Genomic DNA, 54,595 nt, shown 5'->3' with positions numbered 1-54,595 from the left:
ACGCTGACCTATCACATGTCGCGCACGCTCGGCCGCACGATGCAGCCCGGCGACGAGATCATCCTCACCCGCATGGATCATGAGGGCAATGTTTCGCCTTGGCTGCAACTTGCCGAGGATCTCGGGCTCGTCGTGCGCTGGCTGCCGTTCGATGAAAAGAGCTGGCAGGTCGAAGAGGCGACGCTGGCTGGTCTGTTTTCGGAGAAGACACGGCTGGTCGCGTTGAACTACGCCAGCAACCTGACCGGCTCGATCAACCGGGTGAAAGCGCTGACCACCATCGCCAGGAATGCCGGCGCCCTTGTCTATGTCGACGCCGTCCAGTTCGCGCCTCACGGTCTGATCGACGTGCAGGAGCTCGGCTGCGATTTCCTGATCTGCTCGGCCTACAAATTCTTCGGTCCGCATATGGGCATATTGTGGGGCCGCCGCGACGTCATCGACGACCTGCAGCCCTACAAATGCCGCTGTTCGTCCAACGGTCTGCCGGAGCGGTTCGAACTCGGCACGCCGCAGATCGAGCTGATGGCCGGCCTCACGGCGGCTGTTGACTACTTCGCCGACCTTGGCGCGGCAACCGGCGATGGCGGTTCAAGAAGGCAGAAGATTGCCAAGGCGTTTGCGGTTTCGATCGCCTATGAAAACCCGCTGGCGCAACAGCTGATCGATGGCCTGTCCGATATCGAGGGCCTGACCATCCAGGGCATTACCGATCCGAAGCGGCTCGGCGAGCGCGTGCCGACGGTTTCCTTCACCGTCGATGGCATCGTGCCCGAAACGATCGTGCGGCAGATGAATGCCGAAAACATCTTCCTGTGGTCCGGCCATAACTACGCCTGGGAGATCGTCCACCAGCTCGGCATTCCAGCCGAGCATGGCGTCGTGCGCATCGGCATCGCCCACTACAACACTGCAGCCGAAATCGACGAGACGCTGGAGAGCGTACACCGTGTGATCGCCATGCTCAGGCAGCAGCGCTCCTGACGCTGGCTTGAGCACTCACCGCATCTTGCCGCCGAAGCCGGTGAGGAACGCGGTGAGATTGTCGCCGAGTTCGTCGCAGAGGTAGCCGCCCTCCTGGACGATGACCGTCGGCAGGCCGAGCTTTGCGATAGCCTCGCCGATGCGCAAGAAACCCGGCGTCGTCACCGAAAGTCCGCCGAACGGATCGCCCTCGAACGCGTCGAGGCCGAGCGCCACGACCAGCGCGTCCGGCGAAAAGGCACGGATGCGCTGGAACGCCACCTCGAGCGCCTCGAGAAACGCCGCGTCGTCGGATTTGCGCGGCAGCGGCAGGTTGAAATTGTAGCCGAGGCCTGGCCCTTCGCCGCGCTCGTCGGCATGGCCCCAGAAGAACGGATAGAAGCGCACGGGATCGGCATGCAGCGAGACGGTCAGCACATCCGGCCGTGCGTAGAAGATGCCTTGCGTGCCGTTGCCGTGATGCAGGTCGACATCGAGGATCGCCACCCGTGCGGACTGCTTACGCAGAACCTGCGCCGCGACGGCCGAGTTGTTGATGAAACAGAAGCCGCTGGCGACATCGGCAAAGGCGTGGTGACCGGGCGGGCGGCATAGCGCGTAGGCGGCCGGTACGCCTGAGATCACCGCCTCGGCCGCATCGACCGCGCTCCAGGCGCTCCACAGCGCGCTTTGCCAAGTCTCGCCCGATATCGGGCAGGCAGTATCGGCCATGTGGTAGCCGGCCTGGCCTACTGCCGAGGCCGGGTAGGAGCCGTTGCGCGCGATCGGATGGATGTTGGGGATCACTTCGGCCGAAGCGCCCTCGATGCGCTGCCAGCGCGCGTAGATATGCTCGAGGAAATCCAGATATTCGGGCGTATGCACCGCCGCGACCGGACCGAGCCCATGATTGCGAGGCCGCTCGATCGTGCAACCCGCAGATAATGCGCCGGCTAACAATCTCTCGACGCGCTCCGGCTGTTCCGGATTGGGCTGCGGCGCACCGCTTGACAGGAAGGCCTTGGGGTCGTGACGCTTTTGTTCCTCGGCATAGAAGGCTTTCATTTGTGATCCCCGTTTTCCGGCGCGTCGGCGAAGGCAAAGAAGGCCTCGCCGATGATTTTTTGGGTCTGCTCATAGCTCGACCAGGCGATGCCCAGCCTTTCGTAGAAAGTCTTGGCGCCTTCATTGTCGGTGTCGACCGACAGCCGGAGATAGACGCCGCCTTCGTTCCGGCACTGCGCCGCAACATGCCGCAACAGCCGCTCGCCGATCTTGCGGCCGCGAAACCGGTCCTCGACATAGAGGTCCTGCACATAGACGCCAGGCCGCCCCATCCAGGTCGAAAAGATCGGGAAATGCAGGCAAAGCCCGGCAAATTCCCCGCCGATTTCGGCGATCAGGGTCGAAAAGGCGGGTTTTTCGCCAAAGCCGTACGTTCTGAGATCGTCCGGCGTCGAGATGATCTCCTCGGGCGCGCCGATATGCGTGCCGAGCTTCAGGATCGCCGCGTGGATGGTTTCGACGTCGTCGATCCGGCCGGGGCGTAAGAGGACGTCATTGGATGTTGGATTGATCACGGTCGTCTCTCAAAACGCCACCCGGTCGCCGCCCTTGAGCGCCAGCATGTCGCGCGCTTCGGTTGGCGTTGCAACCTCCAGAGACAGCCCGTCGAGAATGCCACGGATGCGGCGCACCTGGTCGGCATTGGATTTCGCCAACTGGCGGCCATCATAGAGACTGTCTTCCAGCCCGACCCGGACATTGCCGCCCATCGCCGCGGCGATCGAAATCAGCGGCATCTGCTGGCGGCCGGCGGCCAGCACCGAGAACTGGTAGCTGTCGCCGAACAATTTGTCGGCGATCCGCTTCATATGGACGAGGTTCTCCGGGTCGGCGCCGATGCCACCAAGAATGCCCAGCACGAACTGAATGAACAGCGGCCCCGACACCAGCCCGCGGTCGCGGAAATGCGCCAGCGAATAGAGATGGCCGACATCGTAGCATTCGAATTCGAAGCGCGTGCCGCAGCCCTTGCCCAGCCGCTCCAGCACGCCCTCCATGTCGGCGAAGGTGTTCTTGAAGATGGTGTCGCGCGTCGCTTCGAGCAGCTTGGGTTCCCACTCGTGCTGCCATTCCCTCGGCTTGTCGAGCATCGGGAACAGCGCGAAATTCATCGAACCCATGTTGAGCGAGCACATTTCGGGTTCAGCCCGCAAAGGGGCTGCCAGCCGCTGATCGAGCGTCATCAGCGACGAGCCGCCGGTAGTGATGTTGATCACCGCATCGGTCGCCTGTTTGATGCGCGGCAGGAACTGCATGTAGACGTCCGGATCGGCGGTCGGGCGGCCATCCCTCGGGTCGCGGGCGTGCAGATGCAGGATCGACGCGCCGGCTTCGGCCGCCGCGATCGCCTCCGCCGCGATCTGGTCCGGCGTCACCGGCAGATAGGGCGACATCGACGGCGTGTGCACCGAGCCGGTGACAGCGCAGGTGATGATGACTTTTCGCGAGACCATGCTTTTACCCTTCGACCGGCAGGTCGAGCTCGGAGGCCAGAACCTCCAGCGAGTCGCCGATGATGGAAACGATCTCGCCGACCTGTTCGCTGGTGACGATCATCGGCGGCGCGACCATGAAATTGTCGCCGTCGACGCCACCCTTGACCCTGCGGCCATAGATGATCAGCCCGCGCTCATAGGCGAGGTCGAGCAGCCGTTGCGTGGCTTTCTTGGTCTGGTCGATCGGCCTCAGCGTCTCGGGATCGGCAACCATCTGGGCGCCGGTGAGCAGGCCCTTGCCACGCACGTCGGCGATGAACGGAAACCGCTTCGCCAGCCCCTTCAACCCGTCCATCAGCACGTCGCCCATGGCAGCCGCATTGGCGATCAGGTCGAGCCGGTCCATTTCACCGAGCACGGCAAGCCCGGCGGCGCAGGCCAGCGGATTGCCGGCATAGGTGTGGCCGTGCTGGAAGCCGCCGGAGTCAAGCAGCGGCTGCACCAGCCGCATCGGGGCGGCGAGCGCGCCAAGCGGCGCATAGCCCGAACCCAGCCCCTTCGACAGCGCGACGATGTCGGGCTTGCAGTTCCAATGGTCGCCGCCTAGGAATTTGCCGGTGCGGCCGGCGCCGCTCATCACTTCATCGTGGATGAGCAGGATTCCGTAGCGGTCGCAGATCTCGCGGATGCGCGGATAATAGCTGTCCGGCGCGACCAGTGCCGCGGTCGCCGCACCGCCGATCGGCTCCATGATGAAAGCGACCACGCTGTCTGGACCTTCCGCAAGAATCTTCTCCTCCAGCATGTCGGCATAGCGGATGCCGCGCTGTTCCATCGAGAGATTGTCGCGGTCGCGCCAGGCATTCGGCGCCGGCACGGTCGGCATCGCCCGCATCATCGGCTCGAACGTTTCGGCCAGCGCATCGTCGCCGGTGATCGAGAGCGAACCCAGCGTGCCGCCATGATAGGAGGGGAAGCGGGTGATCACCTTCCAGCGGCTGGCCTGGCCGGTGGCGACGGCCCATTGCCGCGCCAGCTTGATGCAGGATTCGGTCGCTTCCGAGCCGCCCGAGACGAAGAAGATTCGGTCCATGCCTTCCGGCAGCTTGCCTGCCAGTTCGCGTGCCAGCTCCTCCGCCGGCTCGTTCTCGAAATGCAGCCGATAGGCAAAGGTGGCGCGGTCCATCTGCCGCTTCATGGCATCCAGCACATTGCGGTTAGAATGGCCGATATTGGCGACCATCGGGCCGCTCGAGCCGTCGATGAAGCGGCGGCCGTCCTGCGTCCACATATAGATGCCCTCGGCGCGGTCGATCAGCGGCCGGCGCAGGCTGGACAGATAGAACAGATGCGAGTCTCGCCGGGCGTCGGTGGCTTGCGCGGCGGTCTGGAGTTTCGACATGTCAGGACTTTCCGAGATAACGATCGAGGACATTTTTGGTGACGCGTTCGACCATCGGGTCCTGTCTTAGAAGGCCGGCGACCCATTCGCAGCTTCCGGCGTGGAACACCTCGCCCTTGCCGCGCGGGAAATTGACGATCATGCCGTTGCCGCGTTTGACCTTTTCCAGATTGGCGTCGCTCGCCTCGCCGAACAGCGTCTCGGCGGTGAAGCGGCCGTCTTCGTCGGTGAGGAACTGGTCCTCGATCGGGATATCGGCGCTTTCCTCGACCTGGGATGCCATGCCGACCGCGAGAACCTGCAACCCCTCCGTTGCGCCGCTGGTGGCGGTTGGGTAGGGCAGGCCGCCGCGTATCTCGAAGTCGAGCCCGTCGACCTCATAGCCATAGACATGGCTGTCGGCGCCCAGCAGGTCGCCATAGTAGATGCCGGTGCCGGCAAAGGCCCAGTGCTCCGGCCGGTAGACCGGGAAGCCACGCACGCCGCGCGGCGCACAGCCGCCCCAACCGGTATAGACCCCGCGCGTCGCATTGAGCCCGAAGGTCGCCGAACCCGGCCGGCCGATTTCCGGCGCCTCCCAGGAATTGGTGGCGCGGGTGACGTCGCCGCCTGGGAGATAGGCCGGGTCTTCGGCGCGCGAGCGATATTTGTAGCAGACCTGCCGGCGGCCCTCGTCCTCAAGCCGCGTCTGCCACATGAAATTGCCGGCAAAGCGCGCCGCATGGCCGCCGCGCTCGACATAATTGTCGACGGCATCGCGCATCTCCCAGGTCCAGTATTCGTCATGGCCGACGAAGACGGCACAGTCGTAGCCGTCGAGAATTTCCGGCGAAAAATGCAGATCGTGCTGGCTGGCGAGATCGACTTGATAGCCGGCTCGCTCGGCAAAGCGGAAGAAATGGCTGTCATAGCTGGCCCAACCCGACGAGGCGTACTTTTTCGAATGGCCTGTGGCGAGCGCCCATTCCATGTGCGGATAGCGCGGGATCGTCTTGGGCGGGACGGCGACTTCCAGCGGCACGCGCGGCGCATCTTTCGGCAGCACGACGAAGCCACGGCACCAGGGGCGCTGTGTCGACACGATGGGCGAGTATTGGTTGCGGTCCGGCCCGGTGATGCCCTGGTAGTGGTTGGAACCGCCCCAGGTGTTGTAGGCCAGCCAGGTGCCCGTCGCAGCCACCTGCAGCACGCGGCCAGGTTTGCGGCCCGGCTGCGGGCTGACGATGAAAATATGGTGGCATTGGATCGGCTTGCCGTCGCGCCCGTCGGCGGTCAGCGTGACCCGATAGGCGCAGGACGGCCAGTCCGCCCCGACGCGAAATTCGAAGGATGCGTCCCAGCCGCAGCCTTCAGCCGAACACTGGTCGGGTGTGTCCTGCCGGCGTGCCGCGATGCCCGATTTCTCGAACACTTTGGTTTCGCTGCCGCCATCCCGGGTGATTGTCATGCCGAAGTTCGGAGCTGTCGAACTGACATGCAACGCCACCGTTTCGCCGGCGCGATAGGAAAACCGGTCGCTGTAGCACCAGATCTCGCCGCGCTCGCCATCCATCCCCGGCCATTCGTAATAATGGCCACGCACCGCGTGGCGGCGCTGCTCCGGCGTCAGTCCGAAATCGGGGAATTCGGTCGGCAGATGGGTCATGAACACCTGAAAAGGTCGAGGGCCGCCATTTCGGCGATCTGCCGGTCACGCGTCAAATAGAAACGATCGGGCCAGCATTCGCTAGCCGCACCCTTGGCCGCCTCCATCAAACGGACTATCTCAGGGGAGGCGGCGTTTCCGCCACGGGGGTCGGAATGCTCAGAGTGCAAAAGGTCAAGGTCGACGAGATCTACGTGCCGACGGCGCGCAAGAAGACGCTGCATCCCGAGACCGTTCGCCATCTGGCCGAGGACATTTTGGAAAACGGCATGAAGACGCCGATCCAGGTCCGCCATGACGGCAAGCGCCACATCCTCGTCGAAGGCCTGCACCGGCTGGAGGCGGCAAGGTGGCTCGGCGAGACCGAGATCGAGGCTTATCTGGTGCAAGCCAAGCGCCACTGACACGTCCGGTTTCTCGGCGCAGAGGTTTTTATCGCTTCGTCATCCTCGGGTCTGCGCTGCGTCACTGCGCTCCTGCTTCGCCCATTGATGACGAAGGTGAGTGACGCCTCGGCCCATCGAGACGGTGTCGACATTTTCTTTGCGGGCGATGTCGGTTTGCGGTTCATCGGCTCGTCCTTGGGACGGAAGCCAGATCAAACGCAGGACGCCATCATGACCATCAAGCTCGACATCGCCCCCACCAACGACCGTGAACTGGTTCTCGCCCGCATCATCGATGCACCGCGCGAGAACGTCTATCGCTGCTGGACTGACCCGAAACTGATTACGCGCTGGTTCTCGCCAAAGCCGTGGACGACGCCGCGCGCCGAGATGGATGTGCGCACCGGCGGCTCGAGCCTTGTCGTCATGGCTAGCCCGGACGGCAACGAATTCCCCAACCCGGGAGTCTTCCTCGAAGTCGTTCCCGGCAGGAAGATCGTCCTCACCGACGCCTACACAGAGGCTTGGCAGCCTTCGGAAAAGCCGTTCATGACCGTCGCGCTGACCTTCGAGGACGAGGGCAATGGCAAGACCCGCTACATCGCTCGGGTCAGGCACTGGAGCGTCGCCGACCGCGAACAGCATGAGAAGATGGGTTTCCACGAGGGTTGGGGACAGTGCGCCGACCAGCTCGAAGAACTCGCCAAAACGCTTTGATCCGCATGACGCTCTGATACCGGCATGACGAGAGGAGATCGATATGTCCAAAACCCTGTTTTTCGCCATTCTTGCTTCGGTTGCAGCGCTCGTTGGCTGCCCAGGCACCACCAATGCGGAGGAGACAAAACCCGCCATGACGGCTGAGACGAACGCACTGCCGAAGCCGGAAAAGTCCGGCCTGCTGCCGATCAACGGCCTGAATTATTATTATGCCATCTATGGCAAGGGCGAGCCGCTGCTTCTGCTGCATGGCGGTCTCGGCACCACGGATATGTTCGCGCCGATCCTGCCGAAACTTGCCGAAAACCGCACCGTCATCGGCGTCGACCTGCAGGGTCACGGTCGCACCGCGCTGGGCGACCGCCCATTCACCGTGGAGGCGATGGGCGACGACATGGCCGCCATCGTCAAGGCGCTCGGTTACGATCAGGTCGATGTCATGGGCTATTCGCTGGGCGGCGGCGTCGCCTTCCGCATGGCCGTCCAGAATCCCGAAGCGGTGCGCCGCCTCGTCCTGGTATCGACCGGCTACGCCACGGACGGCTTCTATGACGAGATGCGTCCCCAGCAGGCACAGGTGAGCGCGGCCGCGGCTGAGTTCATGAAGGACACGCCGATGTACAAATCCTACGTCGCCGTGGCGCCGCATCCTGAGGAGTTCCCGAAGCTCCTCGATGCGCTGGGCGGCTTCATGCGTCAGAACCGCGATTACTCGGCCGACGTCGCCAAGCTGAAGATGCCGGTCATGCTGGTCTATGGCGACAGCGATATGTACAAGCCCGAACACGAGATCAAGTTCTATCAGATGCTCGGCGGCGGGCTGAAGGATGCCGGCTGGATGCGCGAGAACCTGTCGCAGAACCGCCTGGCGATCCTGCCCAACCGCACCCACTACGACACTTTCTTCGCCCCCGAACTGACGGCCGCCGCGCTGCCGTTCCTCAACGGCCAGACCAAGGTCAAAACCTGGGACGAGGTCGTCGGCGAAACGGAGTGAACGCCAAAGCCGCCGGCTGTTAGCGGGCAGCCGGCTTTCCGGGGCAGCGATGACGGCTTTCGGCGTCATCGCTTCACCCCCACTCGCATGGCTCGACGATCCCACGGTTTTCAAGCCGCGAATGCATATTTTCACGGGCTCGAGGCAGCCCCGGATGGTGCTCGATGACAGCCTGCCGAAATACGAAGGCGCCCCTCCGCCAGGCTAATTTTTCCCTTCTCCCCTTGTTGTGGAAGGAAATGGATCGACGCGCAGCGCCAAGGGCCAGGGGAGAGCGCAAGCATGGCCAAAATTTAATCCAAATCGACACGAGATAGCCGGCAAAGCGTCATTGGCGAGCCATCTTTGTCGTCCTATTTAAGGGTCGCGGGTACGGCATTCGAGGAGACGACGGATGAACGACAGCATCAGCACCCTGGACGAGCTTTTGAGCGATCCGATGGTCCTGCTTGTGATGGAGCGCGATCGTGTGCGCCCCGAACAGGTGCGCATGCTGCTCGAACGGGCTCGCCGGCCTTCGACCGATGAGCCCGAAGTGCCGCCGGCGCATGTGATCGCCAGGACATGCCAGAAACTCTGGCTCTGCCCGTAGTCGCTTTGCGATTTTCGCTGTGTATCTCAAGCCGGCTCCAAGGTGGGCCGGTTTCGAACGGCTTGCACTTCGGCACGCCAGCTTACAAATCCGTAAATTGATTATCCGGCCCATGACGATAAGGCTTGCCCGGGATTGACCGATGGTCGGTCCAGGCAACTCCGATCTCTCATGCACGGAATTCGATTTTGGCCGATATCTGCACACAAGGCCTGGATACGGGCTTCGTCGGCCTGGGGTTCGCCAAGGTGGCGTTCCTCGGCGTGGTGCAAGGCATCACCGAACTGTTGCCGATTTCCTCGACCGCCCATATGCGCATCGTGCCGGCCGTGCTCGGCTGGCAGGATCCTGGCTCCGCCTTCTCCGCCGCCATGCAACTCGCGGCCCTTGCCGCGGTGGTCAGCTATTTCTGGAGTGATGTCAGGAATATCCTGTTTGGTTCTTTCAACGCTCTGGCGCGACGCGATTTCGCCGACCGGCATTTCAAGCTGGCGCTCTGGATCGTGCTGGCGACGATCCCGATCGTCATCGCCGGCGTGGCGCTGGCTGGCGTGCTCAACGCCTGCAATTCGCCGCTACGCAGCCTGACGGTGATCGGCTGGGCCTGCATCGCAATGGCGATCCTGCTGGCGCTGGCCGAGATCTTTGCCCGTCACCGGCGCAGCATGGGCGGTGCGTCGCTGACCGATGCGCTGCTCGTCGGTGTTGCCCAGATCGGCGCGCTTGTTCCCGGCGTGTCGCGCTCGGGCTCGACCCTGACGGCGGCATTGGGGCTCGGCTTCAAGCGGGTCGAGGCGGCGCGCTTCTCATTCCTGCTCGGGCTGCCTGCCATCGCGCTCGCCGGCCTCAAGGAACTCTGGGAACTGCACAAGGTCCATCTCGACGCCCATGGCTGGTCGGTGCTTGCTGTCGGGCTGGTCGTTGCGTCGATCTCCGCCTTCTTCGCCATATGGGGGCTGATGCACGTGCTGGAGCGTTTCTCGGCCTGGCCGTTCGTCATCTATCGCGGCCTGCTCGGCATCGTCTTGTTGTTGAGCGTCGCCATGGGATGGCTTGCCTAAGTCCAGAGCCTTTCACAGTCTCGCTTGAAACAGGTTATATCCGTACCGGACCTCGAACTTCGATTCCGGTAAGCGCATGGATTTCCTGACCCTCCTGCAATCATTGCCGTTGCTGCTGGCATTGGCCAAGGGCGCACTGCCGTCGGTGGCGGCATTTGGCATGGGATTTGGCCAGTGGACCGCTTCACTGCCGCCATGCCGGGACTTCACCTTCGAGGCGACCAGCTATCTCGTTTGCGAGGTCGATCCAAAACGATATCAGCTCGAGCTGTTCTGGAAGGATGCGGCGGGCAAGCCGTTTCAGTCGCTGCACAATCTGCATGCCACGCAACAGGCGGCAGGGCGCACCATGCTGTTCGGCATCAATGCCGGTATGTATCACCCGAACCTCGCGCCGGTCGGCCTCTATGTCGAGCGTGGCCAGGAGATGGCCTCGGTGAAAACGGGATCGGGAAGCGGCAATTTTTCCCTGCAGCCGAACGGCATTTTCTACATGCGCAACGGCAAGGCCGCGGTCCGTGCCACCAGGGATTTCGTGAAAAGGCGCCCGACAGTCGACTATGCGACGCAATCGGGGCCGATGCTGGTGATCGACGGCAAGCTGCATCCAAAATTCCAGGCTGACGGCACTTCACGGAAAACCCGCGACGGTGTCGGGGTGCGAAAGGACGGCGTCGCGGTCTTTGCGATTTCGAATGGCTCGGTGACCTTCCATGCCTTCGCCCGTCTGTTCCGCGATGCGCTCGGCTGCGACAACGCGCTGTTCCTCGACGGCACGATATCAAGCTTGTTTGCGCCTGCCATCGGCCGCAAAGACGACTATTGGAATCTCGGGCCGATGATCGGCGTTTTCAAAAAATCCTAGCCGGTTTCCATCGCGCTTGCCCGCACGCGGTATGGGCGAAAAAAACTTGATTCAAACTTTATTGGTAATTTCTCATTCATAACTGATCTGGTTTGTCCGTCGGCTGTCGTTTTGCCCTCGGTCTGTTGTGTTTTGAGTACAGGTCCAGATGCGGATTCCGGGCGTCGTCAGTTTTTTGATCGCATCGCTATGCCTTGCCGGCTGCTCGTCGACGGCCGGCGTCGACGCGCTGGATTTGCAGAAACCGTCCAACGAGACCACCAGTTCCGTGATCCGGCCGCCGGCACCGATCGCCGCTGCTCCGGCGGCAAGGGGCAACAGAGCGGCAAGGGCCGGATTGGCTCCCATGTCTGACAACGGTCCGGGGGAAAAAACGCGCCCGTTCGGTTTGGCGGAGGAGGAAGAGACAGGGGTGTTTGCCGCACCCGACGTGCCTGATCCCCAAGTGCCTGATGTCGGCGGGCTGCCGGTCGAGCCGGCAGCCTTGGTGTCGCCGCCCAAGCTGTTGACCCGGGCGGCACCGGCCATGCTGGCCGGGCCGCTCACCCGTTACGGATTTCGCGACGCCAAGCCGATCAATTTCGGCAAGGGTTCGCCTCGCCGCCTTGCAGTGCACGGCGTCGACGTCTCGCGTTGGCAAGGCAACGTCAACTGGGACAAATTGCGCGCCCAGGGCGCCAACTTCGCCTACATCAAGGCAACCGACGGTGGCGACCACCTCGATCCGATGTTCATGAAAAACTGGCGCAGCGCCGACGCCGCCGGCTTGAAGCGCGGCGCCTACCATTTCTTCTACTGGTGCCGCACGGCCGGCGAGCAGGCGGACTGGTTCATCCGCAACGTGCCCAGGGTCGAAGGCGCACTGCCGCCGGTGATCGACGTCGAGTGGAATGGCGAGTCCAGCTGCAAGCGGCGGCCGTCGCGCGAAAAGGTGCTGGAAAAGATGCAGGTGTTCATGGACAAGCTGGAGCGGCATTACGGCCAACGTCCCATCATCTACACCGCGCCCGATTTCTACCGCGACAATCTCAGGGGCGAATTCCTCGACTATCCGTTCTGGCTGCGTGCCGTGGCCCAGCATCCGTCAAAAGTCTATCCCGGCCGCAAATGGCTGTTCTGGCAGTATTCCGGCTCCGGCCTGTCGCACGGCGTCACCGGCCGCATAGACCTCAATGTCTTCCATGGCGACGAACGGCAATGGCGCGCCTGGGCCGGCGGCCGGCAGACTGTAGCCGACGCCAACTGAGACAGTCGTCAGTCCCGGCGCGCTCCGCTCTGCCTGATGCCCGCCGTCTGGGCAAGCGCGATATCGGACTGCTCGATGGACACGCTTCCGCCGGCAGCATTGGCTGAGGAAAGTGTCCGGCTCTTTGACCGACATGGACGCATGGGAGGAAAAGATGGGTGTGTCATCGGAGGCTCTGGCACAGAGCCGTCAAACGATCAGCGCTTACGAGGATTATGCGGAACAATATGATGCCATCGTGCGCCATGTTCCCAACGAGAGGGAGCAGGCATCGCTCAAGCGCCTGGTGGCAATCGCCGGTACAGGCGGCCGGATTCTGGAAGTCGGGTCCGGAGCCGGATACGACGCGGATTTTCTGGAGACTTTGGGTGTCAAAGTCCGGCGCACCGACGCGACCAAGCGGTTTCTGGAACTGCAGGCCGCGCGTGGCAAGCATGGCGAGTTGCTCGATCTCATCACCGATGATCTTGGCGGCCCCTACGACGCGGTCCTGGCCCTATGCGTCCTCATCCATGTGCCTCGCGACGAGACCGACCAGGTGCTTGCTAAGATAGCCGGGTCGCTGCGCCCGGGCGGCGCCTTCCTCGTCTCGATGCGCAATGGCGACGGCGAGACATCAGACAAATATCACATGGTCTACTGGCGCAGGGACGACTTCGCGGCCCGTCTCGAAGGCGCCGGGCTCGTCCTCATCAGGGACGATTTCAACGTCGGCCGCGATAGCGAAGAATGGAACACGTTCCTGGCCGTCAAGCCTGCATGACCCGCCGCACGCTGTCGCTGTTGCGCTGCTCAGCCTTTTTCAGATTTCGCGAATAAGCAAGACATTGCCGCCGCCATGCTGTCTATGTGCAGGTTCCTGCACTCCTGGGGGGAGACGAGTTGGAACTCAAGATCATGCTTGTCGGCTTTGCCTGCGTGGTCGCGGGCGCGCTGTCGTTCATCACCTTCATGAAATGGCGAGAGGTGAAGGCACTCAGCCGCTGGCTGCCGACGCCGGGAAAGATCATTTCCTCGCGCGTCGAGGCACGTGAGGTCAGAAACTCGGGCGTTGGTTCGGACAGCACTGACACCACCGAAATGCGCAATTTTCCGGCGATCACTTTCGAATACAAGATCGGCGGCAAGAAATTTCAAAGCTCGCGCTACAGCGTGAAGGAAAATCTGGGGAATTTCGAAGTCACGGAGACCCTTGCCCAGTTTCCCCGCGGCGCGAACGTGACTGTCTTCTACAATCCGGCCGATCCGAGCAAAGCGGTGATCGAGCGCACCCTGCCGGACGGCGCCTTCAAGTTCATGGTCCAACTCTCGGCGGGATTGGCGATCGGCGCGGTTGTGCTGGTGTTTTCCGTCGGCGGTGTTCTGGAGGCGATCGGGCCGCATTTGCCCAAGCCGCAGAATCTCGGTGCCGCGGCGTTGCTGCTTTTTATGGGCTTGTTCATCCTGAGCATGGGTTTCGCCCAGAAAGCGTTGGCCGAGCAGGCGGCAAAATGGCCGATCGTGGTTGGCTGCATCGACACTTCAGGTCTGCAGGCGCTCCGAAACCATTCAGGCTATGGCCGCTGGCGCACCGTCTTCAAATCCCGAATCGTCTACTCCTATGGCGTCGCCGGCCAGCGCTACAGCGCCGATCGTGTGACCTTCGGCGCCACCGTGACCGCCTCGCTGCCGGGCCTCGTCGGCGGCCAGGCACGGCAGTATGTCGAAGGCAGCAAGGTCGACGTGCACTATGACCCCGCCAACCCCGGCTCGGCGGTGCTCGAATGCCGGGTCCGGGGGCTTTGGCTGCTATGGATCTGCTCGGCAGGCTTTCTCGGTGGCGTGGCCTTTCTGCTCGGGCTGGTTTGAGCGTGCCAGCCGACTTCCCCAATGCCAATCCAGACGGCTCCTCATGGATGCCTTTACCTAAACAGGATGCAGCGATGAATAGCGCCATGAGATCGATCATCTGGGCCTGCGCCCTGCTTGCATCCGCGACAATGTCCGCGATGGCAGACGAACCGGCGCCGTCGCGCCCGCCGATCGACAAATGCGTCTGGGAAAGGTTGTCTGACAAAAATATCGGGCTGACCGCCTGGACGCAGCGCTGCGACTTCGGCTTCCGCCGGATCCATTTCGAATTCGCCGGCAATGCACTCGCCGTCAAATACAGTGATGGCGGCGCGGCCGATCCTCTCGTCGAACTGTTCGACATCATATCAGGTGAAACCGCCGAGGCTGCTTTGCGTCGCCTGTTCCTGGAAAAGACCGACAAGGCGGCCAGCGCCCGCTGTGTGCTGACACCTTACACGCAGGGCACGGAGCCTGCCGGCGTCAAACGCTACACATTCAGCCCTGACGCCGCCTATGCGAAAGAGCTGAAAGCACTTGCCGATCCCAACCAGATTCCGGAGCCGCCCTGCGGCGTCTGGGGCGAAATGCCTGACGGCATCCAGTATTTCGAGGTGCCGGCGGGTGAGGGGCACAGGCTTCTGTTTGTGCGCATCGGCCAGGACGAGCCATTGTTTGACGAGCAGACGCTTCGCGTTTTCCGGAGGGGGTGAGACGCGCTTTCTTGCCGACTTAGGCGGATTCGGTCACGGCGCCGATCCGCCGGTAGACGAAGGGTTCTCTCGAAGGAGCTGTGGCAGTGCGCTTGGCTTCGTCGATCAGCATTGCCATGCGAGCATGGACCGGCGATTTCGCGCAAGCCGGGTCCGTTGCAGCGGCATCGCCGGCGATCGCCATCGCCTGGCAGCGGCAGCCGCCCCAGTCGATCTCGCGCCGCTCACAGCCGCGACAGGGTTCCTTCATCCAGTCCGTGCCGCGAAAGGCATTGAACCCCGGTGAATCGGCCCAGATCGAGGACAGCCTGCGTGGTTCGAAACGCTCGAAGCTGAGCGACGGGATCGTCTGTGCGGCATGGCAGGGCAGTACGGTGCCGTCAGGCGTCACCATGAAGGCGTCCCGCGCCCAGCCGCCCATGCACGGCTTGGGATAGATCGCGAAATAGTCCGGCGTCACAAAATCGATGTTGATGATGCCGGCCAACCGCTCCTGTGCCTCCGCGACCATCTCCGCCTGCCTGTCGACCGCTTCCCGCTCGGGCATCAGTTGGTCGCGATTGGTCAACGCCCAGCCGGCATACTGCACATTGGCGATCTCGAGCCTCTCCGCGCCCAGCGAAAGGGCGAGATCGATGAATTCCGGCACTTCCTCGATGTTATGGCGATGGATCGGTGCGTTGATGGTAAGAGGCAGACCGGCAGCGCGTGCGCGGCGTGCCGTTTCCAGCTTCTTTTCGTGAGCGCCCTTGTGGTTGCCGATGCGATCGGTGGTCGCCGGACGCGCGCCCTGAAAGCTCAGTTGCAGATGGTCGAGGCCGGCTTCGGCAAATGCCTCGATACGGCCCTCGACGATGCCAACGCCCGCGGTAATCAGATTGGTGTAGACGCCGCGCCCCGCAAGCCCGGCGATCAATTGCTCGAGGTCGCGGCGCAGTGTCGGCTCGCCACCGGACAGATGCACCTGGAGCACTCCCAGATCGGCGGCCTCCGAGAACAGGGCGAGCCAGGTCTCAGTGTCGAGTTCGCGATTGGCCTTCAGCAGTTCCAGCGGATTGGAGCAATAAGGGCATTGCAGCGGGCAGCGATGCGTCAGTTCCGCCAGCATGCCGATTGGAGGGAGGAGGGGCGTGCTCATAGCCTCACCAGCAGCTTGTCCGACCATTCCTGCAGGAAGGCGATGACGTCGGTCGCCACGGCCTCCTGTTCGGCCTCATAATCCGCGGCAAGGCCGGCAATGATATCGCCGACCGTGGACCGTCCATCGCAGCGGCGCAATATGTCGAGACTGACATCGTTCGGCCAGAATATCTTTTCCGGTGAAAGCACGGCGAATGCCTGCCGCACGGAATCGTATTGTATGCGCACGTGTTTCGGCAGCGAAGGTACCGATCGCAACGACACCACGGCTCTTTCGCGCAGCGCCATCATTGGGCTGCCTCGGGCTGGAAGGCGCCGGGCGGTATGTTTCCCTGCTCGCCATAGGCGTGTTGAAGCGCGTCAAGCATGGCCCAGAGTATATCGCATTTGAACACCAGTGCATCGATTGCCTGCTGCTGGCGCTCCGCCGTATCGGCATGGCTGAGCACGTAGGCGAGGGCGAAGTCGGCGTCACGCGAGGCCTGTTCAGGCCGTTGCCTGAAATAGGCCAGCGTGTCCTCGGTGATGTAGTCGTATTTGGCCAGCATTGCCGGCACCCGCTCGCCGATGATGATTGGCGAGAACATCTCGGTCAGCGAGGACGCGACCGCCTCGAACAACGTCCGGTTTGTGCAAAAGGAAAGGTAAGCGCCCACCGCGAAGCGCGTCGCCGGCAGTGCCAGCCTTTCGCTCTTCACGGCCTCGGCGTCCAGGCCGAGCGAAGTTGCCAGATGCAGCCAGCGCGCGATGCCGCCGCTCCAGCCGTCCTCGCCGTCATGATCCTCGATCCGCTTGCGCCACGCGGCGCGAAACGCTGGATCCTCGGCATGCACGAGTATCATGGCATCCTTGCGCGGGATGACCGCCTGATAGCAATAGCGGTTCAGCGCCCAGGCCTTTATCTCGGCCTTCGACAATGCGCCGCTGGTCATCCTGTGGTGAAAGGGATGGCGATTGTGATAGCGCTCGGCGCCAACCTGCCTCAACACGGCTTCGAGAGCGCTCGTGGAGAGTCCGCCCTTGGCTGCATCGCGGAAGTCGCTCAAAATTCCATCTCCATACCGTCGCTTGCGATTTCCCAGCCGGCCGACTTGACCGCCGCGTGCTCGGCGGAATTCTCGTCAAGGATGGGATTGGTGTTGTTGATGTGGACGAAGACGCGACGGCCGACCCTCACATCGGCCAAGCCTGCGATCGAACCCAATTCTCCCGAGATCGCCAGATGCCCCATCCGCGCGCCGGTTTTCTGACCGACGCCGGCGACGATCATCTCGTCGTCGGTATAGACCGTGCCGTCGAACAGGAGACAGGCGGCATCGGCGAGACGCGCGCGCAAGGCCGCATCGATGCGCGCGCAGCCTGGGATATAGAAGACGGAGCCGCGGCTGCCGATGCCGGCGATTCGGACTCCGATCGTATCACCTGCGTCGGAGCTGAAATTGGCATCCGGATGGTCTCTATCCTCCAGATAGAGTGCTATCTTCCCGGGCACTGGAAAGGGCTCGATCATTACGCCGGTCTCGCGGCCTTCTGCGTCGCAAATGGCGAATTCTTTCGCCGGCGGCAGGATGCGCCGCGGCACAAGCGCTGGATCGAGAACGTTGAAAATCGAATTCGCCTCCAGCGTCGCCAGAACCTGCGCCGTTGCATAGATGGCGAAAGGCTGCCGCTCGCGCAGGCTGAGCAGTCCAGCGATATGATCGACATCGGCATTGGTCAGCACCACCGCGCGAATAGGCGTCGAGCGCAGCGGCGCATCGCCCGCAGGCTGCAGTTCACGTGTTGCAGCGATTTGCTGGCGAATGTCGGGCGAGGCATTGAAAAGAACCCAGCCGAACCCGTCCGCCGAGGCGGCGACACTTGACTGGGTTCGCGAATGCACGCCGGCCATGCCGGTGCGAGCCGCACGACTCAGACGGTAGTTGCAGTTCCATTGCGGAAAGCCGCCGCCCGCCGCCGATCCGATGATCCTCAAATGCATGAAAATGCCCGCGCGCCGGCTTCTCTGACCTGCAGGCAATTTGCAGTCACAAAAAACGCTTCGCGCGCTTTGCGTGCGTCAAAATCTTTCACGAAAATCCCATGGGGCGAGGGGATGCGCGCCCCTGTCGCCAGGGACGCGCACCTCTGCGGCCTACTTCTTGGGAGTAATTTCAGCAGGCAGATACCGTGAAATTTCGAAGCCAGCGGCAACCTGACACATGGTCGGTTTTTTCCAGTTCTTCTTCATGACATTTCTCCTCTTATACCAGCCCGAAGGGACCGATTCTGTCGTTAGCCAACCATTGCAGGGCACCGACGCAATGGCTCGTCCATCAAGTCTCAAAATGGACAAATGAAACAATAGGCTTTGAAAAGTTGAAAACAAACTATCGAGAATAATTGCAGTCCTTACTTCAATTGTTCGTTGTGTAGGGTTTCTTCTCCTCCAGTGGAAGGTTTGCATCTTCCCACCCATCAGCGCCGAGCGGATACCAGATTACCGAACTGTAGCCCCACTCGACGGCCCGTTTCGCCGCATTCCACGACATCCAGCAATTCGTCATGCAGTAGAACAGAATCGCGCGCGACTTGTCCGTCCCGGCCTTGGCCTCGAGGCCTTGGCGAAAATAGCTGGCGGTCTCCTGCGAAATAGCGCCGTATCCCACATTGGCCAGCCATATGCTGCCTGGGATGTCCTTTCTGACCTTGTCCCTCCATATGGTTCCTGCCGGCAAATTGGTCGGTTTGGGCGTGTCCGGCATCACGTCGAAGAAGATCGCCTTTTTCGCCCGCCACAGCGCTTCCGCTTCCACCGTCGTCACCACCCTCGCGCCTTGCAGCGTCCGCGGCACCGGCGCCCGATAGTCGTCCATCCGGAAACCGCTGGGTTCGGCGACATCGCCAGCCCATGTCGGCTCGGTCAGACCCAGAAGGCTCGCGGCGACCAGCAAGAAAATAGTCTCCCTTCCATTCATTGGGTAATCAGGTTGTCGTGTTCGTCGATCAGCGGCACGTTATAGCTCAGCAGGATCCTGGTGATCTCCGCCTGGTTTTCCCTGATCACCCGGTTGAGCGTCCGCTTCCATTCCTGGTCGGACGGACGTACGCCCATGGTAATGCGGTAAGACATGCGCGAGCCGGTTTTTTCCTTCACCAGTGGAACGATCGTCACATCAGCTCCGAGTTCCTTGGCATAGTAACCTGCCATCGGTCCCCACAGCACCGCCGCATCGATCTTGTGTGCCAGCATGTCCTTGATCATGACCTCCCCCATGGATGGGGTGACGCGCGTATCCACCGCAAGCGGATAGATCTTGGCGGTCCGCAGGAGCTTGTTGGCGGCCATGTTGGCGGTTGGCGGCGTGCTTTCAACGACGCCGATTGTCTTGCCCTTGAGTCTGGGATCCTCGATCGTTTCCACGCCTTCCATATCGTGGCTTTTCGGATGCACAAGCACATAGGCGGAGCGATAGTAGGCGTTGGTGTTCTGCACCAGCTCATCGCCCTGGGCATAGCCCATGATGATGTCGCATCGGTTGGCCCCCAACGTATTGCGCACGAAGCCGGTGATCGTGGGAAACCAGGTGTAGGAGACGGACTTGCGCCCGGTTTTCGCGGCAACCAGCTCTGCCAGCTTGTTTTCGAATCCTTCGCCGCTCTTGTCGGTGAAGGGCATATTCGAGGGATCGGCGCAGACGCGCAAGATGTCGGGGTCGACCAGTTCTCCCGCCGCACCAAGGCCGGCGCTTTGCGCATGCGCGTTTGACGGCAGCAAGGCGAGCGTGCCGAGGATCGGCAGAACGACGCGCAGCTTCAATGCATCGCGGCCAATCATGTCATCCACCCATGCAGGATGCTTCGGCATCCTTCGCCGCCTGGGCCTTGTCTTCGTGCTTGGGCGGCCGTCCGCGGGGCGCCGCGCCATCTGCGCGCGCGCGCAGGTAGATGTAGAGGTCGTCCATGTAGCAATAGACATTCTTGTTGTCGCCAAAGGCAGGCATGACGTTTTCCTTGCCGCCGCCGACATTCTTGCGGCCCTCGGCGACGATCGAGAGGAACGTGCCGTAATCCATGTTTTTCAGGCTGTTGACCAAAGCCGGCGCATAGCTCGAACCTGTTGCATCCTGTCCGTGGCAGACATGGCAATCGGAGTGATACCGGCGGTAGCCGCTGAACGTGTACCAATCGACGGTTCCGTTTTCGATCTTGTAGGTCGGATTTCCATCCGCATCCAAATACTTGCCGCCTTCTTCCTTCACCGCCTTGGCTTTTTCCATGCTGTCGTCGGCCTGGGCGACGCCTGAGCTTGCCAGAGGCAGCAGAGCCAGGACCAAAGCCGAAATTACAATGCGAACGGACATTCAAACTTCCTTCATTTGCCAATGGACACGGTTTTGCTGGCGCGACCGGCATTGATCGGTGTTTTGGGTGCGTAACCGAATCGAGAGCCCGGCCATGGCTTCCGGATGATCCGGGCTCTCGTTCTTCAAGCCTTTGGTCTCACAAGACCTGAGGCGTTCTCAAGGTTCCCAGCGCATCAATCCGGGAGACCGAAGACGGTGAGCTGACCGCCCAGCGTCGTGTAGTCGGCAAGTGCCGCGTAGCCACCGACGGCACCAAGACCAGCGGTGCCAACGACGGCGGCCTCATCGCCTTGGGCACGGCCCTGATCGACGGCGCCATGCCAGGCAGCGGCGTTATCAGGCGAAAGCAGGCCGCCTGCCAGGCCAATACCTGCCCAGCCGCCAACACCCGACAGAACGGCGATGTACTGCTTGCCGCCCTGCTCGTAGGTCGTGATGTTGCCGATGATGCCGGACGGGGTCTTGAACTTGTAGAGTTCCTTGCCGTCCTTATCGACCGCCTTGATATAGCCTTCGAGTGTACCGTAGAAGACGACGTCGCCATCCGTGGCCAACGCGCCAGACCACACCGAGAACATCTCGGGCTTCGACCAGACGATCTCACCCTTGGCTGCATCCCAGGCAATGAAGTTGCCCATGCTGCCGTCGCCGCCAGGGGCCGGGTACATCGACACGGTGGCGCCAACATAGGGCTGACCGGCGGTGTAGCTTACCTTGTAAGGCTCATAGTCCATGCAGACATGGTTGGTCGGGACATAGAACAGCCCGGTCTTCGGCGAGTAGGCGGCCGGCTGCTGGTCTTTGGTTCCAAGCGCGGCCGGGCAGATGCCGGTCGAGTTGGTGTCTTCGCCGTTTTGCTGGGTCGAATATTTCGCCACGACCTGCGGGCGGCCATACTGATCGCTCTTTGGGTCCATGTTGACTTCCGTCGCCCAGTTCACCGACGGATCGTATTTTTTGGCGACGAGAAGGTCGCCGCTGGCGCGATCCATGGTGTAGGCAAAGCCGTTGCGGTCGAAATGCACCAGCACATCGTGCTTGGCGCCGTTGACCTCCATGCCGTCGACGAGGATCATCTCATTGACGCCGTCATAGTCCCATTCGTCATGCGGGGTCATCTGGTAGAGCCATTTGGCAACACCGGTGTCCGCATCGCGGGCCATGATCGTCATCGACCAGCGATTGTCGCCGGGGCGTTGTACGGGGTTCCACGTCGAGGGATTGCCGGTGCCATAGTAGACCAGGTTCAGCTTGGGATCATAGGAATACCATCCCCATGTCGTGCCGCCGCCTGTCTTCCACTGCTCGCCTTCCCAAGTGTTCGTGCCGGAGTCCTTGCCCACCGGCTTGCCGAGATGCGTGGTCTTTTCGGGATCGATCAGGGTGTCTGCGTCCGGACCTTCCGAATAGGCTTTCCAGGCGAGTTTGCCATCTTTCAGATTGTAGGCGGCCAGCCAGCCGCGAACGCCGAATTCGGCGCCGGAGACGCCGATGAGCACCTTGTCCTTGACGACGACGGGGGCAGCCGTACCGGATTCGCCTTTGCCGCCATCGGTCTGGTCACCGTTCTTGACCGACCAGACGACCTTGCCGGTCTTCGCATCGAGGGCGACGACCGTGGTGTCGGCCTGATTGAGAATGATCTTGCCGTCACCATAGGCAACACCGCGATTGACCGTATCGCAACACATGATCGGAATGACGTTGGGATCCTGCTTGGGTTCGTATTTCCAGAGGATCTTCCCGTCATTCTTGAGGTCGAGCGCAAAGACATTGTTCGGGAAAGGCGTGTGGACATACATCACATCGCCGATGATAAGCGGTCCACCCTCGTGACCTCGCAGCACGCCGGTGGAAAAGGTCCACTTGACCTGCAGGTTCTTCACATTGTCCGCAGTAATCTGGTTGAGTTTGGAATAGCGGGTGTTGGCGTAGTCACCCGTCTGCATTGCCCAGTTCTTCGAATCCGAAGCCAGCTTTGCAAGGTCCTCGTTAGCCGACGCCGTATAGGCCGCGCCGAGCGACAGAAACGCCGCAGTGGTTAGAATATAGGTAGCTTTCGTAAGTACACGCATCCGAATTCCTCCCGAGGTTCATAGTGATGAATCATTTGCTGAGCCCACAAGGGCTTGCCCAAGCGATTCACGGGGGGGAAATATTTCCGGCAGCGTGTCACGACCTAAGCCAGATGTGCAGAGGGCACCGTTACTGCCCACCTCACCTTGGCCTACGAAAGACTGTCGCCGCTCCCTAATGACGGTGACGCCCTTGAAGCCGGAAACAGGGTGAGGCTATGTCATCGCAAAACGCTAGGCAAGCAAAAAAGCCTGAGTGTCTTTTTGCACCGCAATATCGTAAATGATGCGGTGCAATATAAGGAAATAACTAGGATAGTATTTGTTAGATAAAGTATTTCTACTATCTAAATAACGGTTGGTCGCTTAAAACTTGATTATTCTTTAAGTTTTACATTTCACCTAAGCAAGGATTTTATTTAGCGGTATTCACTTCGAGGTCCCGACCTGGCCATCTACGTGCTGCATGGGGAATCGATAGTGGGCCAAGCATGAGATGATCGTTGGAGTTGGGGTGTGGAGCGGGCCGTCAGGCCGCCATGCGGAACCACGGTCGATGAGTACCGCATTCCTCCTTTGGTCGTATACGGAAGCCATGGGCGCTTGACTGACTCTGCGGCTCGTTGCCAACTGCCACGGTGATCCCGACTTGGCACATCGCGCCCAGGCTAACCGGAGGTTTTCCCATGATCAGATATGTTGGATTTTCGACCTTGCCGCTGCTCCTGGCCGCGCCGCTGGCCTTCGCAAACCCGGCGGGCGCCGCGGGAGATTACCCGACAGCAACGATTGCCGATTACGTGCTCGGCTGCATGCAGACGAACGGCCAGACACGTAAGGCGCTGGAAAGCTGTTCCTGCTCGATCGACGTCATCGCCTCGATCCTTCCGTACGACCACTATGAGAGGGCCGAGACTTTCAAGAGTATGTCTTTGACCACAGGCGAAAACGCTGGGCTGTTTCGCGAAAGCGCACCGGCGAAGGCCGCCCGTACCGAATTGAAGCGCGCGCAGTCGGAAGCCGACGTGCGCTGCTTTTAGAGCCTGCTCCCTCCGCAAGCCGGATAGAGTTCCATCCTTTGCCTGGACATGATCCTCCCGAAATGAGCTTCACTTCGGGGATCGAGCTGGCAAGCACCCGGCATTACGGCGCAAGAGGGATACTTTAGAGACCTGCTGTCTCCAGGGGCCACTGATTGCGGAATGTTTTGCCATCCGTGTCGGTCGCTTCCACCTGGATTTCGCCGTTGCCATGCACGGTGAAATCGAACCGGAAATTGGGGTCTTCCGAAATCGATATTCCACCTTCCATGGAGAGGATCGGCCGGCCGGCTTGCGAGATCGACAGTTTCTGAACAAAATGCGCCGGTATGAAATACTGGGTCAGCGGATCGCGCTGCAGGCCCGAATTGTTAGGGTGCCGGATCATCAACTGCAGTTCCTCAGTCTTGGTCATCGTCTCTTTGGGCGGGAACTGGCGCAGCTTCATCTGACCCATCGTCGCGTTGGCCTCGTCCTGGTTCTTGACCGCAGGGGCGGAGCATCCGCCTGATGCCTTAACGAAGGTCTGCATCATATGGAGCTGGCCGCTCTGCGTCTCAGCGATGGCACGCAGATAGGAATAGTCGTTGACGCGCACGCGCGTCGAAAGATGCGTCACGCCGGCATCCTTGCCGAGCTGGAACGTTGCCGCCACCGGTGCAGGGTTGGCATCGATGATCAGGGTAACGGATTTGATGCCGTCCGGCGCCTTGGCTGGATCGAGATAGATGTCGACGGGCACGATGGCGGCATCCTGCGCCCGCTTCGGCGCTTCGATCCTGACGACGCCGGTATCGACCAGAATTGCCCGATCGCCGAACACGTCGCCCTTCAAGTCATGCCAGATCGTGTCCGAGGACGCGGTTGTTTGCTGTGCGCTGGCGGTTCCGGAGGAACCGAGCAGCGTGCCGATGGCCAAGATGATCGCGACAAAAACGGATGCGAGCGGCAAAGCGAGCTGCCGGCTCGAGTAAGGGTGATTTTGCATTTCGATGCCTCCACCAATGCAGAGAGGTGGTGCCCAGGCTGGCGTTGAGGATAAGCCTTTGGCGACGCCTTGGCAAATCGCCGTGCCTTACAGCTGCTGGACGCATGTCGGCATCGTCTATTCCCACTCGAGTTCGGCAAATGCGGCCGTTGCGTTGCGCTGGTTGTAGTCGTCGAACAGGTGCCAATTATCCCGTTCGGTTTCGCCAGCGGTTTTGACTGCTTCGCGCAGCGGCGTTCCGTCGGCGATCGCCTTTCGGATATCGCGCGCCAGAATCTCGAAATAGCGTCGCTCCCCCGCCAGCGCCTGTGGCCAGTCGGCCGTTACAGGACCATGACCTGGAACGACGCGCGTGGCGTCGATCGCGGTGAGCGCATCCATCTGGCGGAGCCATCCAAGCAGTGATCCGTCGAGCGTCGGCAAGGAGCCCATGAACACGAGATCGCCGGCAAAGAGCGTTCTGGTCGCGGTATCGAATACGGTCAGGTCGTTGTCGGTGTGCGCCGCCTTCCATGCCCGCAGTTCGATCATGCGCCCGCCGAGGTCGAGTTGCAGGCGATCGTCGACCAGCATGGTCGGCGGCACGATCTCGATCCCCTCCATCAACGCCCCGCCAAGCTGTTCGCGATAGTTGTGGAGATAGAACGCTCCACGCGCCTCGAGAGCACGCGGCAGATTGCGGTGACCGACGATGGTCGCGCCGATCTTCCGGAATGCCGCATTGCCGAAGATGTGGTCGGGATGCATGTGGGTGTTGACCAGGAAGCGAACCGGCTTTGCTGTCAGCTTTCCGATCGCGGCGAGAAAGGCCTGCGCCTCGATCAGGCTGCCACCGCTGTCGATGACGGCAACCGCATCGGTGCCGATGACGGCGCCCAGATTGCAGATCGCACCGTTGTTGGCGGCGGTCATCAATTCATCCGCGCCCTGGAAGGCGAAGACGCCGTCGGCGATTTGCGTGGTCGAGAACCGCAAGCTGCCGCCTGCGGCCAGAACGGCTCGTCCGAGGCAGCATGGCAGCAAGGCGGCGCTGGCAGCGGTGCAGGTGAAGCCACTCACAAGCCTGCGTCTTAGCCGATCAACCGACATGAAGGCCTCCGATATGCATTTCGCCAGCAGGCGATCAGGTGACGTCCGGAAATCTATGATGGAACGACCGCAGGAGGTCGCTCATCACCTGCGAATTGCGATGTTGCCGTGGCAACCGTACGTCGAACACGCCGAGCACATGGGTTGGCCGTGGCGCGAGCACGATGATGCGGTCCGACAGCATCAGTGCCTCGCGTAGATTGTGCGTCACCATCAAGGCGGTCGTTGGCCGTGCCGACCACACGGTCAAAAGCAGATGCCGAAGCCGCTCGGCGGTCTGTTCGTCGAGCGAGACAAAAGGTTCGTCCAGGAAAAGCACCGCCGGCTCGGTGGCGAAAGCCCTGGCAAGTGCTGCCCTGCGCGCAAGGCCGAGCGACAGTTCGGCAGGATAGAGCGAGCGCATGCCGGCGAGGCCGAGCGTGTCGAACAGCCCGTCCAGATTTTTCGCTCTCAAGCTTTTCGGCAACGCCAGCCTGACATTCTGTTCCACCGTTCGCCACGGCAGCAGGGTCGGTTCCTGGAATACGGCAGCGATGCGGTTCGAACCTCCTTGCGGCAACTGAAAGGAGCCGGAAAAGTCTTTGTCCAAGCCAAGCAGGATACGCAGCGTCGTGGTTTTGCCGCAGCCCGACGGTCCCAGCAAGCAGGCGAATTCGCCTTGCCGGACCTCGAAGGAAAGGTCCTGAAGCGCCGTGATCGAGACGCCTCGCGTGGACCTGAAGGTCTTTTCGGCGATGTCGACCTTAAGCGGGACGACGGCGCCAACGGGTTGCATGTCGTTCAACGGGCTGCACCAGGAGAAGTTCAATGACAAGCATCACCGCCACGAAAGCCAGCGTGTAGGCAAGGATGGCGGCGACATCGAAGAGCTGGAAATAGAGATGGATCTGGAAGCCGACACCGTTCGAGCGGCCGAGCAGTTCGACGACCAGGACGATCTTCCAGATGAGGGCAATGCCGGATCGCGATGCGGCGGCAAGATAGGGCTGCAATTGCGGCAGCAGGATATGGCGGATGCGTTCAAGGCGGCCGAAGCGATAGACGGTGGCCATTTCGGCGTAACTTGGATCAAGCGCCCTGGCGCCTTCGCGCATCGTCACCACGACATTCGGGATCTTGTTCACCGCCACCGCGCCGATCGCCGCCGCCTCGTTGAGGCCGAACCAGATGTAGCCGAGGACGATGACCACCAGCGCCGGGATGTTGAGGAACAGGATCACCCACGGGTTGAAAAAACGGTCGACGCGACGATGGCTGCCGAGCAAAACGCCGATGACGGATCCGATGATCATGGCGACGATATATGCCGCGGCGACCCGGCCGAGAGTCACGCCGAGATGGTAAAAGAGGTCGCCGCTCGCAGCCTCCCTGAGAAGCACCTGCCAGACCTGCCCAGGTCCTGGAAAGGCACGGCTTGGCCAGACGCTTGCCGCAAGGTTCCACAGCAGGCAAAGCCCGAGCAGGGAGATCGCTACGGTCAGCGCGGGCACGAGTGCCGTCGCCAGACTGCGTCGGCCGGATATGCTCGGCGGGGCATCACGCGTGCCGTCGGTTCCCAATGCGGTCATTTCCGGGGATCCTGCCAGAACGTGCCGGGCGCCATTTCCGGCGCGCTGCCGACAAGCTTCGCGCCGCCGACCGCCGCCAGCACATGGTATAGCCTGCCGGCGTCGGCCGCTTCCTCGGCGACCGACCGTCTGGGAATGCCCTGGCGGTAGCGATCGCGCAGTTTTTCCAGTTCCTTGCCTTCAGCGCGAATGATCGGCGCCAGGCGCAGCCATTCGTCATCGGATCTGGCCAGCAAGTCCTTGGCTTGCGCGGACGCCCTCACGAAACCCCTGACTGCATCCGGGTTCTCGTTTGCCCATTGGTCATGGAAGACGTAACCGAGGGCCGAAACGGGTCCCAGAGCCCCGAGCGACTTTGCCGCGTCGTTCACGCCGATCAGTCGACGGAAGCCATTGGCCTCGAGACGGGCGCAAAAATGCCAGAAATTCAGCACCGCATCGAGTTCGCCCTGTATTGCCTTTTCCGAAATCAGCGGCGGCGCGCCAAAGACGATGTCGCTGGTTGCCGACAGGTCGACGTCGAGATCGCGTCTGGTCAGCGCTTGGATAAGCAGCCAACTCTTGTCGAGCGGGCCGCCGGCGACGCCGATTTTCTTGTCCTTGAGATCGGCGATCGTCCGGATCGGCGAGTCCTCCTTCACCATGATCGCCCCCACGGCGGTCGAATAGGGGGTCAATGTGACGTCACCGCCTTCGGAGCGCTGGCGCGAGACCCATAGCCAGTCGGAGACGATCATGTCGATCGCGCCAGCCAGCATCGCGACGTTGGTTGCATCCTCGCCGGCGAAGTCGATGATCTCCAGATCGATCCCGTTGGCGGCATCGAATTTGTGCCGCCTTAGCGTATCGAGTTCCCAACTCACGGTTCCAAACTTCAGCACACCGAGGCGAATCCTGGCTGCCGCAACGACCGGCCTGGTAGCAAGAACAGCGGCTGTCCCGAGAACCGCTAGACGCAGCGTCATGCGCCGTGAAACCATCATGACACCTCCTCCCCAGGGTTCCGCGCAGCCAAATCAGATGGCTCGTTCCTTGCTCGGAAATGCGCATTTCCAGCGCATGACCTTGAGGTTCGGGTGTTCTTGAGACCATTTCGCGATTTCGCTGGGGGCAAGGATCATGCATTGGAACAGAGTGCCGCGGCTCTCGAAATAGAGATGTTCGTCTCGGCAATTGCTCGGATTGGCGCTGAGGCAAACCGTCAATATGAGATCGACCATGTCCATTCAGCACCTCTTGCGCGTTCCCAAACGCCCATATCGGCGAGCCCAGCCCAACCAGGAGCGAGGACAAAATCACCGCTTGCCGGATTTCCCGAGGTGCCAATGGAGAAACCGGAATGAGGTCAAGCTACGCGCTCGCCGGATAGCCGTCAACAAAGACGAATGGACAGGTCTCTTGAGCACCCAGGCCTCTAAACCTTTGTACGATTGACTTTCACAACATGCCAATTAGCTTCTGAGCCACGCGGCGCGGCTCCACGGGAGAAGCGGATATTCCACTCCACCGCGTAAGGCGCATGCAGACGGATCAAAGGATCGGCATGCGCAAATCGTCCAGGGCACCCAGACGATCAATGAGGAAATACCATGCGCGCAATCGCATTTTTCGCAGTCATGTCCGTTGTGCCCTTCATCGCGAGCCAATCCCAGGCCCAGGATGCGGCGGCTGGTGAGAAGGTCTTCGCCAAATGCAAGGTCTGCCATGCCGCCGACCAGGACAAGAACAAGGTCGGCCCGTCGTTGAACGGCGTCATAGGCCGAACGGCTGGGACACACCCGGGGTTCAGCTATTCTCAGGCGATGGTCGCGGCTGGCAAATCCGGCGTCAAATGGGATGAGCCCTCGCTGAAGACCTATCTTCACGATCCCAAGGCCATGGTCAAAGGAACGAAGATGGCGTTTGTCGGCCTCAAGCAGGACGAAGACATCGCCAATGTCATTGCCTATCTGAAGCAATTCTCGAAATAGAGCGCAGCCGGCCGTTCGAATTTGCGTACGGCCGGCGGACGCCTTGATCACGCATCGGCTTGCAGCCTCTGCATGGCCGAAGGCAGATCGAAAAGGCTGTCGCAAACAAGATCGGCGCCGAGCTCTTCGACGGGAATTTGGCTATAGCCGCCGCGCAACAGAATGACGGCCATGCCGGCCGCGCGTGCGGCGCCCAGGTCGGCGCCACTGTCTCCGACCAGCAGCGCGTCGCCGGCGTCGACCCCAAGCTGTGCCAACGCCAGCAGCAGGGCGTCGGGCGCCGGTTTCAGGTATGTCACCGCGTCTCCGCCAACGATTGCGCCGAAATATTCCGTCAATCCGAAATGAAGCAGGATTTCGCGGGTCGCCAACTGCGGTTTGTTGGTTGCAACCCCCATGCTTACTCCGCCCAAATGAAAGTGGGTGAGAGCCTCCCTGACTCCAGGCATCAGCCTTGTCAGGCCGGTCAGATGCCGGCGGTAGATAGGCGCCATGACGCGGTTGGCCTCATCGAGAGCGTTGCCGAGCAGTGGCGCTCCCGACGCCGCGAGGCTCGCTCGATCAATTTCCTGACGCCGCCGCCGATCATGGCCGTGACCTGATCCAGGCGCAGCGGCGGCAGACCGCGACTGGCCAGCAGTTCGTTGACGGCGGCCGCTATGTCCGGTGCCGAGTCGACCAGCGTGCCGTCGAGATCGAACAGGATCGCCTTCGGCGATCGAAGCGGCCTACCTGCGCCGACGTTCATGCGGCATCCTTCCACTTGATCGAGCAGCCGATCGAGGCGATCTGGTCCAGCGGCCCGTCGCCGGTTCGGGCAACCTGCTTCATCGCCTCGAACAGGTCGCGTCTCAGCCCGGGCGCTCCGGCTTCTCGTCGCGAGGCGTCCAGCCGACCGCGATATTGCAGTCCCAACTCGCTGTTGAACCCGAAGAAATCGGGAGTGCACACGGCTGCGTAATCGCGCGCCACAGTTTGGCGGTGGTCGTGTAGGTAAGGGAAGCTGAAGCCGTTCGTCGTGGCGAAGAGCTTCATTTGGTCGAAGGAATCCTCCGGGTAGGTGTCGGCATCGTTTGAGTTGATCGCGACAAAGCCGATACCTTCGGCCTTGAGATCGTTGGCATCGCGCACGATACGTGAAATCACCGCCTTCACATAAGGGCAGTGATTGCAGATGAAGGCCACGACCAGGCCGTTCGGGCCGGCCTGGCTGAAGATCGAATGCGACCTGCCGTCGACGCCAGGCAAAACGGCATCGATGGCGCGCCAGCCGAAATCGCAGACAGGGGGAACGGCCGCCATGCTTGCCTCCGATGGAATTGTTTACGCGGCTTTCCGGATCGCACCGTCGGCCGTCTGTCGGATGGCTCCAATGTTGGCGCGATAAGCCGCCTCGGTGCCCCCCTTGAACACGGCCGACCCGGCGACCAGCACATTGGCCCCGGCCGCGGCGACCAGCGGGGCGGTTTCGGCCGTGACGCCGCCATCGATTTCGATGTCAATCGGGCGGTGGCCAACCAGTGCCTTGATTCGCCTGATCTTCTCGATGACCGCGGAAATGAAGGCCTGGCCGCCAAAGCCTGGATTGACCGTCATCAGCAGCACCAGGTCAAGCCTGTCGAGCACATACTCGATGACGCTCTCCGGCGTCGAAGGATTCAGCGATACGCCGGCCTTCTTGCCGAGATTTTTGATCGCCTGCAGGGAACGATCGAGATGCGGCCCGGCCTCTGCATGCACCGTGATGATGTCGCAGCCCGCGTCGGCGAAGGCGGCCAGATAGGGGTCGGCCGGCGCGATCATCAGATGGCAGTCGAAAATTTTGTCCGTTCGGTCGCGGATCGCCTTGATCACCGGCGGACCGAAGGTGATGTTGGGCACGAAATGGCCGTCCATCACGTCGAGATGGATCCAGTCGGCACCCGCTCGCACGACAGCTTCGACCTCGTCGCCGAGCCGCGAGAAATCCGCGGAAAGCACGGAGGGTGCGATGATTGTCCTGGTGACCATGGTCGTCGTCTCCAATTCTGTCTGCGGGTGTTGGTCGCTGCGCCAGCCGGCTCCATCCCGTCAGCGCATCTTCGTCTCCGGTTCGCCTTCGAGTTTCCCTTCCGTGAACACGCGGCTGCCGCGAATGTCGGATTCCTCGATGGTGACAAGATCGGCTTTGGTCAACACCCGGCTGCGCGATGCGAAAAGCCGGTTGGCCTGCCGCAGCCGTGCCCGGTCGAGCCCATTGCGGACCGAACGCGCGTTGGAGAAATGCGGCAGCCTCATGCGGATCGGAAGATACTCTTCGAGCGCACGGGACGCCGCCTCGCTGAGGCGATAATTCTGCTCCGCGAGCATAATCTCGGCGATCGATTTCAGTTCGCTGACGCCATAGTCGGGGAAATCGAGGTGATGGGCGATGCGCGAACGCATGCCGGGATTGCTGTCGAAGAAGCGGTCCATCTTGTTCTTGTAGCCGGCAAGGATCACAACCAGATCGTCACGGTTGTTCTCCATGCACTGCAGCAGGATTTCGATGGATTCCTGGCCGTAGTCGCGTTCGTTCTCGGGCTTGTAGAGATAGTAGGCCTCGTCGATGAAAAGCACGCCGCCCATGGCACGCTTGATCACCTCGCGGGTCTTGGGCGCGGTGTGGCCCACATACTGGCCGACGAGATCGTCGCGCGTCACGGCGACCATGTGGCCTTCGCGGACATAGCCCAGACGATGCAGGATTTCGGCCATCCTCAGCGCCACGGTGGTCTTTCCGGTGCCGGGATTTCCCGTAAAGTTCATGTGCAGCGTCGGGGCGCCCGAAGTCAGCCCGAACTTGCGGCGAAGCCGGTCGACCAGGAGGAGAGCGGCGATCTCGCGGATGCGAGTCTTGACCGGCTTCAGGCCAACGAGCTCACGGTCGAGCTTGTCCATGACCTCGTCGATGTTGGACGCCTCGAACTCGGCCTGCAGATCAACCGTCGCGTCCTGTGCGGCAGCGTCCTTGGTCATCGCGTTCAGCATGGTTCAGCTAGCTCCGCTCGCCCTCGGGCCTGTCGGTCGCATAAGGCACGATCGAATAACCCTGGCTGCGGCCGTCGCGCTCCTGGCGCAGCAGCCGGAACCCGGGTTCGCTGGGCGGCCGGTTGACAATGAACGACATGCGCGGCGCTTCCCAGCCCTTGGTCGAATCGAAGGCGGTTACCCGCACATACATGTTCGGACAGGCTTTCCGGCAAGCGTTGACCTCGAGCAGTATGCCCGCCGGATCTTTCAAGTCGAACATCGGGTTGCCGTACATTTCCCAATAGGTATTTCGCGGATGCGGATCGTCCGTGTACTCGACGCTGACCGCCCAATGGTTCTTTAGCGCGTATTTGATCTGCGCCGAAATCTGCTCATCGGTCAGGTCGGGCAGGAACGAGAACTGTCCCTGCGTGACCTTGTTTCCCGGATTGGTCATCATGACGACGGTTCCTTTCGTCTAGAAGCTGGGCGTTGCGGTTGGCACGAAGTCGGCCGTGTCGGTCGATTCGTAGTTGAAGGTGACGTCCTTCCAGGTCTCCAGGGCAGCCTTCAGCGGCGTGCACCATCTGGCCGCCTGTTCGAGGATCTTGGTCCCTTCGCGCAAATAATCGCGCCCCTCGTTGCGGGCCAGGATCATCGCTTCCAAGGCGACGCGATTGGCTGTCGCGCCAGCCTGGATGCCGTCCGGATGGCCGATCGTGCCGCCGCCGAACTGCAGGATGACGTCCTCGCCGAGATAGTGGATCAACTGGTGCATCTGGCCGGCATGGATGCCGCCCGAGGCGACGGGCATCACCTTGTTGAGCGAGGCCCATTCCTGATCGAAGAACAGCCCGGTTTCGAGGTTCTGCGGCGTGCGCTCCTCGCGCAGCGTGTCATAAAATCCCTTGATCATGAGCGGGTCGCCTTCCAGCTTGCCGACCACCGTGCCGGCATGGATGTGATCGACGCCGGCCATGCGCATCCATTTGCAGATGACGCGGAAATTCATGCCGTGGTTCTTTTGGCGCGAATAGGTCGAGTTGCCGGCACGGTGCAGGTGCAGGATCATGTCGTTGCGGCGTGCCCACTTGGCCATCGACTGGATCGCCGTGTAGCCGATGACGAGGTCGATCATGACGATGCAGGAACCAAGCTGCTTGGCGAATTCGGCGCGCTCGTACATCTCCTCCATCGTGCCGGCGGTGACGTTGAGATAATGGCCTTTGACCTCGCCGGTGGCGGCCGACGCCTTGTTCACGGCCTCCATGCAGTAGAGGAAGCGGTCGCGCCAGTGCATGAAGGGCTGCGAGTTAATGTTCTCGTCGTCCTTGACGAAGTCGAGGCCGCCCTTCAGCGCTTCGTAAACGACGCGCCCGTAATTGCGTCCCGACAGGCCGAGCTTCGGCTTCGTCGTCGCGCCGAGCAGCGGCCGGCCGAACTTGTCGAGCCGCTCACGCTCCACCACGATACCGGTCGCCGGCCCCTGGAAGGTTTTGAGGTACGCCACCGGGATACGCATGTCTTCCAGCCGCAGCGCCTTGACTGCCTTGAAGCCGAACACATTGCCGATGATCGATGCGGTCAGATTGGCGATCGAGCCCGGCTCGAACAGGTCGAGGTCGTAGGCGATGTAGGCGAAGTACTGTTGTTCGGTTTTGGTTCCGGGACCGGTGTTCGGCACCGGCTCGGATCTGAAAGCCTTGGCGCGATAGAGCTCGCAAGCCGTCAGTCGGTCGGTCCACACCACGGTCCACGTCGCGGTGGAGGATTCGCCGGCGATGGCCGCCGCCGCCTCCTCGTGGTCGACGCCCGGCTGCGGCGTGATCCGGAACATGGCGATCAGATCGGTCTCCTTGGGCCTGTAGTCCGGCTCCCAGTAACCCATCTTCTTGTAGGGGATGACCCCTGACTTGTAGCGTTCCTTGCCTTCCTTGAGCGTCCCCGCTGGCAGTATGTCGATCTTGTTCATGACAGGTCTCCTGTTTGTTGCTCAGGCGGCTTTCGCGGTTGCGATATGGGGATCGAGTTTTCCCGCGGCGTAACGTTTCGCCATCTCGTCCATGGCGATGACCTTGATCTTCGAGGCGTTGGACGCCGTACCGAAACGCTCGAACCGGTCTCGGCAAAGGTCGCGCAAGGCGTCCATGGCGGGCTTCAGAAATTTACGGGGATCGAACTCGCGCGGGTCTTCCGTCGCGACGCGGCGGAACTGCCCGGCCATGGCAATGCGGCAATCGGTGTCGATGTTGACCTTGCGCACGCCGTAGCGGATGCCGCGCTCGATCTCCTCGACCGGAACGCCAAAGGTCTGGGGCATCTCGCCGCCGTATCTGTTGATGATGTCCTGCAACTCCTGCGGCACCGAGGAAGAGCCGTGCATGACCAGATGCGTGTTGGGCAGCTTTTCGTGGATCGCCTCGATCACCTGCATGGCCAGGATGTCGCCGTCCGGCTTGCGGGTGAATTTGTAGGCGCCGTGCGAGGTGCCGCAGGCGATCGCCAGCGCGTCGACCTGGGTTGCGGTCACAAAGTCGACCGCCTGATCGGGATCGGTCAACAACTGGTCGTGGGAAAGCGCGCCTTCGGCGCCGTGGCCATCCTCTGCCTCGCTTTGACCGGTTTCCAGCGAGCCGAGCACACCCAGTTCGCCTTCGACGGAAGCGCCGACCCAATGCGCCATGCGTGCGACGCGTTCGGTTATGGCGACGTTGTAGTCGTAGCTGGCCGGCGTCTTGGCGTCCGCCATCAAGGATCCGTCCATCATCACCGAGGTGAAGCCGTGGCGGATCGCGGAAAGGCAGGTGGCCTCGCTGTTGCCGTGGTCTTGATGGATGCATAGCGGGATGGTCGGGTGGATTTCGGTCAGCGCCTCCATCATCTTGGCCAGCATGATGTCGTTGGCATAGGATCGGGCGCCACGCGAAGCCTGGATGATGACAGGCGCGTCGCAGGCCTTGGCCGCTTCCATGATGGCGAGGCCCTGTTCCATGTTGTTGATGTTGAATGCCGGTACGCCGTAGCCGTGCTCGGCGGCATGGTCGAGAAGCTGGCGAAGGGTGATGCGAGCCATTGTGAATCCTCCTAGATGATGAGCTTCAGCGCCGCTGCAGCAACCGCTTCGGACGTTATGTTGAAATGCCGGTAGAGGTCGGGGGCAGGGGCGCTGGCGCCGAAGCCGGTCATGCCGACGAAAGCGCCGGTCTCGCCGATCCAGCGGTCCCAGCCCAGCCGGGCTGCCGCTTCGACCGCGACGCGCGGCGCCGAGCCGAGGACGGCCTTGCGGGTGGCGCTGTCCTGCTCCTCGAAAAGCTCCCAGCACGGCATCGACACGACGGCGGCGGCGGCGCCATGCTCGGTCTCCAGCCTTTCGGCGGCAGCAACCGCGATCTCGACTTCCGAGCCGGTGGCGATCAGGGTGACGGCGCGGTGCCTTGCCGGCTCCCGCAGGATGTAAGCGCCCTGGCAGGAGCGGTTCTCGTCGCTGTGCGACCGACGCAGCATCGGCAGGTTCTGGCGCGACAGCACCAGGACGCTCGGCCGATCCTTGCTCTTTAGCGCGAGTTCCCAGCACTCCGCCGTTTCGATGACATCCGCCGGGCGGAAGACGTTGAGATTAGGCGTGGCACGCAGCATCGCAAGGTGCTCGACCGGCTGGTGCGTCGGGCCGTCCTCGCCGAGGCCGATGGAATCGTGTGTCATCACATAGATGACGCGCTGGCCCATGAGCGCCGAGAGCCGCATCGCGCCGCGCGCATAATCGGCGAAGCACAGGAACGTACCGCCATAGGGCACGAAACCGCCATGCAGCGCGATGCCGTTCATGGCGGCCGCCATGCCGTGCTCACGAATGCCGTAGTGAATATAGCGGCCGGCATAGTCACCCGGTGCAATGCGGTTCATGCCCTTGGTGATCGTCAGATTCGAATGCGTCAGATCGGCCGAGCCGCCGACGGTCAACTCCGTTGCGCCGTTGATGGCCTCCAGCGCCATTTCGGAGGCTTTTCGCGTCGCCACCTTGGTTGCCTTCTCGATATGTTCGCGACGAAAGGCGTCGAGCGCTTCGAAGACCGTATCAGGCAGTTCGGCGGCGACAGCGTTTTCAAAAGCCTCGCGCCGCGGCGAGGCGGCAAGCCGCTGCTCCCAGGCGCGCCGCATCGCTTCGCCGCGACCGGCAATCTCGCGCCAGGCGAAAAGGATATCATCCGGCACATCGAACGGCGCGTGGGCCCAGCCGATGTTTTCGCGTGTCGCGGCGATCTCTGCTTCACCCAGCGGTGCGCCGTGCGTCTTTTCCGAACCGCCGAGATTGGGGGCACCCATGCCGATCACTGTGCGGCAGGCAATCAGCGATGGCCGATCCGATCGCCGCGCCGCCTCGATTGCCGCGGCGACTGCCTCCATGTCGTGGCCGGCGACGCTTTGGACATCCCAGCCGGCGGCCTTGAAGCGCGCCGGCTGGTCCATCGACGTGGAGAGGGAGGTCGGCCCGTCAATGGAAATCGCATTGTCGTCCCAGAAAACAATCAGGCGGGAAAGCTTCAGGTGACCAGCGAGGTCTATCGCCTCGTGACTGATGCCCTCCTGAAGGCAGCCGTCGCCCGCAATGACATAGGTATGATGATCGACCAGATCGGCACCGTGGCGGGCGGCAAGCATACGTTCCGCCAGCGCCATGCCGACCGCCGTGGAAATGCCCTGTCCGAGCGGTCCGGTGGTGGTCTCCACGCCAAGCGCATGGCCGTATTCCGGATGTCCGGCGGTGCGGCTGCCCAACTGCCGAAATCGCTGCAATTCCTCGATCTGCATGTCTTCATAGCCGAGCAGATGATGCAGCGCGTATTGCAGCATCGAGCCGTGGCCGGCTGAAAGCACGAAACGATCACGGTCGGGCCAGTCCGGCCTCGACGGATCGATATTGATGAAGCGGTTGAACAGCACCGTTGCGACGTCGGCCATGCCCATCGGCATGCCAGGGTGACCCGAATTCGCCTTTTGGACGCTGTCCATCGCCAGCGCTCGAATGGCGTTCGCCATGTCGCGCTCCGAGACGGGAGCGGTTGTGGTGACGGGCTTCAGTGCTGTTTGGCTGGTCATTGCATCCTCCTCACGACACACGGCTCTTGCGTTCAATCAATTGCAGGATGAGCGGCGTCAGGATCAGTTGCATGGCAAGATCGAGCTTGTTGCCTGGCACCACGATGGAATTTGGCCGCGACATGAACGAGTCGTGGATCATCGACAGCAGATACGGAAAATCGATGCCGCGCGGATTGGCGAAGCGAATAACCAGCATCGATTCGTCGGGCGTCGGGATCCAGCGCGCGATGAACGGGTTGGACGTGTCGACGATCGGCACGCGCTGGAAGTTGATGGCGGTCTGCGAGAATTGCGGGACGATGTAGCGGACATAGTCGGGCATCCGGCGCAGGATCACGTCCATCACCGCCTCGGTGGAATAGCCGCGTGTCGAACGGTCGCGATGGATCTTCTGGATCCATTCCAGATTGATGACCGGCACGACCCCGATCTTGAGATCCGCATGCTTGGCTAGATTAATCGTGTCGGTGACGACACAGCCGTGCAGTCCCTCGTAGAAGAGCAGGTCGCTGGGAGCGAATTCGCGCCATTCGGTAAAGGTTCCCGGTGGCGTGCCGTGCTGCTTTTCCTCTTCCTCATCGTGAATGTAGGTGCGGGTCTTGCCGGTTCCGCGGCGGCCATATTCCGCGAACACCTCTTCGAGAATTCCGAGTTCGTTGGCCGCGGCATTGAAATGGGTGAAGTTCGGGTTGCCGGCCTTTTCCTCCTCGGCCACCTTTGCCTTCATCGCCGCGCGATCGTAGCGGTGGAAGGCGTCGCCTTCGATGAAAGCGGCCTCGATGTTCTCGCGCCGGAAAATCAGATCGAAGATGCGCTTGACCGAGGTCGTGCCGGCGCCCGACGACCCGGTGATGGTGATGATGGGGTGCTTGGCTGACATGGTGCTGCTCAGGCTCTGAACAGGCCGCGGCGGCTGAACAGCGGCGCACGCTCGCCGATGTTGCTCGGCTCTGTGTGGTAGCGGGTGATGCGCGCGACTTCCCGCGCCGACCCGAAGATCATCGGCACGCGCTGATGCAGGCTCTCGGGTTCGATTTCCAGGATGCGGTTGATCGCATCGGTGGCGGCACCACCAGCCTGTTCTATGAGATAGGCGATCGGGTTGGCCTCGTAGACGAGGCGCAGCCGTCCCTGACCATAGCCCTTGCGCCGATCGCCGGGGTAGAGAAAAACGCCGCCGCGCATCAATATGCGGTAACAGTCGGCAACCAGAGAGGCGATCCAGCGCATGTTGAAATCCTTCTCGCGCGGTCCTTCGGTGCCCTCCAGGCAGTCGTCGACATAGAGCCGCACGGCCTCGTCCCAGTGCCGGTAGTTGGCGGCGTTGATGGCGAATTCCTGAGTGCGTTGCGGAATGATCCGGCTTTCATAGGCCTGGACGAAGGTGCCGAGCCTTGTCGAGAAGACGAAGACATGCGTGCCGCTGCCGAGCGACAGGACGAGAGCCAGCTGCGGCCCATAGATGAAGAAACCGGCGCCTAGCTGGTTCACGCCCGCCTGCAAGAAAGAGGCGGCCGGATCAGCGTCCGGCGCGCCAGTTGCGGTCAGGAGCGAGAAGATCGTTCCGATCGAGACGTTGGTGTCGATGTTGGAAGAGCCGTCGAGCGGGTCGATCGCGATGGCGAGTGGCGCTTGCCTGTCGAGCAGGACCGGCTGCTCCAGTTCCTCGGAGGCGTAAAGCGCGACCGGCGCCCGGCGCATGGCGTCGAGGAAGATGTCGTCGGAGAAGACGTCGAGATCCTTCTGGACGTCGCCATCGGCATTGGCGCCACGGGTTTCGGCAAAGGCGGCGCCGAGCACCCCTTGATTGATGGTGTTGCGGACCTTGATGGCGGCCTGTGTCAACTGACGGACGGTCGTCACAACTGCCGAGCGGAATTCGCCAGGCTGGCCGAGATAGGAGTTCAGAAAAGCGTCGAGCGTTGCCGCTGGCATCGTAACCTCCCGGTCCGGCCGCATCTCCTCGGAGCGGCTGGACTGGAGGAATGGAAACAAACGTCGGGAGATAAGTAAAATTCAATAACTTTACTTAGCTAGTAAAAATAATTTAGCATGCGACATGAGGAACCTCACGCTCAAGCATTTCAAGACCGTCCAGGCAATCATCAAGTGCGGCAAAATTGTCAGCGCGGCCAAGATGTTAGGTCTGTCTCCTCCAGCACTGACAATCCAGTTGCGGCAAGTGGAGGAAGAATTCCAGCTGGCTCTGTTCGACCGAACGTCGGACGGCATGCGTCCCACTGCCGCAGGTCGGGCTTTCGTCGAGACAGCGCAGGTTATCGAGGAGCATCTCGGTTTGCTCGAAGACAAGATGGATGCCATCAAGGGCGTACGCACCGGCAGCTTGAGGCTCGGCGTCGTTTCCACCGCCAAATATTTCGCGCCGCGGCTGATGGCTGCGTTCATGAAGGACCATCCCGACATCGACATGCGGCTTGCCATCGGCAACCGTGCCCAGACGATCGACAACCTCAGGAACCACGACATCGATATCGCGCTGATGGGGCGCCCGGCGAAAGAGGTTCCGGTGCGTGCTTCGGTCTTCGGCGATCACCCGCTGGTCATCATCGCGCCGCCCGACCATCCGTTGGTCGCGGCCCGCGATATCTCCAAGGAGCGCATCGCCGAGGAGCATTTCCTTATTCGCGAGCCCGGCTCCGGAACCCGCATCTCGCTGGAAATATTCCTGAGCGACGTGCCTGGGCGCATCGACGACCTCGGTGTCGAGATGGCCTCGAACGAAACGATCAAGCAGGCGGTGATGGCTGGTCTGGGCATCGCCTTCATCTCTGCCCACACCATCGCTGCGGAAACCGAAGCAGGCCGGCTTGTCATCCTCGACGTTGTCGGCATGCCGATCCGCCGGCAATGGTTCTCGGTGATGCGAACCGATCACGCAATCTCGCCGGCCATGGCCACGTTCAACGATTTCCTGATGCGCAAGGGCGCGATGTATCTGCCCCTTTTCGGAAAGCTGTATCCAGACAAGGCGGGATGACATTGCACGAACGCAACGGATGAAAGTCCGGTGGAGAACGCCCGCGATCGTTGGTGTTATATAAGCGATATGTTATGTTGCAGTGCGAAAGAGCGGGGGCCACGTCCTTTCACACCCGTAAGTGATCTGTATGTGCAACCCCCTGCAGACTGTTCGGAAACCTCCCGGATAGGGTTCGGGAATTCGATGGGGAAAAGGGGTAGTGCTTTACACACTCGTTATGATGGTCTGCCTGACGGATGTACCGCGGACCTGCGAACAACGCGAACAAATGGTAGACGGTCTGGCCATGAATCCCGGGACTGCCTTCATGCAGGCGCAGCCGCTGGTGGCTCGGTGGATCGAGACGCATCCCGGTTATTTCGTGCAGCGCTGGCGTGTGCTGCCTGGCAGGGGGTCATGAGACAGGCGGCCCAGGTCTATTGCTTCACGACGAGCGTTTCCGAGACGGTCTTCGACAACTGGTAAAGCCGCTGCTCGATTATCGTGGGCACATCGCAGACATAAGTCAGCGACTGGACCCGTTCGGTGAAAATTCGCGTCGCGAAATTCAGCTGGTCGGTTCGCCGTTCGACTTCGTCCGGATCCGCATCGGCCTTGGCGCGCAGCGCGTCGACTTCGGATGCTTCCTTGCGCAACTGTGCCGCCATTTCGAGCTGTTTGTGCGCATAGCGGGAGATGCCGGAGATCACGTGCGAACGCTCGGCGTCCATATGGTCGAACATTCCCTGCACCAGCATCGTCATTTTTGGTGCGACCTGCTCGGGCGGCAGGGAAGTCGCGAAATCCTTGATCTCTTTTTGGGCTTCGGCAATCGGCGTCCGCCGGGCCGCCACCGCTTCGACAAGCGCCGACACACGGGCATCCTTCGCCCAATCTTTCGCGGTCGCAGGAAGCTCCGGCCCATTCCAGATCTGGCCAAGCGAGAGCCGTGGCACCTTACGCTGTATGCAGGGCCAGTCGGGATCGGTGTTTGCCGCGCCGGCGCCTCCCATCGAGCCAAGCGTGGCGACCACAACGAGAGTGTGAACAAGTCTCATTCGCGCCATCAGGCGTTTCCTCCCATGTCCTGCTTGCGGATCACCAAACCGCGCGAAGGGTCGTATGCGATAATGGCGCCGCCCAGAAACAGCAGCGTGCAGCCGGCCACGACGCCCAGCGACAGCCATTCGATCTGCCCGTAGAAGGCAAAGCGGATCAGTTCGACGGCATAGGTGAACGGGTTGCAGAGGCAGATTTTGTAGAGCAGCGGGCTCGCCTCCTGGATGCGCCACAAGGGATACAGCGCCGGAGACGCGAAATAGCCGGGAAAGATGACGAAGTTCATGATGCCGGCGAAGTTTTCGAGCTGCTTGATCAGCGAAGACAAAAGCATGCCGAGCGCGCAAAGCATCATGCCCGACAGGAACAGTGCCGGCAGCACATAGAGGTAGCCGAGTGGCGGCGCCTTGACGCCCCACAACCAGGCAACGATCAGGAACGCGTAGACCTGCACGATCGATACGGCCACGCCGGCGAGCATCTTCGACACCAGCAGGAACCAGCGCGGAAACGGGCTGACCAGCAGGATGCGCATGTTGCCCATCTCGCGGTCGTAGACCATCGACAGCGAAGACTGCATGCCGGAAAACAGCAGGATCATGCCGCAAAGGCCCGGCGTGATATAGACCTCGTAGAGCACATAGGTCTTATAGGGTGGGATGATCGACACGCCGAGCACCTGGCGAAAGCCGGCGGCGAAGATGAACAGCCAGACGAGCGGCCGGACCAGCGAGGAAATAAAGCGTTCGCGCTGGTGCAGGAAGCGCAGGCATTCGCGCAGGACGACGCCTTTCAGGCAAATGAGATAGTGGCGCAGGCCGAATGGTTCAGACCGCACTGGCATGATGCCGGCGAGCTTTCCAGGCATCGCAGGAGCGCTCATGGCGACGTCTCCGCCATGCCCGCCGCATCGACGCGGCTGAGCTTCGAAAAGGTTTCGCGAATCGAACTTCCACCATTCGCACGGATCACATCCGACACCTTGCCGCTCGCGACCAGATCACCCCGCCGCAGTATGACGACATGGTCGGCGTCTTCGACTTCGTCGATCAGATGCGTGGCCCAGAGCACGCCGATGCCCTCGGCTTGGACGAGCTTGCGGATGGTGGCGAGGATGCCCGCGCGAGACTCGATGTCGAGGCCTACGGTCGCCTCGTCAAGCAGGAGCAGGGAAGGGCGGTGCAACAGCGCCCGGGCGATTTCGATGCGCCGCATCTGACCGCCGGAGAGGCTGCGTGCCTTGTCATGCTGGCGGCCCTGCATGTCGACCGCTTCAAGCAGCGCGGCAATGCGCTGGCGAGCGTCGCGTCCGCCAATGCCATGCAGCGAGGCGTGGTATGAGAGATTCTGGTAGACGCTGAGGTCGAGGTCGAGCGTGCGTGCCTGGAACACGATGCCGACGCGTCTGAGTGCTTCGCCGGATGCGCGGCGAATGTCATGGCCGAAGATGCGGATCGATCCGTGACGCGTGTCGTAGAGGTGGCTTATCAGTGAGAACAGCGTTGTCTTGCCGGCCCCGTTGAGGCCGAGCAGAACGGTGAAAGTCGCCGGCGCGATCGAGAAGGAGACGTCGTTGAGCGCCCGCTTCTGGCCATAGGAATGGCTGACGGCACCGACATCGAGCGCCGCCACCTCTTCTCCCGGACCGCTTGTCCTCATATGCTGCATGCCGGGCCGCTCCTTCAGGACGCGTTGGCTATCTGGCGCCTTGATCGCCTTTTGTCTCACTTGATCGTAATCTTGCCCTTCAGTCCCTTGTCGGCAAGGTCGGGAACCGACCAGGTATATTCGCCCGGGCGAACGGTATGGAACTGCACCTGGATCGTTCCCGCGTCGTCGAATTCCAGCCAGGCTGGTCCGCCGTCCATATGCACTTCCAAATCGTTGATGACGATCTGGTCCATCCAGACATTGCGGAAGAGGTCGGTGACGAACTTGTATTCGAAACCGCCCTTGGAGGTGATCTTCCAGCGATAGCCCTGGCCGGCGATCAGCTCGAAATCCTTCTGATTGACGGCGTAAGTGGAATCGGCCGAACCGATAATCAGTTCCGGCAGGTTCTTGCTGGCACGCGACGGTTTTGGTGTTGCGTCGTCGGCGCTTGCTCCGGTCGGAGCAAGGACGAATCCGGCGAGCGCGGCGAAGAAAAACCTGCGGAAAAGTTTCATGTCTTGAGCCTCCCGATGATCAATGTCTGCTATTTGATCGAAATGACCACACCCCAGGGCTGCTGGCCCACGGTGAGCGATTGGACCGGCTCGTCGGTGGCCGTGTCGATGAAGGTGATATCGTTGGAATTGCCATTCGTGGTGATCAGCGTTTTCTGGTCGGGCGTGAAGGCCAGATGCCAGACACGCTGGCCGACGAGGATGTATTTCTCCACCTCGTAGGTGTCGGTATTGATCACCGCGACATGGTTCGCCGGGCCGAGCGCGACATAGGCTTTCTTGCCATCGGCGGTGATGGCGATGCCTACCGGCTGGATGGTTTCGGCCCGCAGCCCCTGAATCGCGAACTGGATCTTCTTCACCACTTCGCGTTTGGCGTTGTCGATGACGCTGACAGTGCCACCGACCTCGGCGCTGACCCAGACCTGCGAGCCGTCGGGCTTGAAGTCGGCGAAGCGCGGGCGCGTGTCGACCAGCACGTTGTCGGTCACCTCATGCGTGCCGGTGTCGATGAAATGCGCCATGCTGGTGGTTTCCGAGGTGTTGACCATGGTCTTGCCATCGGGGCTGACACCCATGCCTTCCGGTTCCACGCCGACCGGAATCTCGGCCAGGACCTGCTTGCTTTCGACGTCGATGGCGGTGACGAGATTATCGTCCTCATTGGCGACATAAAGCGTCTTGCCGTCCGGCGAGAGCACGAACAATTCGGGATCGGGGCCGGATGGCAGCGTACCGACGATTTCAAGCGTCGCGGTATCGATGATCTGGACCGTATCGTCATCGCTGGCGCATAGGTAGACGAACTTGCCGTCATGCGAGATGGTGATGCCGCGAGGTCTCTGGCCGACTTCAACTGTCTTCACCACCTGCATCGTCGCCGTGTCGACGACGGTCATCGTGTTGTCCTTCTCGTTGGAAACGTAGGCCGTATAGGCCGATGCCGGACTGGCCGTCAGGCCGGCCGCGAGAATGGCGAATGCGCAAGCTCGTTTCTGCACGCAAATTCCTCCCGATTGACTCTACTTGAGAGCGCATTTCGTTTCCGGCTGATCGACACCGAGCGTGTCGAGTTCGGAGACCTGGTGAAGATAGCCCTCTTGTGGCGATGTCGAGACGACGGACTTGGTATCGCCAAGCAAGATCGGCTGGCGAAGCTGGAGGTTCCATTTGCGGAAGGTCAGCTTCTGCCCCTTGAAAGCAGCAACCGAAAAGTCGTCCGAGCGCATGTAGTCGCTGATCTTTTTCGCATCGTCGCCCTTGGTGCGCGTGGTGGCCTCGCCGACGGCACGCACCGCCGTCCAAGCCGACATGTCCTTTGAAAGCATCCGCCGGCTCGCCGTCTTCAGGAAGCGGCTCTGCATCTGGATACCGCCCCATTGTTCGCTGGCGGGATGCCACGACGATGCAACCAGACCGGCCGTGCCGGCGACCAGCCGCGGCGTCCAGGTGCGATAGGGCACGTAGGTCCCGAAAACCTCGCTTTCGTCGGCGACAAGCACCACGTCATGCTCCGGGAGATCTTGCGTGAACACGGAAATCTGCTGCTGTATCTGCGTGGCGCCGGTGTCGGTGCGCCTGGCTGTGCCCGTATCCTTGAATTCCTTCTCGGCGACGATCTGGCCGCCGAAGCGGGTTGCCGCGCGGCGCAACGCATCGGCGTAGAGACGATCCTGCTCATGCGACCCATAGAGCAGCACCCAATTCGGCCACTTCTTCACCATGAGATACTGCGCCAGCGCATCGGCCAGCATGCTGCGCGTCGGCGCGACATGGAAAACGTTGACGCGGCAGTCCTCCTCGCGAAGGCTGTCGTCGGTGGCGCCGACGTTGAAGATCAGCACGCCTTTGTCGCGGGCGATGTCGGCGATCGACAGCAATTGTTTGGCTGAAAGATCGGCGACCACATAGCGGTCGCCCTTGGCGATCATGCCTTCGAATGCCTGAACCGCGTCGCCGTCGGGCTTGATCTCGGTCACGTCGAGGCTGAATTTCTGGTTGGTGAACTTTCCGGTCGTATTGTTGTCGCCGATCGCCACCTCGGCGCCGGCGACACCTTCGTCACGTGGCGGCAGGTCGAGCATGGAAAGCGTCAATTGCGGTGCGTAGGCCCGCAAATAGCCTATCTTGATTTCGGTTGTCTTTTTTTCCGGCTTCGCCACCGTTTCCTGGCCTGTCGCGTCGGAAACGTTGACGGTCAGGGAAAAAAAGCACAAAAAGGCAGCGAGAGTGCCTGGCACCGCGCTCGTCATCGATAGTAATTACCCATTCTTGCGCAAAGGTTCGACGGTTGCCGGACCCGCGCCAAGTCAAGGTGCCCATGATCAACTTAGCCGACCCGCAAAATTTATCAAACCCTATCGGAAGACTTTTCGCGCCTGCCAGAACGGTGCGGAAGGTCGCCGGCGTCGATTCGCATGGCAACACCGGCGAGACGTGGCGCAGGGGGATCGACTGCCTCGATAAAAACGTCTTGTCCTCCAAACTGGAGAAACTGTTCAAATGACCAGAATGCTGGCAAGCGTCACCGGCATCGAAGAGGCGGAGATCGCTCTTTCTGGAGGTGTCGACATCGTCGACATGAAGGACCCGAAGGCGGGAGCTCTGGGCGCGGTGTCCACGGAAACCATGCGCCGAACGATTTCGTTCATCGCTGGTCGGGCTCCGGTCAGCGCGGTCTGCGGCGACCTGCCGATGGAGCCCGAAACGATCCGCATCAAGGCCGAAGAGATCGCGGCGACCGGCGTCGACTATGTGAAGATCGGATTTTTTCCTTCGGCGAATATCTCTGCCTGCGCACAGGCGCTCGAACCGCTCGCCGCACGAACGAAGCTGATTGCCGTGCTGTTTGCCGATCTGGCGCCGGACTTCGAGCTTCTGCCGATATTCGCCAGGCATCGCTTCCATGGCGTGATGGTCGATACCGCGCAAAAGGGGAAGGGCCGGCTGCTCGATCATCTGCCGCCGGAGCGTATTCCGGGATTCGTCGACCGAACGAAATCGCTCGGTCTGATGGTCGGCCTGAGTGGATCGCTGGAAGCTCCGGATATTCCGCGCCTATTGCCTTTCGCTCCCGATTTTCTCGGCTTTCGGGGGGCGCTGTGTGGCCATTCCGGTCGCACGAGTTCGATCAGCGCCGAGGCGGTCTCGCAGATTCGAGAGTTGATCCCGGCGGAATCCGGGACCGGCGGTCAATCGAGTATCGACTATCGCCTGTTGGCGGCGAGAGGCTATTCGCCGGACACCGACCCGACATTGGGCACGGACAGGATTTTTGTGCGGGATTTTGTTCTGCCGGTCCAGATCGGTGCCTACAGCTTCGAGCATGGCCATACTCAAAAAGTGCGCTTTGATGTGGCCGCCGACGTGCTGCAAATCACCGACCATCCCGAGGACATGCGCCATGTGTTCTCTTATGACATCATCATGGACGGCATTCGCACCATCGTCGCGCGGGGACATATCCAGCTCAGCGAGGCTTTGGCCGAGCAGGTGGCAGCGCACGTCCTGGAGAACCAGCGTGTCGTGCGTGTCACGGTAAGGGTGGAGAAGCTCGAGCTCGGCCCTGGCGGCGTCGGCGTCGAGATCGAACGCAAGCGCCAATCGGCGGGACGCGGCGCTGCCTCCGGCACTGCCGGCCGAAAAGACCGGAGCGTTGTTTTCCGGCCGCGCCAGGAACGCCCCGAAATGCTCCGACGGGCCATCGTCAAGCTTGGCGGCAGCACGGCCCATGCGGCGGAGATGAAGAGCTGGATCGCAGCGCTGGCGGGTTCCAGGCTGCCGATCGTCATCGTGCCCGGCGGCGGCCTCTTTGCCGACCATGTGCGCGAGACGCAGACACGCATGGATTTTTCCGACGCCGCCGCGCATGCCATGGCGATCCTGGCCATGGAGCAGTTCGGCCATGTCATCCTCGACCGGGACGAAAGACTGACGCCGGCACGGTCGCTGGACGAGATCGGGCGAGCGTTGGAGGCGGGCAAGGTTCCGGTGTGGCTGCCGTCGTCACTGGCACTGCCGGCGCTGGATGTTCCGGCCTCGTGGGACATTACCTCCGATTCTCTGGCCGCCTGGCTTGCCGGCAAGCTTGGCGCAAACGCGCTGTTGCTTATCAAGCAGACCGGTGCATTCTTCGATGGCGATACCGCTGACAGCCTGAGGACCCGAGGCATTGTCGACCCCGGCTTTGCCGCCATGCTGCCCGACGGCGTCGATTTCCATCTCGCCGGTCCGAAGGATGCTGCCGAGGCCGGCGCGATGCTCGCGTTGGGCAAGCTGCCCGGCACCAGGATCGTGGCTTCAACAGGGTCGTCGGCAAAGAAGGCGGGATAGCCGATGGTGAAGCTGCATGTGCCGCGCTGGGCATGGGTTTTGACGGGTTCCGGGCATTTCTTTACGGAGAGCTTCGCACTTGTTCGCCAACTCGAACATTGCGATGTCTTCGTGTCGAAGGCTGCCAACGAAGTGTTGCGCATGTACAAGCTTAAACTTGATTTCCCGGAGACGACGCGCGTGCTGCACGACAAGACCGCGAGTGCGATCCCTGTCGGCGAATTCTACCACGGTGTCTATCACACGGTCGTGGTGGCGCCGGCCACGTCCAACACGGTCGCCAAATGCGTGCATGGCATTTCGGACACGCTCGCCACCAATGTCTTTGCCCAAGCCGGAAAGTGCCGTGTGCCAGCCATCGTCTTTGCTTGCGACACCGCGCCGGAACTCGAGACCCAGGCACCGCACGGGCTGGTCAAGGTCTATCCGCGCAGGATCGACCTGGAAAATACCAAGCAGTTGAAGAGTTTCGAGCGGACCCAGGTGGTCGAATCGCTCGCTGATCTCGAAGCCTCGCTCACACGGCGCCGGGCCGAACTCGCAAGCGATGGCTGAGCGGCTGGTTTTTCTTACCGGCCATCTGGCCAAGGCGCGGCTGGAGCGGCTGCTGGCCGGGCTGGGCAGAACCGCATTCGCGTGGGAAATCGTCGACGTCGGCGTCAAGGTCGCCGCGCTGATGAGCGAGGAAATTGTGAAGCGTCGGCTCACTCTGACAGGAGACGTCGACCGCGTCGTCCTGCCCGGACGCTATCGGGGAAACATCGAGCACCTGTCGGAGCATTTCAGCGTGCCCTTTGTGCGCGGCCCCGACGAGATCGCTGACCTGCCGGCCTTCCTTGGCCGGGCGGGCAAACCGCCGGATTTGACGCGTCACGATATGCGCATCTTCGCCGAGATCGTCGATGCGCCAATGCTGTCGGTCGAGGCGCTGATGGCGAGGGCCTCGATGTTGGCCGCGGCCGGCGCCGACGTCATCGATCTGGGCTGCCTGCCGGAGACGCCGTTTCCATTGCTGCCGGAGGCTGTGCGAGCGCTCAAGGCACGGGGATTTATGGTCAGCGTCGATTCGGCCAGCGTGGACGAACTGACGATCGGGGCACGCGCCGGCGCGGACTATCTTCTCAGCCTCGATGAGAACACGCTGCCGTTGATCTTCGACCATAGGGCTACGGCAGTGTTGATACCGTCCACGCCCGGCGATCTGGATTCGCTCGGCCGGGCCATCGAAGCCGCGCAAAAGGCCGGCGTTGCCTTCATTGCCGATCCCGTGCTCGACCCGATCCATTTCGGCTTCGCCGTTTCACTCGGGCGCTTCATCGAGGCGCGGCGCCGCTGGCCGGACGTCGAATTGCTGATGGGGACCGGCAATCTCACCGAATTGACCGACGCGGACAGTTCCGGTGTTACGGCCGTTCTAGCGGGACTCTGCTCGGAACTCCGGATCCGAAACGTGCTGGCGGTGCATGTCAGCCCACACACGGTGCGGACGATCGAGGAGCACGATATCGCCCGCCGCGTCATGTTGGCTGCTTGCACGGACGGCGCGTTGCCGCGCGGCTATCACCCAGGCCTGTTGCAGGTCCACGATCGCAAGCCTTTCACGGCCTCAACCGACGATATCGAGGCATTGGCGGCCCAGGTGCGCGACGCCAACTTCCGGATCGCGGTAGCGGAGGACGGCATCCATGTTTTCAATAGCAAAGGGCATGCGGTTGCCACGGATGCGTTCGAACTTTTTGCCGGGCTGGACATCAACGCCGATGGCGCACACGCTTTTTATCTCGGCGCGGAACTGATGAAAGCGGAGATCGCGTGGCGCCTCGGCAAGCGTTATGTGCAGGACGAACCGCTCGCATGGGGCGTTGCCGCGCCGGCTCCTGAAACCGACCGTACCCGTCTTGCCGAGCCGGGCCAGACGCTCCGCGCAAGGAAAGAGCGCTAGGATCATGCCCTACATTCGCGAATCGATCATCACGACGGTCAACAAGGCAGGCGACGTCCACATCGCGCCGATCGGTATCATTGCCGAGAATGACGGCTGGGTGATTGCGCCGTTCCGGCCGTCGGTCACGCTCGACAATCTCGCCGAAGTGCCGTTCGCCATCGCCAATTATACCGACGACGTGCGTGTCTTTGCCGGCTGCCTGACAGGCCGCAAGCATTGGCCAACCGTTCCGGTTGACGGGTTTCCGGTGCCGAGGCTGGAGGCGGCGCTGGCGTATTCGGGTCTCGAAGTCCAGGCGGTCGATGACAATGGCGTGCGCCCCCGCCATTTCTGCCGCGTGGTGCGGGAGGAAGCGCTTGCGCCGTTCACCGGCCTCAATCGAGCCAAGGCGGCGGTGCTTGAACTGGCCATCCTGGTCAGCCGGCTCGGCATGCTGCCGCGCGACAAGATCGAGGCGGAAATCGCCTACCTTTCGATTGCCATCGAAAAGACCGCAGGCGAGGGCGAAAAGGAAGCCTGGGGCTGGCTGATGCAGCGTGTCAGCGATCACTTGACCGCCAAAGATTCCGGGAGCGAGGACGCGCCGGCATAGGCGCGAGCGCCGCAACCTGCTTACGAAGGATATCCCGCCAAAAGCGCTACCGCGGACGCAGGTGCCGCGCTGCTCGCTTGCCCTCGAACGGTGTCATCCGCGGGGATGATGTCGGCGAAATCGACGTAGCTGCGTTCCATGCGTTCGGCCAGTCGCCTGATCTGCCAGCGACCGATTCCGGCCCCGACGATCGGGACATCCCGCGGCAAGGTCCCGGCAACCAGAGACGCTGCATCGTGCACTTTGCGCAGTTGCTGCTCGCTGAACCAGCGCGCGACTTCACCCCATTCCGGCGGGGTCAGGTCAGTGGCGTCGCGCCCCACCATGCGCGCCAGCCGCGCGATCGAGCCGTCCACGGTCTTTTCCTTGCCGTCGGCGGGAGGGTGCCTGTCGTCGTCCTCGTCGAGCACGCCTAGGATGCGGTGCGCGTCGGCGATCGAGGCGAAATACTCGTTCATCAGCGGCGTTAGCCTGCCATTGACGGGAGCCGACGAGGCTACGCCGAACAGGAATGTCCTGGTAAAGCCGGTATAGACCAATTCGCCGGTTAGAAGCCGTCCGGCATCGGTGTAGCCGTCATTGGCCACGGCGCCGTTCTTGATGGCAATGATATCGGTGGTGGTGGAGCCCATGTCGACGAACAGGGCATCGCCGGCGAGTTTTGCCACCAACAAGGCTGTCGCGTGCCAATTGGCAGAAGCCACATCGGCGCCTAGCTGCGCTGCCTGCTCGACCCCGACGAAACCGGATGGTCCGGCATAGACCAGCTTTTTGTCTGTGGGGAAATGGGTGGAAATCTGACCCAGCAGAGCCGCTACGCCGACATCGCGGGACGGAAAGATGTCCGACAGTTCGCCTGTCATGGTGAATGCGTTGAGATCCGCACCCGCGTAGATCGGAGCCGTTTCGTCGAGGGCTGAAGCCAGCTTGTGCAGGCCTTGCCAGAGCGGCGTTGCGATCGTTACCGCCTCGACGATGCGACCGTCTTGTGCGCGGGTCACCTTCAGATGCGCGCCGCCAATGTCGAAACCGGCAATGATGCCCTTTCTTTTTTCCACGCTTCAAGCTTTCATGACGGGGGCAATTGGTCGGTGAGAAAAGCGTTGCGTATCATTCCGGTTCTCGACCTGAAGGACGGCGTGGTGGTTCGCGCCCAGCAGGGAAAACGCGATCGCTACAGGCCGATCGTTACGCCTCTCAGCCGAAGCCCCGATGTCGTCGCGGTCGCTGAAGGACTGCGTGGGCTTTATCCTTTTTCGACCTTCTACATCGCAGATCTGGACGCTATCGAAGGCGGAGCGCCAAACAGCGACGCACTCGCCCGGCTGAGGACGATGGCGGAGCCGCCGGAACTTTGGGTCGATGCCGGCGTGGCCGACGAAAAGACACTTTTGGCGGCGCTTGCCGAACGCTCCCTGTCTCCTGTTCTGGGCTCTGAATCGCAGCGGGACGACATGTTGCTGCGGCGTTTTTGCGATCATCCCGATCTCATCCTGTCCCTTGATTTCATCGGCGATAGTTTTTGCGGACCGCGTTCTCTTCTCGAAGAGCCCGAGCTTTGGCCGCAAAAGGTGATTGTCATGACGCTGGCCAAGGTCGGTGCGGCCGCCGGCCCTGACTTCGGGCTGCTGCAGGAGGTCAAGGCCAAGGCCGGAAATCGCGCCGTCATCGCGGCCGGCGGCGTCCGAGATGAGGCCGACATCAGCGCCTTGTCCGCGATGGGTGTCGCCGCGGCGCTGGTCGCAACCTCATTGCACAACGCTACGCTCACACCCGGCCGCCTCGCGTCACTCGGCGCCTGATCATCGTTGCTCGTCACCTCCCGAAGGACGTGCGCCCTTCGGGAGGTGACGTTTCAAAAGCCCAGAACTTTTTTCAGCCGGCGCAACAGACCATCCGTCTCAGAAGAGGGTTTTTCCTGTGCGGGGCTGTCTCTTGTCTAGGCTGCGAACGGATGCTTGACCTTGTCGCGCTGGGCCGTTGCTTCGGCGGCGGTCGGGGTTCCTGCAACGGCGCGCTGGATAGCTTCCTTTGTCGCCTCGTAATTGTATTTCTGGATCTTGGCGTCGTCCGCCGCGTCCCAATGGATGAACACCCCGACGCAGATGAACACGTCGTCCGCTTCGTTGGCCGGAATGGTCCCGTCCGCAACGCTGTCCTGCACGGCCTTTGCCACGGCGTGCTGCGCCGGGCCGAACATCTGGACCGCCTGCTTGGCGCCCTTGATCGTGACCTTGTTGAACATCACGGTGTTGGGTTTGCATTGAAGATTGGGCGCGATCACCGCCAAAAGCGAAGTAAAGCCATCCTTGTTGTTGGTAAGCGCGTTGCAGAATGCCGTTTCGACCGCGCTCCCCCGCGGGCCGATGAGCAGGTCGACATGCGCGACTTCGTTGCCGTCTCCCACCAGCGATTCACCGACCATAACCTTTGATATTTTTGCCATGCCAATTTCCTCCAAGACACAATTATGATGTCCACGGACGCTGCAACCGAGCAGGCGCTCGATGGACAGCTATCCTTGTTGGCAGCGTCCGGATTTGCCCGGACCGGTTGGCTAGATAGCCGCGGAAGCACAGCTTCCGCTTTTGGAAGTCAAGCACCAACGCCGCGATTATGCAAGGTGAGGGCGAGGGTGTGGACTAAAAGAGTAGCCACGGTGAGGTCGGCCGAGGTGCCGGGATTGATGTTGTCGGCCTTCAGCCGGCGGTCGAACTCCATGAGCAGGCGAATGCGCGACGGCTCGTCGCCCTCGGCATGGAGCGCCGCCTGAACGGCAATGGCTTCCTGCCGCGCTTGATTTGCGACGTCAACGCCGTGCTTGCGCATCACATGGCTGTCGGGGAAGCCGGCGAGAAACGCCATGTAGACGAATACCGTCGGCCACATGCCGGTTTCTCCACGTGCCAACGCTCCATCCAGCGCAACGAGCCCGACCCCGAACACGTCGCCGAAACAGCTGCCGTACTGGCGGGCGATCATGTCGCGGTCGGCGGCCTCCCGCATCGCGTCCAGCAAATGGACCTTCGGCTCCTGCCGCACATCGTTGGCGGCTTCTCCCAGGCCGCCTGGCGCGGCCGTGACGATCGCCTCGAATACCGCCTTGGTATCCTGCACGCTCAAAGCCCGAAGCAGCAAGTCGAGATTGTCCTGCAGTCTGTCACCGCCCATTTCGGCGGCGCATATCAGTGGCCCTGCCAGAAGGATGATTCCGAGATTGGTATTGGTTGCGACCGCCAGTCGGGTCGCGCGCACGGCCTCCAGCATGCGCTGTCCGACCGGCAGACGAGGATCGGTCAGCGGCCCGGAGGAAACCTCCGCACTCATCATGAACTGGGCGGCGGACATTCCGTGTCCGTCGGCGAACAGATGGACGTTGCCCGGTTTGAGGGCTTCGATCTCCATCCTGCAGGCATCCTTGTAGCTGGCCCGGAGGCGTTCACGCGACAGCGCCATCCTACCGGCCCTCACGAATTCGCAGGCGCGGCAAAACGGTAGGGCCGCGGCGCGGCGGCCGCTTCGGCACGGTCGGCCAGGAGTTTCAGCAAGGCATCGGCGATTGCCTCGGCGATATTCACGGCGACCACCGATTGCAATCCCGACCAGGCGGGCATGCTGTTCACTTCGAGTATGAACAGATTGCCGTCGTCAGCCCGCACGATGTCCACGCCGGCAAAATCCGCGCCGACCGCGGCTGACGCAGCGACAGCCAGCGAGGCCAGTTCCGCCTTGCCATGGTCGGAAACCTGTTCCGGCACGCCGCCCCGGTTGACGTTCGTGATCCAGTCGTCGCTGATGCGGCTCATCATCGCCACGGTCTCGCCGGCGCAGACAAAGACGCGAAAATCCCGGAAAGGCGGACCGGCACGCGACACATATTGCTGAAGGTAGTAGACGTTGTTTACTTCGTCTGCGGCCGGCAGGTCCGAGAGCGTGCGGATCAGCTTTATCCCGCGGCCTTGCGCCCCGAACAATGGTTTCAGCACCAGCGGTCCCCGCGGAAGCTCTTGCGCCGCGATCTCCGCGGCGGCAGCAAGTCCTTCCACGGCAAAGGTGGGTGGCGTGGGGAGGCCGGCATTTTTCAAGAGGAATGTCGTCATCGACTTGTCGACGCAGTGCTCGATCGCCTGCGCGGAATTCCACACGGGAACCGACAGTCTGCTTAACGCGTGCAGCACGCCGAGGCGCCGGGTAATCGCTTCGAACGATCCGGCGGCGATCGAACGGACGACCACGACGTCGGGCAGCGTGCCGCCGAAGCCAGGGATCGAAAGCCCGCTCGGGCCGCTGG

60 protein-coding genes (1 of these 60 only partly in view) are annotated in these 54,595 nt (G+C 61.7%); 19 read left to right on the top strand and 41 right to left on the bottom strand.

What is annotated here, in order from left to right; translation table 11 throughout:
* On the top strand, positions 1–984 hold the 3' portion of the coding sequence (locus EOB80_RS10320) for a cysteine desulfurase-like protein (protein WP_127327558.1). It extends 282 nt beyond the left edge of the window; 984 of the gene's 1,266 nt are visible here — the last part of the coding sequence; the start codon falls outside the window, past its left edge; it ends in the stop codon at positions 982–984.
* A gap of 15 nt (positions 985–999) precedes the next feature.
* On the opposite strand, the gene EOB80_RS10315 is transcribed toward EOB80_RS10320, so the two are convergent.
* The 5 genes from EOB80_RS10315 to EOB80_RS10295 are packed head-to-tail and all read right to left on the bottom strand — an operon-like array spanning position 1,000 to position 6,511.
* Complete coding sequence (locus EOB80_RS10315) at positions 1,000–2,028, bottom strand: histone deacetylase family protein (protein WP_127327557.1); 1,029 nt, start codon at positions 2,026–2,028, stop codon at positions 1,000–1,002.
* Positions 2,025–2,540, bottom strand: coding sequence for a GNAT family N-acetyltransferase (locus tag EOB80_RS10310; protein ID WP_127327577.1), 516 nt, complete (start codon positions 2,538–2,540; stop codon positions 2,025–2,027). Before EOB80_RS10310 ends, EOB80_RS10315 begins: the two co-directional genes overlap by 4 nt.
* Positions 2,541–2,552: 12 nt before the next feature.
* A complete protein-coding gene (locus EOB80_RS10305; RefSeq protein ID WP_127322215.1) occupies positions 2,553–3,482 on the bottom strand; it encodes a 3-keto-5-aminohexanoate cleavage protein in 930 nt (309 codons plus the stop codon).
* Between the two features lie 4 nt (positions 3,483–3,486).
* Positions 3,487–4,866: an aspartate aminotransferase family protein gene (locus EOB80_RS10300; RefSeq protein WP_127327556.1), complete on the bottom strand. Its 1,380-nt coding sequence runs from the start codon at positions 4,864–4,866 to the stop codon at positions 3,487–3,489.
* Position 4,867: 1 nt separating this feature from the next.
* On the bottom strand, positions 4,868–6,511 hold the full coding sequence (locus EOB80_RS10295; protein ID WP_127327555.1) for a N,N-dimethylformamidase beta subunit family domain-containing protein: 1,644 nt from the start codon (positions 6,509–6,511) through the stop codon (positions 4,868–4,870).
* Between the two features lie 155 nt (positions 6,512–6,666).
* On the opposite strand from EOB80_RS10295, the gene EOB80_RS10290 reads away from it, so the two are divergent.
* The 6 genes from EOB80_RS10290 (at position 6,667) to EOB80_RS10260 (ending at position 11,132) form a co-directional block, all read left to right on the top strand.
* Positions 6,667–6,915, top strand: a complete 249-nt coding sequence (locus EOB80_RS10290) for a ParB N-terminal domain-containing protein (protein WP_127269873.1) — start codon at positions 6,667–6,669, stop codon at positions 6,913–6,915.
* Positions 6,916–7,128: 213 nt separating this feature from the next.
* A complete protein-coding gene (locus tag EOB80_RS10285) occupies positions 7,129–7,614 on the top strand; it encodes an SRPBCC family protein (protein ID WP_127269871.1) in 486 nt (161 codons plus the stop codon).
* A gap of 43 nt (positions 7,615–7,657) precedes the next feature.
* Positions 7,658–8,614, top strand: a complete 957-nt coding sequence (locus EOB80_RS10280; protein WP_127327554.1) for an alpha/beta hydrolase — start codon at positions 7,658–7,660, stop codon at positions 8,612–8,614.
* Between the two features lie 394 nt (positions 8,615–9,008).
* Entirely contained in the window at positions 9,009–9,206 is a 198-nt protein-coding gene (locus tag EOB80_RS10270; RefSeq protein ID WP_013532087.1) for a hypothetical protein, read from the top strand.
* 188 nt (positions 9,207–9,394) lie between these two features.
* Complete coding sequence (locus EOB80_RS10265; RefSeq protein WP_127327553.1) at positions 9,395–10,267, top strand: undecaprenyl-diphosphate phosphatase; 873 nt, start codon at positions 9,395–9,397, stop codon at positions 10,265–10,267.
* A gap of 76 nt (positions 10,268–10,343) precedes the next feature.
* Positions 10,344–11,132: a phosphodiester glycosidase family protein gene (locus tag EOB80_RS10260; protein ID WP_127327552.1), complete on the top strand. Its 789-nt coding sequence runs from the start codon at positions 10,344–10,346 to the stop codon at positions 11,130–11,132.
* Between the two features lie 72 nt (positions 11,133–11,204).
* Here EOB80_RS10260 and EOB80_RS35195 read toward each other — a convergent pair whose 3' ends face one another.
* Positions 11,205–11,480, bottom strand: coding sequence for a hypothetical protein (locus EOB80_RS35195; RefSeq protein ID WP_164773642.1), 276 nt, complete (start codon positions 11,478–11,480; stop codon positions 11,205–11,207).
* Between EOB80_RS35195 and EOB80_RS10255 the strand changes: the two genes are divergently transcribed.
* The 4 genes from EOB80_RS10255 to EOB80_RS10240 all read left to right on the top strand — a co-directional run bounded on the left by EOB80_RS10255 (position 11,479) and on the right by EOB80_RS10240 (position 14,921).
* Positions 11,479–12,378: a glycoside hydrolase family 25 protein gene (locus tag EOB80_RS10255; RefSeq protein ID WP_245466321.1), complete on the top strand. Its 900-nt coding sequence runs from the start codon at positions 11,479–11,481 to the stop codon at positions 12,376–12,378. The two genes, EOB80_RS35195 and EOB80_RS10255, sit on opposite strands and share 2 nt — an antisense overlap.
* 154 nt (positions 12,379–12,532) lie before the next feature.
* Positions 12,533–13,141, top strand: a complete 609-nt coding sequence (locus tag EOB80_RS10250; protein ID WP_127327550.1) for a class I SAM-dependent methyltransferase — start codon at positions 12,533–12,535, stop codon at positions 13,139–13,141.
* Positions 13,142–13,260: 119 nt separating this feature from the next.
* Positions 13,261–14,226 carry a DUF3592 domain-containing protein gene (locus EOB80_RS10245; protein WP_245466320.1) on the top strand — a complete coding sequence of 322 codons (966 nt, stop codon included), beginning with the start codon at positions 13,261–13,263 and terminating at the stop codon, positions 14,224–14,226.
* Positions 14,227–14,423: 197 nt separating this feature from the next.
* On the top strand, positions 14,424–14,921 hold the full coding sequence (locus EOB80_RS10240) for a hypothetical protein (protein WP_245466319.1): 498 nt from the start codon (positions 14,424–14,426) through the stop codon (positions 14,919–14,921).
* Between the two features lie 19 nt (positions 14,922–14,940).
* Here EOB80_RS10240 and pqqE read toward each other — a convergent pair whose 3' ends face one another.
* From pqqE to EOB80_RS10195, 8 genes are all read right to left on the bottom strand, one after another.
* The gene (gene pqqE / locus EOB80_RS10235; protein ID WP_127327548.1) at positions 14,941–16,059 is read right to left on the bottom strand and encodes a pyrroloquinoline quinone biosynthesis protein PqqE; all 1,119 of its coding nucleotides are present in this window, start codon (positions 16,057–16,059) and stop codon (positions 14,941–14,943) included.
* Positions 16,056–16,352 carry a pyrroloquinoline quinone biosynthesis peptide chaperone PqqD gene (gene pqqD / locus EOB80_RS10230; RefSeq protein ID WP_127327547.1) on the bottom strand — a complete coding sequence of 99 codons (297 nt, stop codon included), beginning with the start codon at positions 16,350–16,352 and terminating at the stop codon, positions 16,056–16,058. Before pqqD ends, pqqE begins: the two co-directional genes overlap by 4 nt.
* The gene (pqqC, locus tag EOB80_RS10225) at positions 16,349–17,107 is read right to left on the bottom strand and encodes a pyrroloquinoline-quinone synthase PqqC (protein ID WP_127327546.1); all 759 of its coding nucleotides are present in this window, start codon (positions 17,105–17,107) and stop codon (positions 16,349–16,351) included. Before pqqC ends, pqqD begins: the two co-directional genes overlap by 4 nt.
* Positions 17,104–18,042 carry a pyrroloquinoline quinone biosynthesis protein PqqB gene (gene pqqB / locus EOB80_RS10220; protein ID WP_127327545.1) on the bottom strand — a complete coding sequence of 313 codons (939 nt, stop codon included), beginning with the start codon at positions 18,040–18,042 and terminating at the stop codon, positions 17,104–17,106. The genes pqqC and pqqB overlap by 4 nt, the downstream gene beginning before the upstream one ends.
* Positions 18,043–18,457: 415 nt before the next feature.
* Entirely contained in the window at positions 18,458–19,018 is a 561-nt protein-coding gene (locus EOB80_RS10210) for a PQQ-dependent catabolism-associated CXXCW motif protein (protein WP_127267403.1), read from the bottom strand.
* Entirely contained in the window at positions 19,015–19,908 is an 894-nt protein-coding gene (locus EOB80_RS10205; protein ID WP_127322056.1) for a substrate-binding domain-containing protein, read from the bottom strand. Before EOB80_RS10205 ends, EOB80_RS10210 begins: the two co-directional genes overlap by 4 nt.
* Positions 19,880–20,404: a c-type cytochrome, methanol metabolism-related gene (locus EOB80_RS10200; protein ID WP_127327544.1), complete on the bottom strand. Its 525-nt coding sequence runs from the start codon at positions 20,402–20,404 to the stop codon at positions 19,880–19,882. The genes EOB80_RS10205 and EOB80_RS10200 overlap by 29 nt, the downstream gene beginning before the upstream one ends.
* Before the next feature lie 176 nt (positions 20,405–20,580).
* Positions 20,581–22,482, bottom strand: coding sequence for a methanol/ethanol family PQQ-dependent dehydrogenase (locus EOB80_RS10195; RefSeq protein WP_127267400.1), 1,902 nt, complete (start codon positions 22,480–22,482; stop codon positions 20,581–20,583).
* 686 nt (positions 22,483–23,168) lie between these two features.
* Here EOB80_RS10195 and EOB80_RS10190 point away from each other — a divergent pair.
* Complete coding sequence (locus EOB80_RS10190; RefSeq protein ID WP_127269861.1) at positions 23,169–23,522, top strand: hypothetical protein; 354 nt, start codon at positions 23,169–23,171, stop codon at positions 23,520–23,522.
* Positions 23,523–23,646: 124 nt separating this feature from the next.
* Here EOB80_RS10190 and EOB80_RS10185 read toward each other — a convergent pair whose 3' ends face one another.
* The 6 genes from EOB80_RS10185 to EOB80_RS10160 all read right to left on the bottom strand — a co-directional run bounded on the left by EOB80_RS10185 (position 23,647) and on the right by EOB80_RS10160 (position 28,393).
* Positions 23,647–24,510: a quinoprotein dehydrogenase-associated SoxYZ-like carrier gene (locus tag EOB80_RS10185; protein ID WP_127327543.1), complete on the bottom strand. Its 864-nt coding sequence runs from the start codon at positions 24,508–24,510 to the stop codon at positions 23,647–23,649.
* A 117-nt stretch (positions 24,511–24,627) separates the two neighbouring features.
* The gene (locus EOB80_RS10180; RefSeq protein WP_127327542.1) at positions 24,628–25,599 is read right to left on the bottom strand and encodes a quinoprotein relay system zinc metallohydrolase 2; all 972 of its coding nucleotides are present in this window, start codon (positions 25,597–25,599) and stop codon (positions 24,628–24,630) included.
* A 34-nt stretch (positions 25,600–25,633) separates the two neighbouring features.
* Complete coding sequence (locus EOB80_RS10175) at positions 25,634–26,374, bottom strand: ATP-binding cassette domain-containing protein (protein ID WP_127269606.1); 741 nt, start codon at positions 26,372–26,374, stop codon at positions 25,634–25,636.
* Positions 26,343–27,167 (bottom strand): ABC transporter permease, encoded by an 825-nt coding sequence (locus EOB80_RS10170; protein WP_127327541.1) that lies wholly within the window; start codon positions 27,165–27,167, stop codon positions 26,343–26,345. The genes EOB80_RS10175 and EOB80_RS10170 overlap by 32 nt, the downstream gene beginning before the upstream one ends.
* The gene (locus tag EOB80_RS10165) at positions 27,164–28,150 is read right to left on the bottom strand and encodes an ABC transporter substrate-binding protein (protein ID WP_127327540.1); all 987 of its coding nucleotides are present in this window, start codon (positions 28,148–28,150) and stop codon (positions 27,164–27,166) included. Before EOB80_RS10165 ends, EOB80_RS10170 begins: the two co-directional genes overlap by 4 nt.
* A gap of 33 nt (positions 28,151–28,183) precedes the next feature.
* On the bottom strand, positions 28,184–28,393 hold the full coding sequence (locus EOB80_RS10160; protein ID WP_127269602.1) for a hypothetical protein: 210 nt from the start codon (positions 28,391–28,393) through the stop codon (positions 28,184–28,186).
* Positions 28,394–28,756: 363 nt separating this feature from the next.
* Between EOB80_RS10160 and EOB80_RS10155 the strand changes: the two genes are divergently transcribed.
* A complete protein-coding gene (locus EOB80_RS10155) occupies positions 28,757–29,137 on the top strand; it encodes a cytochrome c family protein (protein WP_127327539.1) in 381 nt (126 codons plus the stop codon).
* A 47-nt stretch (positions 29,138–29,184) separates the two neighbouring features.
* Here the strand turns inward: EOB80_RS10155 and EOB80_RS35845 are convergent, their stop codons facing one another.
* The 11 genes from EOB80_RS35845 to EOB80_RS10105 are packed head-to-tail and all read right to left on the bottom strand — an operon-like array spanning position 29,185 to position 39,163.
* Positions 29,185–29,631, bottom strand: a complete 447-nt coding sequence (locus EOB80_RS35845; protein ID WP_348629508.1) for an HAD-IA family hydrolase — start codon at positions 29,629–29,631, stop codon at positions 29,185–29,187.
* The gene (locus EOB80_RS35840) at positions 29,604–29,885 is read right to left on the bottom strand and encodes an HAD hydrolase-like protein (protein ID WP_281057982.1); all 282 of its coding nucleotides are present in this window, start codon (positions 29,883–29,885) and stop codon (positions 29,604–29,606) included. The genes EOB80_RS35845 and EOB80_RS35840 overlap by 28 nt, the downstream gene beginning before the upstream one ends.
* Entirely contained in the window at positions 29,882–30,439 is a 558-nt protein-coding gene (locus EOB80_RS10145) for a thioredoxin family protein (protein ID WP_127327538.1), read from the bottom strand. Before EOB80_RS10145 ends, EOB80_RS35840 begins: the two co-directional genes overlap by 4 nt.
* A gap of 21 nt (positions 30,440–30,460) precedes the next feature.
* Positions 30,461–31,147 carry a ribulose-phosphate 3-epimerase gene (gene rpe / locus EOB80_RS10140; RefSeq protein WP_127319322.1) on the bottom strand — a complete coding sequence of 229 codons (687 nt, stop codon included), beginning with the start codon at positions 31,145–31,147 and terminating at the stop codon, positions 30,461–30,463.
* A gap of 60 nt (positions 31,148–31,207) precedes the next feature.
* Positions 31,208–32,146 (bottom strand): CbbX protein, encoded by a 939-nt coding sequence (gene cbbX, locus EOB80_RS10135; protein WP_127327537.1) that lies wholly within the window; start codon positions 32,144–32,146, stop codon positions 31,208–31,210.
* A gap of 7 nt (positions 32,147–32,153) precedes the next feature.
* Entirely contained in the window at positions 32,154–32,588 is a 435-nt protein-coding gene (locus tag EOB80_RS10130) for a ribulose bisphosphate carboxylase small subunit (RefSeq protein WP_013532057.1), read from the bottom strand.
* 18 nt (positions 32,589–32,606) lie between these two features.
* Entirely contained in the window at positions 32,607–34,100 is a 1,494-nt protein-coding gene (locus EOB80_RS10125) for a ribulose-bisphosphate carboxylase large subunit (RefSeq protein ID WP_013532056.1), read from the bottom strand.
* Positions 34,101–34,121: 21 nt separating this feature from the next.
* The gene (gene fba / locus EOB80_RS10120) at positions 34,122–35,201 is read right to left on the bottom strand and encodes a class II fructose-bisphosphate aldolase (protein ID WP_127327536.1); all 1,080 of its coding nucleotides are present in this window, start codon (positions 35,199–35,201) and stop codon (positions 34,122–34,124) included.
* A gap of 11 nt (positions 35,202–35,212) precedes the next feature.
* The gene (tkt, locus tag EOB80_RS10115; RefSeq protein ID WP_127327535.1) at positions 35,213–37,225 is read right to left on the bottom strand and encodes a transketolase; all 2,013 of its coding nucleotides are present in this window, start codon (positions 37,223–37,225) and stop codon (positions 35,213–35,215) included.
* Between the two features lie 10 nt (positions 37,226–37,235).
* Positions 37,236–38,108 carry a phosphoribulokinase gene (locus EOB80_RS10110; RefSeq protein ID WP_027036917.1) on the bottom strand — a complete coding sequence of 291 codons (873 nt, stop codon included), beginning with the start codon at positions 38,106–38,108 and terminating at the stop codon, positions 37,236–37,238.
* A gap of 8 nt (positions 38,109–38,116) precedes the next feature.
* Positions 38,117–39,163 carry a class 1 fructose-bisphosphatase gene (locus EOB80_RS10105; RefSeq protein ID WP_127327534.1) on the bottom strand — a complete coding sequence of 349 codons (1,047 nt, stop codon included), beginning with the start codon at positions 39,161–39,163 and terminating at the stop codon, positions 38,117–38,119.
* Positions 39,164–39,287: 124 nt separating this feature from the next.
* Here EOB80_RS10105 and EOB80_RS10100 point away from each other — a divergent pair, with 124 nt between their 5' ends.
* A complete protein-coding gene (locus EOB80_RS10100) occupies positions 39,288–40,226 on the top strand; it encodes a LysR family transcriptional regulator (RefSeq protein ID WP_127319312.1) in 939 nt (312 codons plus the stop codon).
* Between the two features lie 419 nt (positions 40,227–40,645).
* On the opposite strand, the gene EOB80_RS10090 is transcribed toward EOB80_RS10100, so the two are convergent.
* From EOB80_RS10090 to EOB80_RS10065, 6 genes are read right to left on the bottom strand one after another with little or no spacing between them, the layout of a single operon-like run.
* The gene (locus tag EOB80_RS10090) at positions 40,646–41,221 is read right to left on the bottom strand and encodes a hypothetical protein (protein WP_245466318.1); all 576 of its coding nucleotides are present in this window, start codon (positions 41,219–41,221) and stop codon (positions 40,646–40,648) included.
* Between the two features lie 53 nt (positions 41,222–41,274).
* The gene (locus EOB80_RS10085) at positions 41,275–42,111 is read right to left on the bottom strand and encodes an ABC transporter permease (RefSeq protein WP_050580490.1); all 837 of its coding nucleotides are present in this window, start codon (positions 42,109–42,111) and stop codon (positions 41,275–41,277) included.
* Positions 42,112–42,146: 35 nt separating this feature from the next.
* The gene (locus tag EOB80_RS10080; RefSeq protein ID WP_127327532.1) at positions 42,147–42,935 is read right to left on the bottom strand and encodes an ATP-binding cassette domain-containing protein; all 789 of its coding nucleotides are present in this window, start codon (positions 42,933–42,935) and stop codon (positions 42,147–42,149) included.
* A gap of 56 nt (positions 42,936–42,991) precedes the next feature.
* Positions 42,992–43,435 carry a hypothetical protein gene (locus EOB80_RS10075; protein WP_127269840.1) on the bottom strand — a complete coding sequence of 148 codons (444 nt, stop codon included), beginning with the start codon at positions 43,433–43,435 and terminating at the stop codon, positions 42,992–42,994.
* Positions 43,436–43,464: 29 nt separating this feature from the next.
* Positions 43,465–44,436 (bottom strand): YVTN family beta-propeller repeat protein, encoded by a 972-nt coding sequence (locus tag EOB80_RS10070; protein ID WP_127327531.1) that lies wholly within the window; start codon positions 44,434–44,436, stop codon positions 43,465–43,467.
* A 21-nt stretch (positions 44,437–44,457) separates the two neighbouring features.
* Positions 44,458–45,687: an ABC transporter substrate-binding protein gene (locus EOB80_RS10065; RefSeq protein ID WP_127268108.1), complete on the bottom strand. Its 1,230-nt coding sequence runs from the start codon at positions 45,685–45,687 to the stop codon at positions 44,458–44,460.
* A 250-nt stretch (positions 45,688–45,937) separates the two neighbouring features.
* On the opposite strand from EOB80_RS10065, the gene EOB80_RS35190 reads away from it, so the two are divergent.
* Genes EOB80_RS35190 through EOB80_RS10040 form a run of 4 tightly spaced genes read left to right on the top strand, consistent with a single transcriptional unit; the run spans position 45,938 to position 50,304 of the window.
* Complete coding sequence (locus tag EOB80_RS35190; protein ID WP_127327529.1) at positions 45,938–47,767, top strand: (5-formylfuran-3-yl)methyl phosphate synthase; 1,830 nt, start codon at positions 45,938–45,940, stop codon at positions 47,765–47,767.
* Positions 47,768–47,770: 3 nt separating this feature from the next.
* Positions 47,771–48,322 carry a flavoprotein gene (locus EOB80_RS10050; RefSeq protein WP_127268111.1) on the top strand — a complete coding sequence of 184 codons (552 nt, stop codon included), beginning with the start codon at positions 47,771–47,773 and terminating at the stop codon, positions 48,320–48,322.
* Positions 48,315–49,709, top strand: a complete 1,395-nt coding sequence (locus tag EOB80_RS10045) for a DUF6513 domain-containing protein (protein ID WP_127327528.1) — start codon at positions 48,315–48,317, stop codon at positions 49,707–49,709. The genes EOB80_RS10050 and EOB80_RS10045 overlap by 8 nt, the downstream gene beginning before the upstream one ends.
* A 4-nt stretch (positions 49,710–49,713) precedes the next feature.
* Entirely contained in the window at positions 49,714–50,304 is a 591-nt protein-coding gene (locus EOB80_RS10040) for a DUF447 domain-containing protein (RefSeq protein ID WP_127327527.1), read from the top strand.
* 20 nt (positions 50,305–50,324) lie between these two features.
* Here EOB80_RS10040 and EOB80_RS10035 read toward each other — a convergent pair whose 3' ends face one another.
* Positions 50,325–51,362, bottom strand: a complete 1,038-nt coding sequence (locus tag EOB80_RS10035; RefSeq protein WP_127327526.1) for a hydantoinase/oxoprolinase family protein — start codon at positions 51,360–51,362, stop codon at positions 50,325–50,327.
* 45 nt (positions 51,363–51,407) lie between these two features.
* On the opposite strand from EOB80_RS10035, the gene EOB80_RS10030 reads away from it, so the two are divergent.
* Positions 51,408–52,106 (top strand): HisA/HisF-related TIM barrel protein, encoded by a 699-nt coding sequence (locus tag EOB80_RS10030; RefSeq protein ID WP_164762571.1) that lies wholly within the window; start codon positions 51,408–51,410, stop codon positions 52,104–52,106.
* A gap of 137 nt (positions 52,107–52,243) precedes the next feature.
* Here EOB80_RS10030 and fae read toward each other — a convergent pair whose 3' ends face one another.
* The 3 genes from fae to EOB80_RS10015 form a co-directional block, all read right to left on the bottom strand.
* Positions 52,244–52,750, bottom strand: coding sequence for a formaldehyde-activating enzyme (gene fae, locus EOB80_RS10025; RefSeq protein WP_013532036.1), 507 nt, complete (start codon positions 52,748–52,750; stop codon positions 52,244–52,246).
* Between the two features lie 149 nt (positions 52,751–52,899).
* Entirely contained in the window at positions 52,900–53,760 is an 861-nt protein-coding gene (locus EOB80_RS10020; RefSeq protein WP_127327524.1) for a triphosphoribosyl-dephospho-CoA synthase, read from the bottom strand.
* A gap of 11 nt (positions 53,761–53,771) precedes the next feature.
* On the bottom strand, positions 53,772–54,595 hold an 824-nt coding region (locus EOB80_RS10015), incomplete at its 5' end, for a RimK family alpha-L-glutamate ligase (RefSeq protein ID WP_245466317.1).

This window comes from Mesorhizobium sp. M7A.F.Ca.MR.245.00.0.0 (assembly GCF_003997415.1).
Classification (GTDB): domain Bacteria; phylum Pseudomonadota; class Alphaproteobacteria; order Rhizobiales; family Rhizobiaceae; genus Mesorhizobium.
Note: the sequence above shows the minus strand (reverse complement) of the source record. Positions and strands in the feature narration are given on the sequence as shown.

What these genes read in the sequence shown, in the direction of transcription:
- EOB80_RS10170 (WP_127327541.1), bottom strand. Translation starts at nt 27,167, where the DNA reads ATGACCGCATTGGGAACCGACGGCACGCGTGATGCCCCGCCGAGCATA.
- EOB80_RS10180 (WP_127327542.1), bottom strand. Translation starts at nt 25,599, where the DNA reads ATGTCGGTTGATCGGCTAAGACGCAGGCTTGTGAGTGGCTTCACCTGC.
- cbbX (WP_127327537.1), bottom strand. Translation starts at nt 32,146, where the DNA reads ATGCTGAACGCGATGACCAAGGACGCTGCCGCACAGGACGCGACGGTT.
- EOB80_RS10210 (WP_127267403.1), bottom strand. Translation starts at nt 19,018, where the DNA reads ATGAATGGAAGGGAGACTATTTTCTTGCTGGTCGCCGCGAGCCTTCTG.
- EOB80_RS10295 (WP_127327555.1), bottom strand. Translation starts at nt 6,511, where the DNA reads ATGACCCATCTGCCGACCGAATTCCCCGATTTCGGACTGACGCCGGAG.
- EOB80_RS10045 (WP_127327528.1), top strand. Translation starts at nt 48,315, where the DNA reads ATGGCTGAGCGGCTGGTTTTTCTTACCGGCCATCTGGCCAAGGCGCGG.
- EOB80_RS10130 (WP_013532057.1), bottom strand. Translation starts at nt 32,588, where the DNA reads ATGATGACCAATCCGGGAAACAAGGTCACGCAGGGACAGTTCTCGTTC.
- EOB80_RS10155 (WP_127327539.1), top strand. Translation starts at nt 28,757, where the DNA reads ATGCGCGCAATCGCATTTTTCGCAGTCATGTCCGTTGTGCCCTTCATC.
- EOB80_RS10200 (WP_127327544.1), bottom strand. Translation starts at nt 20,404, where the DNA reads ATGTCCGTTCGCATTGTAATTTCGGCTTTGGTCCTGGCTCTGCTGCCT.
- EOB80_RS10040 (WP_127327527.1), top strand. Translation starts at nt 49,714, where the DNA reads ATGCCCTACATTCGCGAATCGATCATCACGACGGTCAACAAGGCAGGC.
- EOB80_RS10315 (WP_127327557.1), bottom strand. Translation starts at nt 2,028, where the DNA reads ATGAAAGCCTTCTATGCCGAGGAACAAAAGCGTCACGACCCCAAGGCC.
- EOB80_RS10300 (WP_127327556.1), bottom strand. Translation starts at nt 4,866, where the DNA reads ATGTCGAAACTCCAGACCGCCGCGCAAGCCACCGACGCCCGGCGAGAC.
- EOB80_RS10125 (WP_013532056.1), bottom strand. Translation starts at nt 34,100, where the DNA reads ATGAACAAGATCGACATACTGCCAGCGGGGACGCTCAAGGAAGGCAAG.
- EOB80_RS10175 (WP_127269606.1), bottom strand. Translation starts at nt 26,374, where the DNA reads ATGCAACCCGTTGGCGCCGTCGTCCCGCTTAAGGTCGACATCGCCGAA.
- EOB80_RS35840 (WP_281057982.1), bottom strand. Translation starts at nt 29,885, where the DNA reads ATGAACGTCGGCGCAGGTAGGCCGCTTCGATCGCCGAAGGCGATCCTG.
- EOB80_RS10020 (WP_127327524.1), bottom strand. Translation starts at nt 53,760, where the DNA reads ATGGCGCTGTCGCGTGAACGCCTCCGGGCCAGCTACAAGGATGCCTGC.
- EOB80_RS10190 (WP_127269861.1), top strand. Translation starts at nt 23,169, where the DNA reads ATGATCAGATATGTTGGATTTTCGACCTTGCCGCTGCTCCTGGCCGCG.
- EOB80_RS10305 (WP_127322215.1), bottom strand. Translation starts at nt 3,482, where the DNA reads ATGGTCTCGCGAAAAGTCATCATCACCTGCGCTGTCACCGGCTCGGTG.
- EOB80_RS10195 (WP_127267400.1), bottom strand. Translation starts at nt 22,482, where the DNA reads ATGCGTGTACTTACGAAAGCTACCTATATTCTAACCACTGCGGCGTTT.
- EOB80_RS10090 (WP_245466318.1), bottom strand. Translation starts at nt 41,221, where the DNA reads ATGGGAGGCGCCGGCGCGGCAAACACCGATCCCGACTGGCCCTGCATA.
- tkt (WP_127327535.1), bottom strand. Translation starts at nt 37,225, where the DNA reads ATGACCAGCCAAACAGCACTGAAGCCCGTCACCACAACCGCTCCCGTC.
- EOB80_RS10205 (WP_127322056.1), bottom strand. Translation starts at nt 19,908, where the DNA reads ATGCCGAAGCATCCTGCATGGGTGGATGACATGATTGGCCGCGATGCA.
- fae (WP_013532036.1), bottom strand. Translation starts at nt 52,750, where the DNA reads ATGGCAAAAATATCAAAGGTTATGGTCGGTGAATCGCTGGTGGGAGAC.
- EOB80_RS35195 (WP_164773642.1), bottom strand. Translation starts at nt 11,480, where the DNA reads ATGGGAGCCAATCCGGCCCTTGCCGCTCTGTTGCCCCTTGCCGCCGGA.
- EOB80_RS10110 (WP_027036917.1), bottom strand. Translation starts at nt 38,108, where the DNA reads ATGTCAGCCAAGCACCCCATCATCACCATCACCGGGTCGTCGGGCGCC.
- EOB80_RS10280 (WP_127327554.1), top strand. Translation starts at nt 7,658, where the DNA reads ATGTCCAAAACCCTGTTTTTCGCCATTCTTGCTTCGGTTGCAGCGCTC.
- EOB80_RS10105 (WP_127327534.1), bottom strand. Translation starts at nt 39,163, where the DNA reads ATGCCAGCGGCAACGCTCGACGCTTTTCTGAACTCCTATCTCGGCCAG.
- EOB80_RS10050 (WP_127268111.1), top strand. Translation starts at nt 47,771, where the DNA reads ATGGTGAAGCTGCATGTGCCGCGCTGGGCATGGGTTTTGACGGGTTCC.
- EOB80_RS10285 (WP_127269871.1), top strand. Translation starts at nt 7,129, where the DNA reads ATGACCATCAAGCTCGACATCGCCCCCACCAACGACCGTGAACTGGTT.
- EOB80_RS10250 (WP_127327550.1), top strand. Translation starts at nt 12,533, where the DNA reads ATGGGTGTGTCATCGGAGGCTCTGGCACAGAGCCGTCAAACGATCAGC.
- EOB80_RS35845 (WP_348629508.1), bottom strand. Translation starts at nt 29,631, where the DNA reads ATGGCGCCTATCTACCGCCGGCATCTGACCGGCCTGACAAGGCTGATG.
- rpe (WP_127319322.1), bottom strand. Translation starts at nt 31,147, where the DNA reads ATGGTCACCAGGACAATCATCGCACCCTCCGTGCTTTCCGCGGATTTC.
- fba (WP_127327536.1), bottom strand. Translation starts at nt 35,201, where the DNA reads ATGGCTCGCATCACCCTTCGCCAGCTTCTCGACCATGCCGCCGAGCAC.
- EOB80_RS10290 (WP_127269873.1), top strand. Translation starts at nt 6,667, where the DNA reads ATGCTCAGAGTGCAAAAGGTCAAGGTCGACGAGATCTACGTGCCGACG.
- EOB80_RS10185 (WP_127327543.1), bottom strand. Translation starts at nt 24,510, where the DNA reads ATGCAAAATCACCCTTACTCGAGCCGGCAGCTCGCTTTGCCGCTCGCA.
- EOB80_RS10080 (WP_127327532.1), bottom strand. Translation starts at nt 42,935, where the DNA reads ATGCAGCATATGAGGACAAGCGGTCCGGGAGAAGAGGTGGCGGCGCTC.
- EOB80_RS35190 (WP_127327529.1), top strand. Translation starts at nt 45,938, where the DNA reads ATGACCAGAATGCTGGCAAGCGTCACCGGCATCGAAGAGGCGGAGATC.
- EOB80_RS10145 (WP_127327538.1), bottom strand. Translation starts at nt 30,439, where the DNA reads ATGGCGGCCGTTCCCCCTGTCTGCGATTTCGGCTGGCGCGCCATCGAT.
- EOB80_RS10160 (WP_127269602.1), bottom strand. Translation starts at nt 28,393, where the DNA reads ATGGACATGGTCGATCTCATATTGACGGTTTGCCTCAGCGCCAATCCG.
- pqqB (WP_127327545.1), bottom strand. Translation starts at nt 18,042, where the DNA reads ATGCATTTGAGGATCATCGGATCGGCGGCGGGCGGCGGCTTTCCGCAA.
- EOB80_RS10255 (WP_245466321.1), top strand. Translation starts at nt 11,479, where the DNA reads ATGTCTGACAACGGTCCGGGGGAAAAAACGCGCCCGTTCGGTTTGGCG.
- pqqD (WP_127327547.1), bottom strand. Translation starts at nt 16,352, where the DNA reads ATGATGGCGCTGCGCGAAAGAGCCGTGGTGTCGTTGCGATCGGTACCT.
- EOB80_RS10165 (WP_127327540.1), bottom strand. Translation starts at nt 28,150, where the DNA reads ATGATGGTTTCACGGCGCATGACGCTGCGTCTAGCGGTTCTCGGGACA.
- EOB80_RS10075 (WP_127269840.1), bottom strand. Translation starts at nt 43,435, where the DNA reads ATGAAACTTTTCCGCAGGTTTTTCTTCGCCGCGCTCGCCGGATTCGTC.
- EOB80_RS10270 (WP_013532087.1), top strand. Translation starts at nt 9,009, where the DNA reads ATGAACGACAGCATCAGCACCCTGGACGAGCTTTTGAGCGATCCGATG.
- EOB80_RS10260 (WP_127327552.1), top strand. Translation starts at nt 10,344, where the DNA reads ATGGATTTCCTGACCCTCCTGCAATCATTGCCGTTGCTGCTGGCATTG.
- EOB80_RS10085 (WP_050580490.1), bottom strand. Translation starts at nt 42,111, where the DNA reads ATGCCAGTGCGGTCTGAACCATTCGGCCTGCGCCACTATCTCATTTGC.
- EOB80_RS10065 (WP_127268108.1), bottom strand. Translation starts at nt 45,687, where the DNA reads ATGACGAGCGCGGTGCCAGGCACTCTCGCTGCCTTTTTGTGCTTTTTT.
- pqqE (WP_127327548.1), bottom strand. Translation starts at nt 16,059, where the DNA reads ATGAGCACGCCCCTCCTCCCTCCAATCGGCATGCTGGCGGAACTGACG.
- EOB80_RS10100 (WP_127319312.1), top strand. Translation starts at nt 39,288, where the DNA reads ATGAGGAACCTCACGCTCAAGCATTTCAAGACCGTCCAGGCAATCATC.